The sequence below is a fragment of the Actinoplanes sp. NPDC048796 genome (assembly GCF_040650035.1).
GTDB lineage: Bacteria > Actinomycetota > Actinomycetes > Mycobacteriales > Micromonosporaceae > Actinoplanes.
In genome coordinates this window covers 57273-112463 of record NZ_JBEZGO010000007.1, presented here as the reverse complement: position 1 = coordinate 112463, position 55191 = coordinate 57273, and the positions used below count along the sequence as shown (strand labels likewise).

General features: G+C 71.9%; 57 protein-coding genes and 1 pseudogene (2 of these 58 running past the window's edge). 24 read left to right on the top strand and 34 right to left on the bottom strand.

Translation table 11 applies throughout. The annotated features are described in order from the left end of the window. Positions 1 to 571 carry the 5' portion of an ABC transporter ATP-binding protein gene (locus AB0C26_RS27740; RefSeq protein WP_360253402.1) on the bottom strand. The gene continues 2912 nt to the left of window position 1, outside the view, so only the first 571 of its 3483 coding nucleotides appear in the window; the start codon lies at positions 569 to 571; its stop codon lies beyond the left edge, outside the window. Between the two features lie 118 nt (positions 572 to 689). Here AB0C26_RS27740 and AB0C26_RS27735 point away from each other — a divergent pair, with 118 nt between their 5' ends. Further along, entirely contained in the window at positions 690 to 1565 is an 876-nt protein-coding gene (locus AB0C26_RS27735) for an aminoglycoside phosphotransferase family protein (protein WP_360253400.1), read from the top strand. Positions 1566 to 1659: 94 nt separating this feature from the next. Here the strand turns inward: AB0C26_RS27735 and AB0C26_RS27730 are convergent, their stop codons facing one another. Genes AB0C26_RS27730 through AB0C26_RS27720 form a run of 3 tightly spaced genes read right to left on the bottom strand, consistent with a single transcriptional unit; the run spans position 1660 to position 3270 of the window. After that, positions 1660 to 2823 (bottom strand): bifunctional NADH-specific enoyl-ACP reductase/trans-2-enoyl-CoA reductase, encoded by a 1164-nt coding sequence (locus tag AB0C26_RS27730; protein ID WP_360253398.1) that lies wholly within the window; start codon positions 2821 to 2823, stop codon positions 1660 to 1662. A 10-nt stretch (positions 2824 to 2833) separates the two neighbouring features. Beyond that, positions 2834 to 2971, bottom strand: a complete 138-nt coding sequence (locus tag AB0C26_RS27725; protein ID WP_360253396.1) for a hypothetical protein — start codon at positions 2969 to 2971, stop codon at positions 2834 to 2836. Then, on the bottom strand, positions 2968 to 3270 hold the full coding sequence (locus AB0C26_RS27720; protein WP_360253394.1) for a DUF6223 family protein: 303 nt from the start codon (positions 3268 to 3270) through the stop codon (positions 2968 to 2970). Before AB0C26_RS27720 ends, AB0C26_RS27725 begins: the two co-directional genes overlap by 4 nt. 154 nt (positions 3271 to 3424) lie before the next feature. On the opposite strand from AB0C26_RS27720, the gene AB0C26_RS27715 reads away from it, so the two are divergent. Together AB0C26_RS27715 and AB0C26_RS27710 are read left to right on the top strand one after the other, a co-directional pair. Next, positions 3425 to 4603, top strand: a complete 1179-nt coding sequence (locus AB0C26_RS27715; RefSeq protein WP_360253392.1) for a sensor histidine kinase — start codon at positions 3425 to 3427, stop codon at positions 4601 to 4603. Continuing rightward, positions 4600 to 5280 carry a response regulator transcription factor gene (locus AB0C26_RS27710; protein WP_360253390.1) on the top strand — a complete coding sequence of 227 codons (681 nt, stop codon included), beginning with the start codon at positions 4600 to 4602 and terminating at the stop codon, positions 5278 to 5280. Before AB0C26_RS27715 ends, AB0C26_RS27710 begins: the two co-directional genes overlap by 4 nt. On the opposite strand, the gene AB0C26_RS27705 is transcribed toward AB0C26_RS27710, so the two are convergent. The 3 genes from AB0C26_RS27705 to AB0C26_RS27695 are packed head-to-tail and all read right to left on the bottom strand — an operon-like array spanning position 5243 to position 8264. Next, positions 5243 to 6598: a right-handed parallel beta-helix repeat-containing protein gene (locus AB0C26_RS27705; protein ID WP_360253388.1), complete on the bottom strand. Its 1356-nt coding sequence runs from the start codon at positions 6596 to 6598 to the stop codon at positions 5243 to 5245. The genes AB0C26_RS27710 and AB0C26_RS27705 overlap by 38 nt on opposite strands. Then, a complete protein-coding gene (locus AB0C26_RS27700) occupies positions 6595 to 7533 on the bottom strand; it encodes a glycosyl hydrolase (protein ID WP_360253386.1) in 939 nt (312 codons plus the stop codon). Before AB0C26_RS27700 ends, AB0C26_RS27705 begins: the two co-directional genes overlap by 4 nt. Continuing rightward, a complete protein-coding gene (locus AB0C26_RS27695; RefSeq protein ID WP_360253384.1) occupies positions 7530 to 8264 on the bottom strand; it encodes a polysaccharide deacetylase family protein in 735 nt (244 codons plus the stop codon). The genes AB0C26_RS27700 and AB0C26_RS27695 overlap by 4 nt, the downstream gene beginning before the upstream one ends. Before the next feature lie 161 nt (positions 8265 to 8425). Between AB0C26_RS27695 and AB0C26_RS27690 the strand changes: the two genes are divergently transcribed. Together AB0C26_RS27690 and AB0C26_RS27685 are read left to right on the top strand one after the other, a co-directional pair. After that, on the top strand, positions 8426 to 8698 hold the full coding sequence (locus AB0C26_RS27690) for a hypothetical protein (protein WP_360253382.1): 273 nt from the start codon (positions 8426 to 8428) through the stop codon (positions 8696 to 8698). Further along, complete coding sequence (locus AB0C26_RS27685) at positions 8686 to 9342, top strand: hypothetical protein (protein ID WP_360253380.1); 657 nt, start codon at positions 8686 to 8688, stop codon at positions 9340 to 9342. Before AB0C26_RS27690 ends, AB0C26_RS27685 begins: the two co-directional genes overlap by 13 nt. On the opposite strand, the gene AB0C26_RS27680 is transcribed toward AB0C26_RS27685, so the two are convergent. After that, positions 9298 to 9744: a hypothetical protein gene (locus AB0C26_RS27680; RefSeq protein WP_360253378.1), complete on the bottom strand. Its 447-nt coding sequence runs from the start codon at positions 9742 to 9744 to the stop codon at positions 9298 to 9300. The genes AB0C26_RS27685 and AB0C26_RS27680 overlap by 45 nt on opposite strands. An 80-nt stretch (positions 9745 to 9824) precedes the next feature. On the opposite strand from AB0C26_RS27680, the gene AB0C26_RS27675 reads away from it, so the two are divergent. The 3 genes from AB0C26_RS27675 to AB0C26_RS27665 are packed head-to-tail and all read left to right on the top strand — an operon-like array spanning position 9825 to position 13032. Next, the gene (locus tag AB0C26_RS27675) at positions 9825 to 10505 is read left to right on the top strand and encodes a nucleoside/nucleotide kinase family protein (RefSeq protein ID WP_360253376.1); all 681 of its coding nucleotides are present in this window, start codon (positions 9825 to 9827) and stop codon (positions 10503 to 10505) included. Positions 10506 to 10523: 18 nt separating this feature from the next. Continuing rightward, on the top strand, positions 10524 to 11705 hold the full coding sequence (locus AB0C26_RS27670) for a metallophosphoesterase (RefSeq protein ID WP_360253374.1): 1182 nt from the start codon (positions 10524 to 10526) through the stop codon (positions 11703 to 11705). Beyond that, entirely contained in the window at positions 11695 to 13032 is a 1338-nt protein-coding gene (locus AB0C26_RS27665; protein WP_360253372.1) for a hypothetical protein, read from the top strand. Before AB0C26_RS27670 ends, AB0C26_RS27665 begins: the two co-directional genes overlap by 11 nt. A 32-nt stretch (positions 13033 to 13064) precedes the next feature. On the opposite strand, the gene AB0C26_RS27660 is transcribed toward AB0C26_RS27665, so the two are convergent. Continuing rightward, positions 13065 to 14039 (bottom strand): helix-turn-helix domain-containing protein, encoded by a 975-nt coding sequence (locus tag AB0C26_RS27660; protein ID WP_360253370.1) that lies wholly within the window; start codon positions 14037 to 14039, stop codon positions 13065 to 13067. Positions 14040 to 14139: 100 nt separating this feature from the next. On the opposite strand from AB0C26_RS27660, the gene AB0C26_RS27655 reads away from it, so the two are divergent. Then, positions 14140 to 15066: an NADP-dependent oxidoreductase gene (locus AB0C26_RS27655; protein WP_360254018.1), complete on the top strand. Its 927-nt coding sequence runs from the start codon at positions 14140 to 14142 to the stop codon at positions 15064 to 15066. A 307-nt stretch (positions 15067 to 15373) separates the two neighbouring features. Here AB0C26_RS27655 and chrA read toward each other — a convergent pair whose 3' ends face one another. From chrA to AB0C26_RS27620, 7 genes are read right to left on the bottom strand one after another with little or no spacing between them, the layout of a single operon-like run. Then, positions 15374 to 16537 (bottom strand): chromate efflux transporter, encoded by a 1164-nt coding sequence (gene chrA, locus AB0C26_RS27650; RefSeq protein ID WP_360253368.1) that lies wholly within the window; start codon positions 16535 to 16537, stop codon positions 15374 to 15376. Next, complete coding sequence (locus AB0C26_RS27645) at positions 16538 to 16921, bottom strand: VOC family protein (protein ID WP_360253366.1); 384 nt, start codon at positions 16919 to 16921, stop codon at positions 16538 to 16540. Next, positions 16918 to 17643, bottom strand: a complete 726-nt coding sequence (locus AB0C26_RS27640; protein ID WP_360253364.1) for a MarR family transcriptional regulator — start codon at positions 17641 to 17643, stop codon at positions 16918 to 16920. The genes AB0C26_RS27645 and AB0C26_RS27640 overlap by 4 nt, the downstream gene beginning before the upstream one ends. A 19-nt stretch (positions 17644 to 17662) precedes the next feature. After that, a complete protein-coding gene (locus AB0C26_RS27635) occupies positions 17663 to 20026 on the bottom strand; it encodes a hypothetical protein (protein WP_360253362.1) in 2364 nt (787 codons plus the stop codon). Continuing rightward, positions 20026 to 21273 carry a glycosyltransferase family 2 protein gene (locus AB0C26_RS27630; protein WP_360253360.1) on the bottom strand — a complete coding sequence of 416 codons (1248 nt, stop codon included), beginning with the start codon at positions 21271 to 21273 and terminating at the stop codon, positions 20026 to 20028. Before AB0C26_RS27630 ends, AB0C26_RS27635 begins: the two co-directional genes overlap by 1 nt. Continuing rightward, positions 21270 to 22205 carry a glycosyltransferase family 2 protein gene (locus AB0C26_RS27625; RefSeq protein ID WP_360253358.1) on the bottom strand — a complete coding sequence of 312 codons (936 nt, stop codon included), beginning with the start codon at positions 22203 to 22205 and terminating at the stop codon, positions 21270 to 21272. Before AB0C26_RS27625 ends, AB0C26_RS27630 begins: the two co-directional genes overlap by 4 nt. A 16-nt stretch (positions 22206 to 22221) precedes the next feature. Next, the gene (locus AB0C26_RS27620) at positions 22222 to 23055 is read right to left on the bottom strand and encodes a glycosyltransferase family 2 protein (protein WP_360253356.1); all 834 of its coding nucleotides are present in this window, start codon (positions 23053 to 23055) and stop codon (positions 22222 to 22224) included. 528 nt (positions 23056 to 23583) lie between these two features. Here AB0C26_RS27620 and AB0C26_RS27615 point away from each other — a divergent pair. From AB0C26_RS27615 to AB0C26_RS27600, 4 genes are all read left to right on the top strand, one after another. Then, entirely contained in the window at positions 23584 to 23736 is a 153-nt protein-coding gene (locus AB0C26_RS27615; protein ID WP_360253353.1) for a hypothetical protein, read from the top strand. Positions 23737 to 23817: 81 nt separating this feature from the next. Further along, complete coding sequence (locus AB0C26_RS27610) at positions 23818 to 24759, top strand: sulfotransferase (RefSeq protein ID WP_360253351.1); 942 nt, start codon at positions 23818 to 23820, stop codon at positions 24757 to 24759. Between the two features lie 52 nt (positions 24760 to 24811). Continuing rightward, entirely contained in the window at positions 24812 to 25723 is a 912-nt protein-coding gene (locus AB0C26_RS27605; RefSeq protein ID WP_360253349.1) for a hypothetical protein, read from the top strand. Positions 25724 to 25976: 253 nt separating this feature from the next. Continuing rightward, positions 25977 to 26408: a response regulator gene (locus AB0C26_RS27600; RefSeq protein WP_360253347.1), complete on the top strand. Its 432-nt coding sequence runs from the start codon at positions 25977 to 25979 to the stop codon at positions 26406 to 26408. Here the strand turns inward: AB0C26_RS27600 and AB0C26_RS27595 are convergent. Continuing rightward, positions 26389 to 27483, bottom strand: coding sequence for a M20/M25/M40 family metallo-hydrolase (locus tag AB0C26_RS27595; protein WP_360253345.1), 1095 nt, complete (start codon positions 27481 to 27483; stop codon positions 26389 to 26391). The genes AB0C26_RS27600 and AB0C26_RS27595 overlap by 20 nt on opposite strands. Before the next feature lie 16 nt (positions 27484 to 27499). Continuing rightward, positions 27500 to 28018, bottom strand: a complete 519-nt coding sequence (locus tag AB0C26_RS27590; RefSeq protein ID WP_360253343.1) for a winged helix-turn-helix domain-containing protein — start codon at positions 28016 to 28018, stop codon at positions 27500 to 27502. Between the two features lie 223 nt (positions 28019 to 28241). On the opposite strand from AB0C26_RS27590, the gene AB0C26_RS27585 reads away from it, so the two are divergent. Beyond that, positions 28242 to 29207 carry a serine/threonine-protein kinase gene (locus AB0C26_RS27585; protein WP_360254016.1) on the top strand — a complete coding sequence of 322 codons (966 nt, stop codon included), beginning with the start codon at positions 28242 to 28244 and terminating at the stop codon, positions 29205 to 29207. 12 nt (positions 29208 to 29219) lie between these two features. On the opposite strand, the gene AB0C26_RS27580 is transcribed toward AB0C26_RS27585, so the two are convergent. From AB0C26_RS27580 to AB0C26_RS27570, 3 genes are read right to left on the bottom strand one after another with little or no spacing between them, the layout of a single operon-like run. Further along, entirely contained in the window at positions 29220 to 29774 is a 555-nt protein-coding gene (locus AB0C26_RS27580) for a Uma2 family endonuclease (protein ID WP_360253341.1), read from the bottom strand. A gap of 37 nt (positions 29775 to 29811) precedes the next feature. Next, entirely contained in the window at positions 29812 to 30651 is an 840-nt protein-coding gene (locus AB0C26_RS27575; RefSeq protein ID WP_360253339.1) for a universal stress protein, read from the bottom strand. Beyond that, entirely contained in the window at positions 30648 to 32189 is a 1542-nt protein-coding gene (locus AB0C26_RS27570; protein ID WP_360253337.1) for an amino acid permease, read from the bottom strand. Before AB0C26_RS27570 ends, AB0C26_RS27575 begins: the two co-directional genes overlap by 4 nt. A gap of 177 nt (positions 32190 to 32366) precedes the next feature. On the opposite strand from AB0C26_RS27570, the gene AB0C26_RS27565 reads away from it, so the two are divergent. The 5 genes from AB0C26_RS27565 to AB0C26_RS27545 are packed head-to-tail and all read left to right on the top strand — an operon-like array spanning position 32367 to position 38098. Next, positions 32367 to 32717, top strand: a complete 351-nt coding sequence (locus AB0C26_RS27565; RefSeq protein WP_360253335.1) for an STAS domain-containing protein — start codon at positions 32367 to 32369, stop codon at positions 32715 to 32717. A gap of 17 nt (positions 32718 to 32734) precedes the next feature. Beyond that, positions 32735 to 33490, top strand: coding sequence for an alpha/beta hydrolase-fold protein (locus tag AB0C26_RS27560; protein WP_360253333.1), 756 nt, complete (start codon positions 32735 to 32737; stop codon positions 33488 to 33490). After that, a complete protein-coding gene (locus AB0C26_RS27555; protein WP_360253331.1) occupies positions 33483 to 34730 on the top strand; it encodes a hypothetical protein in 1248 nt (415 codons plus the stop codon). The genes AB0C26_RS27560 and AB0C26_RS27555 overlap by 8 nt, the downstream gene beginning before the upstream one ends. Positions 34731 to 34739: 9 nt before the next feature. Then, positions 34740 to 35165, top strand: coding sequence for a DUF5990 family protein (locus AB0C26_RS27550; RefSeq protein ID WP_360253329.1), 426 nt, complete (start codon positions 34740 to 34742; stop codon positions 35163 to 35165). Then, a complete protein-coding gene (locus AB0C26_RS27545) occupies positions 35162 to 38098 on the top strand; it encodes a DEAD/DEAH box helicase (protein ID WP_360253327.1) in 2937 nt (978 codons plus the stop codon). Before AB0C26_RS27550 ends, AB0C26_RS27545 begins: the two co-directional genes overlap by 4 nt. Here AB0C26_RS27545 and AB0C26_RS27540 read toward each other — a convergent pair. Continuing rightward, entirely contained in the window at positions 38088 to 38339 is a 252-nt protein-coding gene (locus AB0C26_RS27540) for a hypothetical protein (RefSeq protein ID WP_360253325.1), read from the bottom strand. The two genes, AB0C26_RS27545 and AB0C26_RS27540, sit on opposite strands and share 11 nt — an antisense overlap. 222 nt (positions 38340 to 38561) lie before the next feature. Here AB0C26_RS27540 and AB0C26_RS27535 point away from each other — a divergent pair, with 222 nt between their 5' ends. Continuing rightward, on the top strand, positions 38562 to 39524 hold the full coding sequence (locus AB0C26_RS27535) for a hypothetical protein (RefSeq protein ID WP_360253323.1): 963 nt from the start codon (positions 38562 to 38564) through the stop codon (positions 39522 to 39524). 111 nt (positions 39525 to 39635) lie between these two features. Next, positions 39636 to 40049 carry a hypothetical protein gene (locus tag AB0C26_RS27530; RefSeq protein WP_360253321.1) on the top strand — a complete coding sequence of 138 codons (414 nt, stop codon included), beginning with the start codon at positions 39636 to 39638 and terminating at the stop codon, positions 40047 to 40049. 3 nt (positions 40050 to 40052) lie between these two features. On the opposite strand, the gene gntF is transcribed toward AB0C26_RS27530, so the two are convergent. From gntF to AB0C26_RS27475, 11 genes and pseudogenes are all read right to left on the bottom strand, one after another. Next, the gene (gene gntF / locus AB0C26_RS27525; RefSeq protein ID WP_360253319.1) at positions 40053 to 41366 is read right to left on the bottom strand and encodes a guanitoxin biosynthesis pre-guanitoxin forming N-methyltransferase GntF; all 1314 of its coding nucleotides are present in this window, start codon (positions 41364 to 41366) and stop codon (positions 40053 to 40055) included. Between the two features lie 39 nt (positions 41367 to 41405). Beyond that, complete coding sequence (locus AB0C26_RS27520) at positions 41406 to 42470, bottom strand: LLM class flavin-dependent oxidoreductase (RefSeq protein WP_360253317.1); 1065 nt, start codon at positions 42468 to 42470, stop codon at positions 41406 to 41408. Between the two features lie 152 nt (positions 42471 to 42622). Continuing rightward, a pseudogene (locus AB0C26_RS27515) lies at positions 42623 to 42781 on the bottom strand (aldo/keto reductase); the annotation flags it as partial. After that, positions 42778 to 44109, bottom strand: a complete 1332-nt coding sequence (locus AB0C26_RS27510; RefSeq protein ID WP_360253315.1) for an LLM class flavin-dependent oxidoreductase — start codon at positions 44107 to 44109, stop codon at positions 42778 to 42780. The pseudogene AB0C26_RS27515 and the gene AB0C26_RS27510, both read right to left, overlap by 4 nt. Then, a complete protein-coding gene (locus tag AB0C26_RS27505; protein WP_360253313.1) occupies positions 44106 to 44846 on the bottom strand; it encodes an ABC transporter ATP-binding protein in 741 nt (246 codons plus the stop codon). The genes AB0C26_RS27510 and AB0C26_RS27505 overlap by 4 nt, the downstream gene beginning before the upstream one ends. Further along, positions 44822 to 45661, bottom strand: coding sequence for an ABC transporter permease (locus tag AB0C26_RS27500; protein WP_360253311.1), 840 nt, complete (start codon positions 45659 to 45661; stop codon positions 44822 to 44824). The genes AB0C26_RS27505 and AB0C26_RS27500 overlap by 25 nt, the downstream gene beginning before the upstream one ends. Then, entirely contained in the window at positions 45658 to 46713 is a 1056-nt protein-coding gene (locus AB0C26_RS27495) for an ABC transporter substrate-binding protein (RefSeq protein WP_360253309.1), read from the bottom strand. Before AB0C26_RS27495 ends, AB0C26_RS27500 begins: the two co-directional genes overlap by 4 nt. 11 nt (positions 46714 to 46724) lie before the next feature. Further along, positions 46725 to 47219 carry a flavin reductase family protein gene (locus AB0C26_RS27490; RefSeq protein ID WP_360253307.1) on the bottom strand — a complete coding sequence of 165 codons (495 nt, stop codon included), beginning with the start codon at positions 47217 to 47219 and terminating at the stop codon, positions 46725 to 46727. Positions 47220 to 47324: 105 nt separating this feature from the next. Continuing rightward, positions 47325 to 48527, bottom strand: coding sequence for an ROK family transcriptional regulator (locus tag AB0C26_RS27485; RefSeq protein ID WP_360253305.1), 1203 nt, complete (start codon positions 48525 to 48527; stop codon positions 47325 to 47327). Positions 48528 to 48618: 91 nt separating this feature from the next. Continuing rightward, a complete protein-coding gene (locus AB0C26_RS27480) occupies positions 48619 to 50019 on the bottom strand; it encodes an SDR family NAD(P)-dependent oxidoreductase (protein WP_360253303.1) in 1401 nt (466 codons plus the stop codon). 41 nt (positions 50020 to 50060) lie between these two features. After that, positions 50061 to 50948: a LysR substrate-binding domain-containing protein gene (locus tag AB0C26_RS27475; protein ID WP_360253301.1), complete on the bottom strand. Its 888-nt coding sequence runs from the start codon at positions 50946 to 50948 to the stop codon at positions 50061 to 50063. Between the two features lie 114 nt (positions 50949 to 51062). On the opposite strand from AB0C26_RS27475, the gene AB0C26_RS27470 reads away from it, so the two are divergent. From AB0C26_RS27470 to AB0C26_RS27460, 3 genes are read left to right on the top strand one after another with little or no spacing between them, the layout of a single operon-like run. Then, a complete protein-coding gene (locus AB0C26_RS27470) occupies positions 51063 to 51941 on the top strand; it encodes a DMT family transporter (RefSeq protein ID WP_360253299.1) in 879 nt (292 codons plus the stop codon). A gap of 10 nt (positions 51942 to 51951) precedes the next feature. After that, positions 51952 to 52683, top strand: a complete 732-nt coding sequence (locus AB0C26_RS27465; protein WP_360253297.1) for an SDR family oxidoreductase — start codon at positions 51952 to 51954, stop codon at positions 52681 to 52683. Positions 52684 to 52709: 26 nt separating this feature from the next. After that, complete coding sequence (locus AB0C26_RS27460; RefSeq protein ID WP_360253295.1) at positions 52710 to 53912, top strand: NAD(P)/FAD-dependent oxidoreductase; 1203 nt, start codon at positions 52710 to 52712, stop codon at positions 53910 to 53912. A 266-nt stretch (positions 53913 to 54178) separates the two neighbouring features. On the opposite strand, the gene AB0C26_RS27455 is transcribed toward AB0C26_RS27460, so the two are convergent. Next, positions 54179 to 55191: the 3' portion of an MMPL family transporter gene (locus AB0C26_RS27455; RefSeq protein ID WP_360253293.1), read on the bottom strand. It continues 3883 nt past the right edge of the window; only the last 1013 of its 4896 coding nucleotides appear in the window; its start codon lies beyond the right edge, outside the window; the stop codon is at positions 54179 to 54181.

Here is a 55191-nt window from a genome sequence, read left to right as displayed (position 1 = left end):
TGGACTCCTCCATGACCGCGGCCAGGTCGGACCAGGACTCCTCCTCGGAGATCCGCAGCGGGGAGATGCGCTGGACCGGCTTGTTCATGGTGACGTAGAGCAGGATCGACACCAGCACCATGCCGACACCGGCCGGCCACCACACGAAGAACGCGGTGACGATCGAGAAGACGGCCACCGCCACCGACTGCGCGATCCGCACACCGCTGCCGCGCAGCTGGGCGCCGACCTCGTACACGTCGGAGTCGATCCGGTCGAGCAGTTCGCCGACCGGCGTGTTCTCGAGGGTGGGCAGGTCCTGCCCGAAGGCGACCCGGTTGAGCCCGCGCCGCACCTTGGCCGCCCAGTCGGCGGTCAGCCGCGAGGCCACCAGGCCGACGAACACGTCGCTCAGCACGGAGGCGACGAGCGCCGCCGCGAGCACGGTGAACAGGGACATGGAGCGGTCGACGAGCACGGCGCCGGCCAGCGCGAGAGCACCCGCCTGCCCGGCCGCGCCGAGCAGGATGAGGACCGCCACGAGACCCGTACGGCCTCGGGAGGTGACCCACAGGTCGCGAAGCAGACGCATTGACGAGTCCTTTTGCAGGGGATGAACCGAGGCGGTCCACCCATCTTTGTCCCCACCCGGAAGGTCTTCAACGGAATTACCTCGACGCCACATATCGCCTGTGTCACCCTCGGCGGTCATGCGAGATCTTCCGGCGGCCGTACGCGCGAAGGCCGTCCAGGCGGGCGCGACGGCCTGGCTCGACGCCCTGCCGTCGCTGGTCGCGGGCCTGGCGGCCGACTGGGGACTGACGCCGGGCCGCGCCTTCGGCGACGCCACGGAGGCGTACGTGGTCGAGGCGGGCGAGACCGCCGTACTCAAGATCCATCTGTGGCCCGGCGCCGCCGCCGAGGAGGCCGTCGTCCTGCGCCTGGCCGGGGGAGCGGGCTGTGCCCGGCTGCTGCGTGCCGATCCCGGAAGGCACGCGCTGCTGATCGAACGGCTCGGAACCCCCATGTCCGGCATGTCGATCGAGCAGCCCCGGCGCCAGGAGATCCTGTGCGATCTGGCGTCGGCCGTGTGGCGGCCGGTGCCCGGCGTGAGCCTGCCCACCGGCGCCGACGTGGCGGCCCGGATGGCGCAGTCGATCGAGCGACGCTGGGCGGAGCAGGGCCGGCCCTGCCGCCGGGCGGCCGTCGACAAGGCCCTGCGCGCGGCCGAGAGCCGCCGGAGGGCCCATCGTTCCGATCGCGCCGTCCTCTGTCACGGCGACGTCCATCAGTGGAACGCGCTGTGGTCGCCGGACGGCTTCAAGCTGGTCGACCCCGACGGCGCCGTGGCCGAGCCCGAGCGCGACCTCGGCGCTCTGATGCGCGAGGATCCGGTCGAGCTGATGACCGGCGACCCCCGCGACCGCGCCCGGCTGTTGGCCGCCCGGACCGGCACCGACCCGGTCGCGGTTTGGGAGTGGGGCCTGGCCGACCGTGTCGCCACCGGCCTGGTCCTGTCCGCCGCCGGCGTCGAGCCCGTCGCGTCCCGGATGCTGTCCGCCGCCGATCGGATCGCCGACCTCTGAAAAGAGCTTCAAGAAGAAAGTACGCGTCGTCAAAAGTCCCGGGCCTGTCGGGGGCGAGCCGGGCGGGACACCGGGCCGTTGCGCCGGTTTCGCGTCAGGTGGTGGGCCAGGGCAGTTCGACCTCCACCGGCCGGGCGTAGTCGACGCCCGGCACGTCGAAGCCGTACAGGGCGCGGAACTGCGCGCGGAACCACCCGACGTCGCCCATCCCGGTCGCCCACCGCTCGGCCACCCGCGCCTGCACGGCCGGGTCGAGCTCCCACCGGTCGAGCCGGAGGCGGCCCGCCTCGTCCAGGTCGAACGGCGCCGCCCCGGTCAGCTGCTCCCACAACCGTATCGACTGCGCGACCGGCGACTGGAGCTCGTCGCCCAGCACCTCGCGGAGCAGGCTGACGTAGAGGGCGATCCCCGGGATCGCCGTGGACGCCTGCGTGACCGCCGCGCCGTTCACCGAGGTCAGGGCGCGGACGCCCGGCAGTTCACTCAGTTCGGCGGCGGTGGCCTCGAGGTGGGCCTTGGCCGCCCCGATGGTACCCGACCGGTAGATGCCCGAGGTCAGCTGCGACCCGATGTACGACAGCGCCACCGTCTGGAACCCGTCGCGGAGCAGCCCGCGCTCGGCCAGCGCGGCCACCCACAGCGCCCAGTCCTCACCGCCCATGACCTTGACGGTCGCGGCCGCCTCGTCCGCGCTCGCCGGTTTGACGGTGATCTCGCGGAGCGCCGGCGTGCCGTCGCGGTCGAACTCCAGCGTCCGCGTGGTGTGCGCGGCGCCCAGCGGCTTGATCACCGACTGGTGGGTGACACCGGCCGGGTCGGTCCGCCGGGGCGCGGCGACACTGTAGATCAGGTAGTCGAGGCCGCCGAACCGCTTCGCGATCAGGTCCAGCGTCTCGTCCTTCGTCGAGCCGGCGAACGCGTCGCCGTTGACGAACGTGAAGTCCCGGCCCAGCTCACGGGCGAGCCGGCCGGCCGCGACCGCCCGGTACCAGCCGGCCGTCGCCGTCCGCCGGCCGGCGGGCCGCTCGAAGCCGAGGCCCACCCCGCGGATGCCGTGCCGGGCCAGCCCGGCGACCGTCGCGGCCAGCCCGTACCCGGCCGTGGCGCCGATGATCAGGGCGACCGGCCCGTCGGCGGGCACGTCGCGGGCGGCGCCGGCCTCGGACCGCATGCGGGCCACGGACTCGAAGCAGCCGGTGGGGTGGGAGTCGACCAGCAGGAAGCCCCGCCCGCTCGGGTTGACGACACGTTCGGACATGGGCGCGACCTTATCGCCCGGACATCCGCAGCAGCACACCCAGGAGGTGGGCGTCGCCGATGGCGCGGTGCGTGTGCTCGATGTCGCCAACTCCGCGGGCCGGCGGTCGGCGGTTCTCGGTGGCGGCGGCCCGCGCCTCGGAGTTCACATGGTCGTCGATCTCCGCAATCGGAGCAGGGCCAGGACGCCGAGGCCGGCCGCGATCGGGCCGAGGGCCACGGCGGCCCAGCCGCCGACCACGCCGTTGCCCGTGCCGGGGCCGCCGTCGGCGGTGGCGACGACCAGCACCCCGGTGAGGGCGCCGACGGCCCCGGCGGCCAGGGCGATCGCCGGGCGAAGGCCCGCCGAGCGGCCGGGCGGGCGGATCAGGGCCAGGATTCCGGCGATCACGCCGGCCAGGGTCAGCAGCGCGGCCACGGTGGCGATGAGGCGGTCGGTGGTGAACATCGGTTCCTCCGATCGGGAAAGGTGTTCCGATCCTCGTCCCGGGTGCGGCGCCGGGCATCGTGCCGATGTGGACAGTGCGCGCTGCCACGGATGCGGCATGGCACTACTGCGTACGGAGGACTCGCCCGGGGCGGTCCGCGGTTAGGGTGCCCGCATGGACACTGCGCGGGGCCGGGCGGTGGCTGTCCGGGACGCGGCGGCCGCGGTCTGGCGTACGGCGATCCCCGTCCGCGGCCGGGCGGTCGAGGTGCGGGACGTGGCCGTCGCGGCCGGCACAGCGACGGTCCTGGTGATCGCGGCACTGACCGGGGAGGGCGCCGGGACGCCGACTGCGGGCCAGTGGCTCGGGTACGGGCTGCTGGCCGCCGGCGGGCTGGTGCTCGTCGTGCGCCGGTGGGCGCCGGTGGCCGCGCTGGTCGCCACGGGCGTGTGCGCGGCCGGCTATCAGGCGGCCGGGTTCGACGTGTTCGCCGTCGCCTATCTGATCGCCGTCTACTCCGCCGTGCGGGCCGGGCGCGGGGTCGTCACCGTCGTGACCAGCGTCGTCCTGCTGGCCGCCCTGCCCGTGGCGGCCGTCGCCGCCGGCGAGCCGGCCGGGGCGGCCCGGGGCGTGCTGGAGCTGGCCTGGCTGATCGCGGCCGGCGCCGCCGGCGAGGCGCTGCGGCAGGCCGAGCGCCGGGCCGACGAGGCCGAGCGCACCCGCGAGGAGATCGCCCGGCGCCGGGCCGGTGAGGAGCGGCTGCACATCGCGCGGGAGCTGCACGACTCGCTCACCCACCAGATCTCGGTGATCAAGGTGCAGTCGGAGGCCGCCGTGCACGTCGCCGAGAAGCGGGGCGAGCCGGTGCCCGAGGCGCTGACGGCCATCCGCGAGGCGGGCCGGGAGGCCTCCCGCGAGTTGCGGGCCACGCTCGAGGCGCTGCGCGACGACACCCTTTCCCCGCCGTACGGGCTCGAGCAGCTCCCCGATCTGGTGCGCCAGGCCCGGGCCGGCGGGCTGGACGCCACCCTGGCCGTCGACGGGCGCCGCCGGGGCGTGCCGGACGCCGTCGACCGGACCGCCTACCGGATCGTGCAGGAGTCGCTGACCAACATCGCCCGGCACGCGCGGGCCGCCACCGCGTCGGTCCGGGTCGGCTACCGTCCCGGGGCGATGACCATCGAGGTCGACGACGACGGCGACGCCACCCCGCGGTCGGCGCCCGGCCACGGCGTCGGGCTGCTCGGCATGCGCGAGCGGGTGACCGCCCTCGGCGGTGACCTGCGGGCCGGTCCGCGCGCCGGCGGGGGCTTCTCGGTGCGGGCGGAGCTGCCGTTGGACCGTACGACATGATCAAGGTCCTGCTCGTCGACGACCAGCCGCTGATCCGTGGCGGCTTCCGGGCGCTGCTCGACATCGAGGACGACATCGAGGTGGTGGCCGAGGCCGGTGACGGCGTCGAGGCCGTGGCCCTGGCCCGGCGGCACCGGCCCGACGTGGCGCTGATGGACGTGCGGATGCCGGTCGTCGACGGCGTCGAGGCGACCCGGCGCATCGCGGCCGACCCCGAGCTGGCCGGGGTGCACGTGGTCATCCTGACCAACTACGGCCTGGAGGAGTACGTCTTTCACGCGCTGCGGGCCGGCGCCGCCGGTTTCCTGGTCAAGGACGTCCAACCCGAGGACTTCCTGCACGCCGTACGGGTCGCCGCCCGCGGTGACGCGCTGCTGGCGCCGTCGATCACCCGCCGGCTGATCGACCGTTACGTGAGCCAGCCCCGGCCCGTGGCCTCCGCCACGGCGCTGACCGAGCTGACCAACCGTGAGCGCGAGGCGGTCGTCCTGGTCGCCCAGGGACTGTCGAACGATCAGATCGCGGCCCGCATGGTGATCAGCCCGGTGACCGCGAAGACCCACGTCAACCGGGCGATGACCAAGCTGCACGTCCGCGACCGGGCGCAACTGGTGGTGATCGCGTACGAGAGCGGCCTGGTCACCGCATCGTCGAGTGGGCGTCGTAGCTGGTCGTAGACCGCCACTGGTCGTAGGCGACGGTGGCCTCGGAGGTCGAGCCGTTCAGCACGGCGAAGGCGTTGTCGCCGGTCTCGTACGTGTTGCCGTCGATCGTCACGGCCGGCCGGCCGCCGTCGAACTGGAGGCGGTAGACGACGGTGCCGGAGTTGCGGACGACGGTGTTGCCGGTGATCTTCAGGCCGTCGACGCTGCCGGCGAAGTCGCTGCCCGTGGTGAGCAGGAAGGTGAACTTCTGCATGCCGCTGAAGGTGTTGTCGCTGACCGTGTTCTTCGCCGCGCAGCGCAGCAGCAGCCCGGTGTCGCTGTCGAAGCCGGTGGGGCCGTGGCCGCCGATCGCGCGGTTGCCGGTGAAGACGTTGTTCGAGCAGCCGCCACGACCGCCCGTACCGGTCTCCAGCACGCCGTCGTTCGCCTCGAAGGTGTTGCCGGTGACGGTCAGGTTGGCGGCGTCGTAGATCTCGATGCCACCGCCGTCGGTGCCGTAGTCGGTCGAGGGGCCGTGGTTGCCGCGGACCGTGTTGTTGCGGAACACCGGTCCCGGGTCGGCCTGTACGAAGGTGGCGGCCAGGCCGTACCCACCGAAGTCGTCGTTCTTCTGTGCGGTGTTCTGCACGATCACGTCCTGGTCGTGGACGTTGTTGCCGTCGACGACGACGCCCCGGCCGCCGCCGCTGACCACGATGCCGGCGCCGTTGCGCATGACCTCGGACCCGGTGACGTGCACGTCCCGCGACTGGGTGACCAGGATGCCGTAGCAGCCGACCGGCAAGCCGGCCGCGTTCGTGCCGTGGCTGTCGCGCACGACGACGCCGCTGACCGTGACGTCGCTGGTGTCGTGGACGCGGATGCCGCTGCCGTGGTCGCCGGTGATGTCGACGTCGGCGTTCGGCTTGGGCACGCACCCCCGTACCGTCAGGTCGGCGATCGTCGTCCCGCTCGCCGTGACCAGAACGCCGTCGCGGACACCGGACACACCCGCCACGGTCGCGTGCTCGGCCGGCGCGCTCATCACGGTCAGGTTGGGCCGGGTGATCGTGAACGGGTCGTACGTACCCGCCCGCACGAAGATCTTGGAACCGGCCGGCGCCACCTCGACCGCGTGCGCGATCGACCGCCAGGGCTTCCCGGGCGAGCCGTCGGCGTCGTCGGCGCCGCGCGTGGAGACCCAGTAGCCGGGGCCGGCGGCGTCGACGTCGGGTGGCCGTTCGGCGAAGAAGACGTGGTATCCGGCGGCCGCGCCGCCGGCGAGCAGGAGCGCGGCGAGCAGGGCGAGCCACCGGCGGGCCCGGCCACCGGCGCGGTGCGTTCCGCTCACCCGGTGAAGACGGGGTCGGCCGACATCGCCCGGTACGCGGTCAGCGAGGCGGCGGTCGAGTCGACGCGCCACTTCTCGGTGGAGCCGGGATGGGTGTCGGTGTCGAACCAGCACACGGCGCCGACGGCCGGACGGGTCTTCACCCACTGATGGAAGGCGGTGATCCAGTCCGGTTTGGTGCTGCCACCGCGGTCGGTCACCGACACTTCGGTGATCATGACGGGCTTGCGGGCCGCGTACGTCTCGTAGAACCGGTCGAACAGGTCGCCCGGTGCCTGGCCCGCGGCGTAGCCCGAGACACCGGCCCAGTCCACGTACTCGTCACCGGGGTAGTACCGGGGAAAGGCGTTCCCGTCCTCGTCCGGGTCGGAGTTCCAGTTCGGGCTCCACACCCAGCTCACGTTGTCGGCGCCCTCCCGGGCGAAGATGCCGTGGATCCGGCGGTACGCCTTGACGTACCCGGCCGGGTCGGGGGTGGACGGGGCGCGGTTCATGTCCCAGGCCCAGCGCAGCAGGGTCGGCACGGCCCGCCGCGCCATCCGCTGCGCGGCCCCGGCGATCAGCTTGTCCGAGGAGCCGTTGGTGACCTGCTGGTACACCGGGCCGCGCCAGGACATCATCGCGACGCTGGCCGACGTCACGTACGGCAGCGAGGTCGGCAGGGTGTCGGTCCACGAGTAGAACCGGTGCACGATGCGCTCCGGGCGGCCGAGCTGCCTGGTCCGCAGGGCGATCCCCTCGGCCGTCGTCAAACCCTTGAGCTGGGTGTACGCCCCGAGCAGCACCCGGCCCGGCCGGTAAGGCACCGGGCCGCCGCCGCTCAGGGCCGGACTGGACGCGGCCGGTACGGGTTTCTCCTCCGCGCGGTACGTCTTGCAGCCGGCCAGCGGGACGGCGGCCAGCGCGGACAGGCCGAGCAGGCGGCGGCGGTTCATGTCAGGTTCTTCCCGAACGTCCGGGCGACCCGGCGGGCGACCCGCCACCCGGGCTGGGCGAACTGCTTCACCTTGGGTACGAGGCCGGTCTCGCCGGTCCGGACGAGGGCCACCAGGTCGGCGCCGGTGTGGTCCGGGGTGGGCTGCAGGCGGGGGACGGCCAGGCGCTTCTCGGCCGGGGTGTGCAGGCGGCGGCCGACCTCGGTGGCGTTGTCGTATGCCAGCGAGGCCACCAGGTCGCGCACCCGCCGGCTGTGGTAGCCGTGCGGGTAGGCGAACGACCGTACCGGCACCTGAAGCCGTTGTTCCAGCTGGCGATGGCTGGTGACGATCTCGTCGCGGAGCTGGGCGGCCGGCAGCACGTCCAGCGGGTGGTGGATCATGCTGTGGTTGCCGATCTCGACGCCGGCGTCCCGCACCTCGGCCAGCTCGTCCCAGGTCAGCATCGGCCCGAAGTCGGCCGCCCACCGCCCGAGCCAGCCGGCCGTGCCGCCGAGGTGGCCGACCGACGCGTAGAGGGTGGCCCCGGCGCCGCTCTCCTTCAGAATCGGCACGCCCTGGGTGAGGAAGTCGCGGTAGCCGTCGTCGAACGTGACCGCGATCAGCTTCTCGCCGCCGCCCTCCTCGAGCAGGTTCAGGGCCTCGGTCAGGCCGGCCAGGCGGTAACCGGCGTCCCGGAGCGCGCTCAGCTGCTCGCGTAACAGCTCCGGCGGCACGGCGAGATCACGCATCGGGCCACCGACAGCTGACACGGAGTGATACATGAGTGCTGGCAAAACGGGCACGCGGTCGTCCTCCTCAAGATCCAACCTACGTCCCTCTACCGAAAGTCGTAGTCGAACTCCCGCTCCGGGCAGAGGCGCGCGCGACCTCCACCCGGAAGGGTGAGGTCATGACATTTGATCCCGTACGCTGCGCCGAGGCCGCCGGTCAGGCGGCCGTCGTGCTCGGCGTCGCCGTGCTCCCGGTGGCCTGGCGCGGGCTCGACGGCGCGACCGGCGCGGTCCTGGCCACGATGCTGGTCGTCATCACCGCCGGCATCTACGCCCTGCACGCGGTCACGTTCGACGCGCTGCGGATTTTGAACTCCCGCGCCACCGCGCCCGTATCTCCGGTCGACGACGGTTCGCTGCATCACCGGGAGCGATCGAGATGTTCCGACTGATCTACCTGCACACCGAGAGCGGCACCCCGCGCATCAGCGTCGAGTCCGGCAACTACGCCAGCGCGCGCAACGCGCTGACCCGATACCGCAGCGCTCCCGCCGCGTACTTCGGCGTCGGCCGTTTCGACCACGAGGGCACGCTGGCCGAGATCATCCTGGACCGGCTCTGCGGGCCGCTGGGCGAGTGCCCGCGCCCGGCCACCCTGGTGCACGCGGCGACGTACCACCGGCTCTGTGAGATCTGCGCACACGGCCTGGACGTGCTGACCGTGCCCGAGCTGGCCCGTCTGCTCGGCATCGCCTGCCGGCTCGCCCCGGTGCCGGCCCGGGCCGGACGGCACGCGGCGCCCGAGGAGCCGTCGCCGGCCGGCAACCGGATCGCCCGCGAACTGGCCACCCGGGTCGACGACCCCGGCTGGCGGCGGGAGCTCTGCGCCGAGCTGACGCGCACCCCCGGCGCGGTGAACGGCCTGCTCATCGGGGTGGGCGCGCTGACTCATCGGGACGTGCTCGACCTGTACCCGCGGCTGCGCACGCTCGCCGACGAGCTGCCCGCATGCGTGCGTGAGGAGCTGTCGCGGGCGACGTCGCGGCCGCTGTCACCAGCGGGTGTGGCCGGCCTGCGGCTCGGTCTGTCGCACTAGGCGGCCACGCGGGAACACGCGCAGCAGGGAGCCGTCGCGCTCCCGGACGGACAACCGGTCGTCCGGCGACCACCGCACGTCGACCACGGCGGTGAGGCCCGCGGCGTACACCTGAGGCTCCTGACCCGGCACCACCCGCCACAGACGCGCCCGGCCCGGGACGAGAGAGGTCTCGCCGACGTAGAAGGCGCCGTCCGGCCCGCGCGCGACGCCGCTGGCCACCGGGCGCAGCGCCATCGGGCCCGCCCACGGAAAGACCGCGACCCGGCAGCGGCGGCCGCGCGGCGCGATCCGGACCAGCGACGAGCCCTCGGTGACATAGACCCGGCCGTGCGGATCGACTTCCTGGTGAACCGGGACTCCCAGAAGAGTCGCGCTCAGCAGGGCAACCAATGTGATCATGTTTTACCCCCGTGCCCCCGATTCTGTTTTTCCGGCGACGGGCGCGCAGTCCTCGATCCGACCCGGGGTAGGTTCCGGCCATGAACTACACGTTCGAGGCGCTGGTGGAGCGGGCCAGGGCGCTCGTGCCGGCCGGTGGGCGCGCGGTGCTCGGCATCACGGGGCCACCCGGGGCGGGCAAGACCACGCTGGCCGAGGAACTGGTGGCGGCGCTGGCGCCGGACCCGCCGCCGGGCCTGACCGCCGGGGCGTGGGTGGCGCACGTGCCGATGGACGGCTTCCACCTGGCCGACGTGGAGCTCACCCGGCTCGGGCGGCGGGACCGCAAGGGCGCGCCGGACACGTTCGATCCGCTCGGCTACGCGGCCCTGCTGCGGCGGGTGCTGGCCGACGAGGACGAGGTGATCTACGCGCCCGGGTTCGAGCGGGTCATCGAGCAGCCGGTCGCCGGTACCATCCCCCTCTTCCGGGACGCGCGCCTGATCATCAGTGAGGGTAATTACCTGCTGCTCGACGACGTTTTCTGGCGGCCAGTGCGGGATCTTCTTGCTGAGGTCTGGTACGCGGATCTGGATCAGTCGACGCGTATTGAACGTCTTATTTCGCGACATGTCCGTTTTGGTAAGGACCCGTCGGCCGCGTCGGAGTGGGCGACCGGGACCGACGAGCGCAACGCCGTCCTCATCGCCGCCTCGCGCCCGCGCGCCGACCTCGTCGTGCCGGCCTCGGTTATCCACAGGGTCGGCACCCCACCGGCCTGAAGTGGCATGCTTTCAGGCGTGTCCGTAGGTGAAGCAGTCGAGACCGAACCCCGCCGCCGCCCGTCCCGGGCCGTCCGCTTCGGATTGACCCTGGTCGCGGTCCTGGCGTTGCTGTTCGGCGTGCCCTGGTGGACGCTGTTCGGCTCCGGCAACGACTGGCCCACCGGCGTCTTCGTGACCGGCACGGTGGTCGTCGCGCTGGTGGCGGTCGCGTTCCCGGTGCTGATGTTCCTGGGCCACGGGCGCAACCATCGCGACGTTCCCGCGGTCATCGCCGACACCACGCTCGGCGTCGTCTGGGTCCTGTTCGTCCAGTCCCTCATCGGCCAGGTGCTCGCCCTGCTCCTCTGGGCCGCCGGCGTCGGCGACCCGGCTCGCCACCGCATCGCCACGGCGGTGGTCGCTGTGGTCTCGGTGGTCCTGCTCGCTTGGGGGTACGCGGAAGCGAGGCGCGTCCCGCGGGTCCGCCGGGTCGACGTGACCCTGCCGCGGCTGGGCGCCGGCCTCGACGGCCTGCGGCTGGTGCTGCTCACCGACACCCACTACGGCCCGATCGAGCGGTCCCGCTGGTCGCAGAAGGTGACCGAGGTGGTGAACACCCTCGACGCGGACGTGGTCGCGCACACCGGCGACATCGCCGACGGCGAGGTGGCCCAGCGCCGTTCGCAGGCGGCCCCGCTGGCCGACATCCGCGCCACCATGGCCCGGGTCTACGTGACCGGCAACCACGAGTACTTCAGCGGCGCCCAGCGCTGGGTCGAACACATGGCCTCGCTCGGCTGGGAGGCCCTGCACAACCGCCACGTCGAGGTCACCCGGGGCGGCGACACCCTGGTCATCGCCGGTGTCGACGACCGCACCGCCGCCGGCTCGGGCGTGCCCGGCCACCACGCCGACCACGAGGCCGCCCTGGCCGGCGCCGACCCGTCCCACCCCGTCCTGCTGCTGGCCCACCAGCCCGCTCAGATCGCCGGCGCGGTGGCGCACGGCGTGGACCTCCAGATCTCCGGCCACACCCACGGCGGCCAGATGTGGCCCTTCCACTACCTGGTCCGCCTCGACCAGCCGGTCCTGCAGGGCTTGTCCCGCCATTCCGGCCGCACCCAGCTCTACACCAGCCGGGGCACCGGCTTCTGGGGCCCGCCGTTCCGCATCTTCGCACCCAGCGAGATCACCCTCCTCACCCTGCATGCCGCCTGACCTGCGCCTCCTCCCGGGCTATGCGCTGGGCGGCGTCCTCGACCCGGCACCCGTCGCCTCCGCCCCGCCGGGTGGGGCCGGGGGCGACGACGCGTACTGGATGCGGCGGGCGCTGCTCCGCGCGATGGAAGCCGAGGGCCGGGCCAGCCCCAACCCCACGGTCGGCGCGGTGATCGTCAAGGACGGGGTGCTGATTGCCGAGGGCGCGACCGAGCCGTACGGCGGCCGCCACGCGGAACGCTGCGCCATCGACAGCGTCGCCGACCGGGCGATCCTGCGCGGCGCGACCATCTACACGACCCTCGAGCCGTGCGCCCACTGGGGAAAGCAGCCACCCTGCGCCGACCTGGTCGCCTCGTGCGGTTTCGCGCGCTGCGTCTCCGCCCTCCGCGACCCCGACCCGCGCGTCGCCGGCGTCGGCCTCGACCGCATCCGCGCCGCCGGCACCGAGGTCGCCTTCGGCCCGCTCCGCGACGAGATCCAGGCCTGGCACCTGCCCTACCTCACCCAGCGCCTGACCGGACGGCCGCTGATCTCCGCCCTGGGCCCGGCCACGACCCCGCACCCCTACCGCGACCGGCTACGCCACCAGTGCGACATCCTGATCACCGCCCTCCCTGCGCCACCGGCCTCCGGCCTCCCCGCAGCGACGCCGCCGGCTTCGGGCTTCCCCACGGCCGCTCAGCCCCGCTCCGGCCTTCCCGCAGCGAAGCCGCTGGCTTCGGGCTTCCCCACGGCCGCCCAGCCCCGCTCCGGCCTTCCCGCAGCGAAGCCGCTGGCTTCGGGCTTCCCCACGGCCGCCCAGCCCCGCTCCGGCCTCCCCGCAGCGACGCCGCCGGCTTCGGGCGTTTCCGGGGCCGCGCCGCCCGTTCCCGGCGTTCCTGTGGGGGCGTCGCCGGCGGCCGGGACCTGGCGTGGCGTCATCTGGTGGGACCCGGACGGCCGTACCGCGCAGCTGAACTCGGCCGAAACCCGCCGGCTCAGTGCGCACGCCCAAGCCCTGGGCGTTCCGGTGATCCTCGTCGGTCCACATCCCGCCGACCTGCCGAACGTCGCGCACGTCGTGCGGCCGGCCGGGCCGGCGGCCTCCTGGCTTCGGGCGTATTCGGCGAGCGCCGAGCTGGCCGCGGCTGTCGGCGAGCAGCCCAACTGGCTGCTGATCGACGACTGCCCCGAGCTGGCCGTCGGTGACGCCCTCGAGGTGTTCCACGCCTTCGACCGCTCGCCACCGCCGTCCGGTGATCTGGTCGAGATCACGCGGGACGAGCTGATCGCCGAGTACTGCGCGAAGGAGCTCCTGTCCGTGCTCGCCGGCACACCTTGGTGACCGTCGAGGGCGCCACGTCGTGGCTCAGCGGATCAGCGCGTCAATGATGGTGCGTCCGGGTGGAACATGCGGCGGTACGCGGTCGGCGAGGTGCCGATCGCGGCCGTGAGGTGCTGGCGCATCGAGGCGGCGCTTCCGAAACCGGCTTCGGTGGCGACGCTGTCCATGGCCAGGTCCGTGGTTTCGAGCAGGCGCCGCGCGAGCTCCACCCGCTGGCGGGTCAGCCACTGGCCGGGCGTCAGGCCCACCTCGGCGCGGAAGCGACGGGAGAACGTGCGCACGCTCGTCCGCGCGTGCCGGGCCATCTCGGTGAGGGTGACGGGGCGGTGCAGGTTTTCCAGAACCCACTGGCGGGTCGGTGAGGTGGCCGAGTCGGCCGGCGCCGGAACGGGGCGGTCGATGAACTGGGCCTGGCCGCCCTCGCGCCAGGGCGGCACGACGCACTGGCGGGCGACCCGGTTGGCGACGTCGCTGCCGTGGTCGCGGCGCACCAGATGCAGGCACAAGTCGATGCCGGAGGCCACGCCGGCCGCCGTGAGCAGATCCCCGTCGTCGGTGAACAGCACGTCCGCGTTCACCCTGGTGGTGGGGAAGGTCCGCTGGAAATGGTCGGCGTTGTTCCAGTGGGTGGTCGCGGGACGGCCCTGGAGAAGCCCGGCCGCGGCCAGCACGTAGGAGGCCGTGCAGATGGACACGATCCGAGCGCCCGGCCGCAGCCGCTCGAGCGCGGCCTCGAGGCCGTCCGGTAGCCAGTCGCGGCTGCCCGCCGGCTCACACACGAACGGTGGCAGCACGAGCGTGTCCGCCGTGTCGAGCGCTTCCGCGCCGTGCTCGACGGCGACGGCGAAGTCGGCACTGGTTCGCACGGGCCGGCCGTCGAGGCTGCAGGTGATCACCTCGTACAACGGCCGTCCTGGCCCGTCAGCGGCGGTCCCGAAGATCCGGACCGGGATGCTGAGCTCGAACGGGTACACGCCGTCGAGCGCCAGAACCACCACACGATGCATGGCCAGATCCTGACACATGATGGCCTGACGGCCACTCGAAAGCCGGCGTCGCCTGCCACACAGTGGATCGCGCACAGGTCAAAAGCAGAGAGGCTTGCGGATGTACGCGATCGAGCAGCACCGCTTCGGCGGACCGGAAGTCCTCACCCTGGTGGACGTCGACCGTCCCGAGCCCGGACCGGCCGAGGTGCTGGTCCGCGTCCACGCCGCCGGTGTCAATCCCACCGACTTCTGGCACCGGGCCACCGGCGGGCTGGCCGGCCGCCCCGTACGGCTCGGCTGGGATCTTTCCGGCGTGGTGGAGGCCGCCGGAGTGGGCGCGGCCCTGTTCCGGCCCGGCGACGAGGTGTTCGGGGTGCCCCGGCATCCGCAGCCCGCCGGCACGTACGCGGAATACGTCACCGTGCCGTCGCGGCACCTCGTCCGGAAACCGGCCGGTCTGTCCCACGTACAGGCGGCCGGTCTCGGTCTCGCCGGCTTGACCGCCTGGCAGGCACTCGTCGACGTCGCCGCCGTCAGCGCCGGCCAGCGGGTGTTGATTCACGGCGCGGCCGGGGGCGTCGGCCACCTGGCCGTACAGATCGCCAAGGCGCGCGGCGCGTACGTGATCGGCACGGCCCGGGCCGCCAAGCACGCCTTCATCAGATCCCTTGGCGTCGACGAACCCGTCGACTACCGCACCACGGACTTCGCCGACCACCTCCACGATCTGGACGTGGTGCTCGACCCCATCGGCGGCGAGTACGGGCCGCGGTCCCTGCGCACCCTCCGCCCGGGCGGCATCCTGGTCGCCCTGGCCTCGCCGGCCGAGGCCTACCTGGAGGAGGTGGGCGCCCAGCAGGCCAAACGAGCCCGCTTCATGATCGTCGAGGCGGACGCCGCCGGCATGACGTCCCTGGCCACCCTGGCCGACACCGGCCGCCTCCGGGTCGAGGTGGCTTCGGTGCTGCCCTTGAAAGACGCCGCCGAAGCCCACCGCCTCGGCGAACAAGGCCACCTGACGGGCAAAATAGTTCTCACACCCTGACACACAGGCCGGAATCTCCCGGTGAGCTCGCGAATGGACGGTGACCGCCGCGCTTGGTCGTTCTGCCGCATTCAGTGCCGGGTCGAGGCGAGCGTCCAGTTCGGCGGTCATGGCCGCGACCGCCGCCTGCGAGTCGACGGCGGCCGGCAGTTGCTGGACAGCGTCCCGGCAAGCCGGCATAGCGCGCCATTCGCCCGTAACGCCCTCGTACGTCCGGCCGCCTGGTGGCCAGCGGTCACGACGATCGCAGGTCTGGGGTCTCCGAGCCTGCCCAGCACGAACTGAGCGGGCGGCCCGCGAGGGACCGTCAGTGGGGGAGGGAGCCGCCGGCCAGGACTATGACGACGCCGGCGGTGGCGGCCGCCAGCAAGGTGAGGACGGGGCCCCGGCGCAGGAGCAGGGTCAGGACGGCGGCGCCGGCCAGGACGGCGTACTGCCAGGGCTCGGTGAGGGCTCGGATCAGCGGGACCGTCGAGCCGAGGATGGCGCCGATGGCGGCCGGGGCCGCGCCGTCGAGGAAGGCGCGGACGCGGGGGTTGGCGCGTAGCTGGTCGAAGCGGTGGGCGCCCAGCAGGATGAAGGCGAACGACGGGCCGAACGCCACGGCCGCGGCCAGCAGGCCGCCGGTCAGGCCGGCGGCGGCGTAGCCGACCACCGCGACCGTGTGGACGACCGGGCCGGGGGTGATCTGGCCGAGGGCCACGGCGTTCAGGAACTCGGCGTCGGTCATCCAGTGGTAGTGGTCGACGGCGTCGGCCTGCATGAGCGGGATGATGACGAAACCGCCGCCGTACGACAGGGCGCCCACCTTGAGGGCCACCCAGGCCAGGGAGAGCAGCACGCCGCCGCCGAGCCCGGTCGCGGCCAGCAGGGTGAGCGAGTGCGGCGGCCGGCCGGCCCGCGGCGCCGGGCTCGCGTCTCGGGGGCGCTGGGCCAGGACCTCGATGACGCCGCAGGCGATGAGCAGCAGGACCAGCCACGGGCCGACGGTGGCCGCGGCGGCGGCGCCCAGAAGCAGGTAGGCAGCCCAGCGGCGGCGGCTGCTCTGCACGGCGGCGCGCTTCCAGCCCGGTGGCATCAACGCGGTGCCGGCCTGGGCGGCGACCGCGGCCACGGCGGCGCCCGCGCCGGCGCCGGCGGCCACCACCCAGGTCGGTGGGTTGCCCAGGAACAGGGCGGACAGGGCCAGGATGGCGATCAGGCCGGGCAGGATGAAGGCGGCGCCGCCGACCAGAGCGCCGGGGCGGCCCCGCACGCGCCAGGCGCAGAAGATGGCCAGCTGGGTCGAGGCGGGGCCGGGCAGCAGGTTGCAGGCGGCGATGGCGTCCTCGAACTCCTGCGCGGTCAGCCACCGGCGCTCGTCCACGCAGAGCTTGCGGAGCAGGGCGATGTGGGTGGGCGGGCCGCCGAAGCCGACGCAGCCGATGCGGCCCCACTCGCGCAGGACCGTCGTCAGGGACGCCCGGTGCATTCAGGTGCCGGCCGGCTGGAAGAGCTCGACCGGGTTGCCGGCCGGGTCGTCCAGGACGATCTGCCGGCCGCCGGGGCCGCTGACCACGTCACTGCGGAAGACCACGCCGTCGGCGCGCAGCCGGGTCACCTCGGCGTCGATGTCGTCGACCAGCAGATGGATGCGGTTCCAGCCGCCCGGTGCCGGCTTCCGGCCGTCCGGCATGGCGCGGCCGGCCGAGCTGGCCGGGCCGGAGAGCAGCAGGCGCAGGTTGCCGCGCAGCACGTCGGCGAAGGCGGGCGGGAACGTGGTGTTCACGGTGAAGCCGAGGTGACCGGTGTAGAAGTCGATCGCGGCCTGAACGTCGTCCACCAGGTAGCGGACGTGCACTGTCGAGTCGGTCATGACGCCTCCTCGCGTCGTGATGAGCGAGCGATGGTGTGCCGGAGGAAGGTGATGCGGGACGTGAGCTCGTCGGCGACGAGTTCGAAGTCGGGGAGACCGGCGGGCTCGGGCATGCTCCAGTGGGCGCGGCGAGCGGGGCCGGGGAACTCGGGGCAGACCTCCTTGACCCGGTCGCACAGGGTGATGACGAAGTCGAAACGTTCGCCGGTGAACTCGCCGAGATGTTTGGGGCGGGCCGCGGACAGGTCGAGGCCGCGGGCGGCCATGACGGTCACGGCGTGCGGGTGGATCGGTTTGGGGCGGCTGCCGGCGCTGTACGCCTCGACGGCGCCCCCGGTGTGATGCCGGAGCAGGGCCTCGGCCATCTGGGAGCGCGCGCTGTTACCCGTGCACAGGAACAGGACCCGCCCGGAGCCGGCGGGCGGGGTGGGCGGCGGCGTCAGCGACAGCGCCGGGTGAAGGGCGGCCCCGGCGCCGGCCAGCAGGGCCGAGCACCGGGTCAGGTCGAGCGAGTAGTACGTGTCGCGGCCGTCGGCGCTGCTGCGCCGGGCGGTCACCAGGGCCGCCCGGCGCAGCTTGCCCAGGTGGTACGACACCAGGTTCTGCGGCTGGCCGAGCCGCGCCGTCAGCTCGCGCACGGCCAGGTCGCCGCCCGCCAGTTCGCTCAGCAGCCGCCACCGCACGGGATGACCGGCGGCGAGGAGGAACGAGGGCGGCGTCACGCCCGCAGATTACATCAAATCAATTTGATGCAATAGCGCTGGCCGAGCCGACCAGCTGGAAGATGGTCACGCCGGGACCCTGGTAGAAGACCTTCCAGTCGGACGAGGCGCGCAGGGCCGTCTCCAGCGACTGCGCCGCGTTGTCCGGCTCGGTGCCGAAGTAGTCGGTGTAGTCGTCCATGGCGTCGCTGACCACCAGGTAGTTCGTCTTGTAGTTCATCGCCCGGATGTACTGCTCGATGTCCGGCAGCCGCTCGCCGCTGATGCTGTTGGTGAACAGCGGGTCGCCGACCAGCGAGATGTCGACCGACACGTGGCCCTTGTTGAACGAGCCGTAATTTCCCTCGAGCTTTGTCGGGAAGTTCGGGGCGAGAAGGATCAGGCCCGAGTCCGGTTCGGCGTGCTCGTAGAAGTAGTCCGCCGCCACGATGTCCGTCGCCCGTACCTGATGCACGTAAAGCTGCCCCTGAAGCCCCTGGAGCCCGGCCAGCAACAGTGCCGCCATCAGCAGGCCCGACAGGATCATGGCCGGGACGCCGCGCCGGCCCTTCCCCGCCCAGAGCAGGCCGACCAGCAGACCCACGAAGGGCAGCGAGAACGCGAAGACCCGGTAGATCGCCTCGCCGCCGTAGTTGCCGCCGGCCAGCGTGGCCATCGGGGCGAAGCCGAGAACGACCGGGATGAGGACGCGGCCGACCTTCTTGCGGGTGAGGAAGACCGCCAGCAGCGCCGCCGCCCACAGGCCGATGGCCAGGACGCGGGACACCAGCGCCGAGAACTCCTGCTCGGGCGTGCCCCAGTTCTGCGCGTTGCCGCCGGCGTTGGACAGGAAGTCGAGGCTGAACAGCGTGTACTCGCTCGCCACAGAGACCAGGCGGGGGCCGATGAAGACGACCGCGATGGCGATCAGGCCGATCGTGAACAGGCGCGGGCGCACGATGCCGAGCACGGTCAGGATGATCACCGGGATCATCATCACGACCGGGGTGAGCTGGTGGGACACCACGATCGCGCCGTACAGGCCGGCCGCGCCGAGGCCGGCCCAGAGCCGGGTGCGCTTGTCGGTCGCCATCGCGTCCGGCATGCCCCGGACGAGCCAGCGGCGCAGCCGGTCGACGCGGCCCGTGGGCTCGCCGTCGAACGTCGGCACCACGATCAGCCAGCGGACCACGATCAGGAAGAAGGCCAGCATGAGCGGGAAGACGAAGGCCTGGGGCGAGAAGTAGCCGATGTCCACCCACATCGTGGCCTGGAAGAGGAACACCCCGACCGCGATGATGCGGCGGTCGCGGGTGAACTGGCGCAGCAGCGCGGCCGTGATGACCGAGGTGACCAGCGCGAAGAACAGCGAGGACCAGGCCGAGAAGGAGATCGCGTCGACGCCGGAGACGTGCGAGATCATCGCGACCACGGCGAAGAAGCCGGGCCACTGCTGGTAGATGTCGCTGCCGCTGATCAGGTGGCCGTTGTCGCGGATCAGGTCGACGACGCCGATGTGCTTGTAGGTCCAGGCGTACTCGGTCGTCCCGTCGAGCAGCGGCACCGTGGCCTGCATGATGACCGGGATGATGACCAGATGGGCGGCCATGACGTACGGGCGGGCCCGGCCGAACAGTTCGACAGCGAAACCGAGCAGCAGCAGCACCGCGCCGATCACGAAGGGCACGCCCAGGGCGGCCGTGAACCCGTACAGCCCGACCTGGTCCGGTTGAAGCGCGACCAGCGCCAGGATCCAGAGGCCGAGCCCGGCGGCCATGGTGAAGAACGGCAGCGCACCCAGCACTTGGCCGTTGTCGACGCGCTCGATCGGCGTGCCGGCGCCGCTGGGCGGGACCGAGCGAAGGCGGAAGTACTGAACGGCCGACCCGATGAGCGAGGCTCCGGCGAGAACACCGAGCCAGACGTACGGCTGCCAGACGTGCAGCCAGAGCGGGACCACCGCGACGAAGGTCGTGACCGCGAGGCTGCCGGCCATCGACAGCGCCCAGGAGATGAGGCGGCCGCGCGTGTTCGCGACCGACATGATCGCGGCGCCGGGGCCGAGCAGGACGAAGAGCACGAGCAGCGCGACCGCGGCGGGACCGCCGGCCGCCAGGCCGAGCAGGCCGATCGCCGACGCGATCATGCCGGCCGCCGCGAACTCGCGCCGGTGGTCGGTTCCGGCGCCGGCGTCGATGGTGGTCGTGCGCTCCAGCACCCGGTCCGCCGGGCCGCCGGTGGTGATCACCGGGGCGGGCAGCATGCGGGTCTCCGACTGGTCGCCGGGACTGAGCGGGATGCGTACCGTCCGCTCGCCGACCTCCAGCCGGGTGGTGGCGTCCTGGTCGACGGAAGTGATCACCGTGGTGGTGTCGACGTCCGGCTGGTCCGAGCGCGGTTGCATTACTTTCGGGCCTCCGTGTGTTTCGTGGCGGCGCGCCGTCCCCTGAAGTACGCCCGGGGCCCCGCGAGCATGCCGCGGCGGTTGGCCGAGAGAAGCTCCCGGGGGAAATCGTCGCGCAGCGTGGCCGTCCGCGGGGTGTCCTTGCCGGTCATGTCCCGCAGCGCGTGCGGTGCGAGCCGCAGCAGCGGGAAGATCAGGCCGGGACGCTTCACGAGCAGGCTGGTGTACGCGGCCACGAGCCCCGTGCCGTATCCGACCATCTGCTTCTGGAGCCCCTGGTAGTCGCGGCGGTGGTAGTGCCGGGTGACCGCCGACGGCTGGTACACGATCGTGCCGCCGCTGAGCAGCACCTGGGTGAAGGCCAGGGTGTCCTCGGAGCCCATGGCCGGCGAACCGGCGCCGAGCGCGGTGTCCCACATGCCGATCCGCTCGATCACGCCGGGCCGGAAGGTCATGTTGGCGCCGGTGGCGAACGGCGGCAGCGGGTAGAGCGGGCTCTGCCGGTGTGCGGTGTGCGGGCCGAAGGTGTCGGGCGTGAAGCCGCGGCCCTTGCTGTGCCCGCCGAACTGCTCGAACCAGATCTGGGCCCGGGTCTCCAGCTCGGCCGGGACGATCACGCCGGAGATCACGTCGGCCTCGGGGTGGTCGTGCAGGGCGCGGGCGATCTCGGCCAGCCAGTTCTCGTCGGCCACCTCGTCGTCGTCGATCCAGGCCAGGATCTGCCCGGGCGCGGCCTTGGTGGCGGCGTTGCGGGCGTACGACAGACCGGCCCGCGGCTCCCGCAGGTAGTCGACCGGGCCGCGCCGGGCGGCCGCCCGGACCACCTTCTCGGTGGCGTCGGTGACCGGCGCGTTGTCGACCACGAGGACGCGGAAGCCCGGGTAGTTCTGGGCGAGCAGGCTGTCCAGGCACTGCGCGAGCATCTCGGGGTGCTCGCGCGTGCAGATCACGACCGTGATGTGCGGCGCCGTCGCCAGGATCCGCCGGCGGGAGGCGAGGAATTCCTCGCCGCGGGCGCGCTCGATCTCGCCGGCCAGCTCGGCCTCGATGGCGGCCGTCAAGGCGGCCGGGTCAAGACCTTCCTCCGGTACGTCGACGAGCACGGTGCCCAGCGGTTCCGTGTGCAGGCGGACCAGCACCCAGGCCTGCTCGGCCCGGCGGCCGTCGGGCTGGACGGCCGGCACGGCGGGCAGCGCCGTGGCCAGGTCGACGTCGAGGACGACGGCGGGGAGGGTGGCGGTGCTCATCGGGCGGGCTCCAGCTCGGCCTGGGGGCGCCGCTTGGCGGCGACCGTCTCGACGGCGCCGCCCCAACCGGCGGCCACGACACCGGCGACGATGCCGCCGGCGCGCAGGAACCCGCCGGTGCCGAGGTTGCGCAGCACGGCTTTCGGCAGGGACCACAGGTAGGACCGTTCGGCGCCGAGCGTCTCGCCGCCGTCGTGCAGTCCGGCCATCTGCACCTTGCCGCGCCCCTCGGCGTAGCAGCGGTGCACGAAGAAGGTGAAGGTCGAGCGCTGGGCCGGGACCTCGTGGCGGATCACGGCCCCCGGGACGTACATCCAGTGGCCGCCGTCGAGCGCGCTCATCCGCAGGCAGAGCTCGGTGTCCTCGGGGCGGTTGCGGTCGCCCAGCTTGCCGAACCCGACCCGGAAGCCGCCGACGGCGTCGAAGACCGAGCGGCGTACGACCATGCTGGCCGACCAGACGTTGCGGATGGGGGAGGTGACGGTGGGCATGCCCGCGTACGAGCCGCCGACCGCCCACAGGAACTCGTCGGGCATCCACCGCGGGCGCTCGTGCTCCCAGGCCGGCTCGATGCCGCCGCCGGTGCCGACGACCCGCGGGTCGGCGAACGGCGCGATCAGGTTCTCCAGCCAGTCGGGCTGGGCGGTGATGTCGTCGTCCATGAAGGCGACCAGCTCGGTGGTGGCGTGGAAGGCGCCGGTGTTGCGGTTGCCGGAGACACCCTTCGCGTACGCGTTCTCGAGCACCGTCACGCCGGGCAGGTCCCGCTGAACGCGGCGGAACAGCTCGGGGTTGTGGTCGACGACCACGATCACCTCGGCCGGCTCGAACCGTTGCGACCGGGCGCAGGCGATGGTCCGGACGAGGGAGGGCCAGCGTTGTTCGGTGTGCGTCGGTATGACGATCGACGTGGCGGGAAGGGGGGAAGGCACGGGAGCGTCTCCTGGGTCAGTCTTCGAGAACGGGGGTCTGCTTGATCTCCGCGCTGACCGCGCCGGCCTCGCGCCGGAGGGCGGGAGTGCTGTGCTGGTGGACGATCACGCCGTCCCGGCGGCGCAGGCCCTTGCCGGTGGAGACGCGCATCCGGCCGTACTCGCTGAAGATGGTCCGCAGGACGCGGAAACCGTCCCGGAAGGTGTTGAGATTGGTCTCGCCGTGGATGCGGCGGTGCTCGATGCTGCCGACCTCGCCGACCTTCATGCCGTCGACGGCGGCCCGGATGTTGATCATCGTCTCGATCTCGAACCCGTCGCCCCACAGCTTCGTGCCGTCGGTCGGCCGCGGCAGCCGGATGTCGGGGAGGTCCAGCACCGGTACGACGCTGCGCCAGAACGCGTTGTAGCCGTAGCAGAGGTCGGTGAACTTCGTGCCGAACAGGACGTTCACCACCAGGTTGAGCCCGTCGTTGCCGAGCTTGCGCAGCTTGGTGATGTCGTGGCTGAAGCCGCCGTGGTTGAAGCGCGAGCCCTTCACGAAGTCGGCGCCGGCCACCAGCTTGGCCACGAACAGCGGGATCTCGGCCGGATCGGTCGAGCCGTCGGCGTCGATCATCACGATGATGTCGCCCGTGCAGGCGGCGAAGCCGCAGGCGAGCGCGTTGCCCTTGCCGGTACGCGTCTGGTGCACCACCACCACGTCGGGCCGCAGCTCGCGAGCCACCGCGACCGTGCGGTCGACCGAGCCGCCGTCGACCAGGACCACCTCCGTGATGTCCGCCGGAAGCTTCGCGAACACGTGCGGCAGGTTGCGCTCCTCGTTCAGCGTCGGGATGACAACGCTCACGGTCGGTGATGTACGACCGTCACCCTTCGTATTGCTGACGGAGGACGAAATATCCATGTCGGTCCCTTCCGAGGGTGGCGGTGGCGGCAAGAGGCATAAGGTTCTCGCCTCTGTCGCACCACCGTAGCAAGCAGCTACAAAGCGTCAACTAGAAGAAAAGACAGTGCTATTACGGCTCTCTGTGTGGACGCTGTGAGGGAACTAGGTGCAATGAATACGCTCCGGCAACACCGGCCGATTCTCGTCCCATTGTTACCGTGAGTAATGGACGGTCGAGCCCCGCTGGGTACGGACCGTGTAAAACGGGCGTACTTCGCGGAAGCCCTCGGATCGCCCAGCGGGGTCGGTAATAAAAATTTCGGAATACATCGCGTGAAGCTGGTCACCGCATGGCGACATCACTGTCCGTGAAGGCTTGGTTGCGAGTCGGTTGCCGAGGTTCCGACACGGCGCCCCGGCAACCACGGGTGAGCGGATGATCCGGGTACTGTCCCGTAGGTTCCGAGCGCGATTACTTGTGGTGAGGCGATGAGCACTGATGAAGCCCTCTGTGTCTGCGGGCATCCGCGGCGGGCGCACGAGCACTATCGCCCCGGGGCCGAGTGCGCGCTCTGCGAGGCGGCGTCCTGCCCGCGTTTCCGCCGTGTGACGTGGTGGCGCCGGCTGCTCGGCCAGGGCTGAGCCGGTGCCTCGGAGGTGCGAATGCCTACTAGATCTGTAGGCTAAGTCTCACTTGCGACCCGCACGTGGGGAGAGACTGCCATGCCGCTGCCCGATTTTTTGATCGCCGGGGTGCCCAAGGCGGGAACGACAGCGTTGCACGCCGCCCTCGTTCAGCACCCGGAGCTGTTCCTGCCCGCGGTCAAGGAGCCGAAGTTCTTCCTCTCCGACGGGCCGCCGCCCACCACGGGCGGCCCCGGCGACGTCCAGACCTACCAGGAGCACGTCTGGCGCCAGGAGGAGTACGAGGCCCTGTTCGCTCCCGCGCCGGCGACCGCCAGGCTCGGCGAGGCGACGCCCTTCTACCTGTACGACCTGAAAGCGCACGAACGCATCAAGGCGCTCATTCCGTCGGCGCGGCTGATCGTCCTGCTGCGCGACCCGGTCGACCGCGCCCACTCGAACTGGACGCACCTCTGGAACGCGGGCCTCGAGCCCGAGGCCGACTTCGTCACCGCGTGCCGGGCCGAGGAGTCCCGCAAGGCGGCCGGCTGGGCCGGCTTCTGGCACTACGTCAGCCTCGGCAAGTACGGCGAGCAGGTGCGCCACCTCTACGAGCACTTCCCGCGTGAGCAAGTGCTGCTGATGCGCTACCGCGAGCTCAAGGACGACCCGGCCGCCGCGCTGGACCGGGTCTGCTCGTTCCTCGGCGTCGCCACCGGCGTGCTGACCTCCATCCCGCGCGAGAACGTCAACCGGCACGTGGTCGAGGACGACGACGTGAACCGGATCCTGCGCTATCTTCTGCGCACCGGCGGAACCTTCGGGCATCGCTTCCCGGTGCCGCTGCGGCTCGCCGCCCGGGGGCCGCTGCTCACGCTGCTGCACCGCAAGAAGGGAACCCGGCCGGTGACCACCCCGCACGAGCGGGCCGCTCTGCTGCCGTTGTTCGCCGACGACATCGCACTGCTCAGTGAGGTGACGGGGGAGAAGTACGACGACTGGCTGTCAGTCGGCCGACACGCGAACGCCGAATCCCCCTAATCTTGATAGATGATGCATACTTGCTCTGCCCGCTCGCGCCGAAGGAGTCGCCTTGACCACCGGAATCTCGATGCTGCCCCTGCCCCGCTGGGACGACTCCACCGTGGTGGTCGAGCCTCCGGGTGAGGAACCCGGCGCCTGGGCCGGAGCGCCCAGCTCGATCGTGGTCGGCGGGCGGTTCTACCTCGCCTACCGGCTGCGCCTGCCGATCGGCGAGGGCCGCGGCATCGCCAACGTGGTCGCCGCCTCCGACGACGGGATCACCTTCACGCCGGTCGTCGAGGTGACCAAGGAGCAGTTCGGGGCCGAGTCGCTCGAGCGGCCCGCCATCGTGCACACCCCGGACGGCCGCTGGCGGCTCTACGTCAGCGCCGCCACCCCCGGGACCAAGCACTGGCGGGTCGAGCTGCTCGAGGCCGGCACCCTGGCCGGTCTGGCCGCGGCGACGCCACGCACGGTCCTGGCCGGCGACGACACGGTGGGCGTCAAGGACCCGGTGCTGCACCACGACGAGCACGGCTGGCACCTGTGGGCGTCCGTGCACCCGCTGGAGAGCTGGGACGACGCCGACCGGATGACCACGGAGTACGCGACCAGCCCCGACGGCGTGCACTGGACCTGGCGCGGCACGGCGCTGGCGGGCCGGCCGGGACAGTGGGACGCCCGGGGTGTGCGGGTCTCCTCGGTGCAGGTCGTGGGCGACGAGATCACCGTCGCCTACGACGGGCGGGCCACCGCCGGCGAGAACTGGGAGGAGCGCACCGGCGTGGCGCGGGGCAGGCGCCGGGCCGACGGCAGCTTCGGCGAGCTCACGGCCGAGGACCGCGAGCCGCTGGGCAGCCCGCACGAGCCCCACGGCCTGCGCTACCTGAGCCTGGTCACGCTGCCGGACGGCCGCCAGCGCGTCTACTACGAGGCCACCCGGGCCGACGGGGCCCACGACCTTCGTACCGAATTGTTCTGATGTGGTGAGAGCGTGATCACGATCCACGGGGTCCGTCCCCTCGGATCGATCTTGATGCTCTACCTTCGTGAGTGACGCCAGGTGTGCGCGGTAAACGGCCGCACCGTCGATGTCGGGGCCGCCCCCACAAGGGGCGGCTTCGGCATTTTCCGGCCACTGCACCCGTACGGCAACCAAGGTTTTCCTGTCCTGGACCCGGACCCCGCCGATGGGGCCCACCGCTCGGCACCCTCCGACGGTTCAGGAGAGATCAGTGGTTCTGGCAACGGCCTCGAAACAACAGTTCATCGAGTCGGGATGCGACGTCACCGACCCCCGGATCCTGGTCGCGGACGACGACGAGGACATCCGCGAGATCGTCGTGATGAAGCTCGTGGCCGCCGGCTACAACGTCATCACCACCGACAACGGCAGCAGCGCCCTGCACCTGGTCCAGGCCGAACAGCCCGACATGGTGATCCTGGACGTGGCGATGCCCGGCATGGACGGCCTCAGCGTCTGCTACGAGCTGCACTCGAAGGCGGCCACCGCGCAGATCCCGGTCCTGATGATGAGCGGCCGCGACCGCCCCCTCGACATCGACCTGGGCCTCACCGTGGGCGCCGACGACTACCTGGTCAAGCCCTTCAACCCGGCCGAGCTGGTCCGCCGGGTGCGCTGGCTGCTCATGGCCAACGCGGACTGAGCGCCCGCAGGAACGCGGTCAGCGCCTGCCGGTACGGCTCGACGGTGGTGAGGTCCGCGTACTCGCTCGGACCGTGCTGCCCGTCGCCACCCGGCCCGAAGATCACCGCGTCGATCCCCCGCGCGTAGTAGAAGCGGCCGTCGGCCGCGCCGTGCTTGCGCAGCAGCGTCCCCGGGAACCCGGCGTCCCGGACGACCTGCCGCAGCAGCCGGACGTCCTCACTACCGGGATCGGCGCGGTGCGGCGCCCCGAGCGCCCGCACCTCGGCCTCGATCCCGGTGACCGCGCGCAGGTGCTCGGCCACCTGCTCCCGTGTCCGGAGGTTGAAGTCGGCGTCCTCCGGCGGGAAACGGATGTCGACCCAGGCCTCGGCGTCGGCCGGCACCTGGTTGACGGCCTGGTTGCCGGTCTCGATCCGGGCCACGTTCGCCGTCGTACGCCAAGCCTCCGCCACCGGTGACGGATAGCGTTCCAGCAGCCGCCGCACCCCTTCCACCACGGCCAGGACGGCGTTGTCACCCAGCCAGGGGTACGCGGCGTGCGCGGCCCGGCCGGTCGCCCGGAGCCGCACGTGGGCCAGCCCCTTCGACTCGGTGACGACCTCGAGCCGGCTCTGCTCACCGATCACCACGAACCCCGCCCGTACCCCCGCCTCGACCTGATGCCCGGTGCCGTCGAACCCGCCCACCTCCTCGTCGGTGACGAGCTGAAGACCGATCGGGTACGGAACCTCGCGCGCGACCTCGCGGAACACGGCCGCCATCACGACCGCCGCGAGCTTCATGTCCTGAGCACCCCGCCCGTACAGCCGCTCGCCCTCGCGCCTCGGCCGGAACTGCTCGTCGGCGCCCGGCACCACGTCGAGGTGGGCGTTGAGCACGACCCGGAAAGGCCCGCTCGAACCTTCGGTACGCACCAGCGCGCTCGGTTTGCCGTTCGACGTGAACCGCTCGACCGCGAACCCCGAGCCGGCCACGCCGAGCACCAGGTCGAGCGCCCGCCCCAGGTCCGCCGGCCGGTCGGCGGTCGACCGCACGGCGATGAGCTCGGCCGCCAGGTCCACGAGGTCTTCCATGGCCCCTATCCTGCCCCTACTGATGGCGGCCCGGATGACCGTGGAAGAGCGGGCAGCGGCCGTCGCCGTGCTCGGCGGCGCACAGCGGCATCGGGTTGATCTCGGAGGCGGTCAGCGACCACCGCACCCACCAGCCGGTGCCGCCGACCTGCTGGGCCAGGCCGGCGTGCGGGCCCGGATGAGGATGTTCCAGCTCGCAGTGCAGCACCGGGTCGAGGCCGTGGCCCGGCGGTGGCAGCCGGTTCAGCCAGCCCACCTGGGCGTGGTCGAGCTCGATCCGGGCCGGGCAGCGGCTCGCGTCGGCGGCGGCCAGGCTGGTCACATAGGTGCCGGCGCCCTTGCGGGAGGCGACCAGGCCCTCGGTGCGCAGCAGGCGCAGGGCGCTCTGGATGGTCGCGCGGGCCACCTGGTGCTCGGAGGCCAGGACGTGCTCGGACGGCAGCTTCCCGCCCACCGGCAGGTGGCCGGTGACGATCTCGTGGCGGATCTCGGCGGCGATCTGCTGATACGGCGCGAGGATGTCGACGGTCGGCATTACTGGACTCTGCGTTGACTGGTCAGGTGCGGACAAGTACGCAGGCGCGTTCCGGTTGCGCGATCCGGACAACCATCGGGTCAGCGGCGGTGAGCCGCGCATCACGCGTTTCAGAAGGTGAAAAGACGAGGTGAGGGGTGGCACAGTAACGCGGTCGTGGCGTTTTCGTCCTCCGTGCGACGGGTACCGCCGACCAAAGATCAGTGGGGATGGTGGGGTGAAGATGCGGACGCTGGGCGGGCGCTATCAGCTCGTGCGACGGATCGGCGTCGGCGGCATGTCCGAGGTGTGGCGCGGACACGACCAGGTGCTCGACCGGCCCGTCGCGGTGAAGATCATGGCTCCGGCCGTCGAGGGAACCCTCGGCCAGGTGGGCGTCGACCTGGTGCGCACCGAGGCCCGCTCGGCGGCCCGGCTGGCACACCCGAACGTGGCCGGCGTGCACGACTTCGGCACGTCACCCGCCGTGGGCGAGGGGCGCGACGTCCCGTACATCATCATGGAACTGGTCGAAGGCCAGACGCTCGGCGCGCACATCGCCGCCGGCCCGATCGACTGGCGCATCGGGGTGCGCATCTGCGCCGAGGTGGCGGCCGCGCTGGCCGCCGCCCACGCCGAGAAGGTGGTGCACCGCGACATCAAGCCCGGCAACGTCATGCTGACCCCCGCCGGCGCGAAGGTCCTCGACTTCGGCATCGCGGCCGCGGTGGGCAGCCACGACCCCGACCCGGACGGCCCGGTCATGGGAACCCCCGCCTACGTGGCCCCCGAACGCTTCGAGGGCTGCCCGGCCACGCCGGCGTCGGACATGTTCGCCCTGGGCGTGCTGCTCTACCTGTGCATAGCCGGCCACCTGCCGTGGCGGGCCGACACCCCGACGGAACTGATACACGCCCAGCGCTACAACGACCCCATCCCCCTGCCCGAGGCCGACGGCCTGCCCCAGGAGGTGGTCGACCTCTGCTCCCGCTGCCTCGACCGCGACCCGGACCACCGCCCGACCGCCCTGGTGGCGGCCCTGCTGCTGGCCGAGGCCGTCGACGCCCGCGTCTACGTACCCATGCAGGACCTGGAGCCGTCCCCGGCCCGCCCCCGAGTCTCCCCGTGGGACACCCAGGCCGCCGAGGCCCCCACCTCAGTGGCCGTCCCCATGGACGAGGAACGAGCCGGCCGCCACCGCGCCGACTAGCCCAGCCGTGCGTCAGTCGAGATGGTCGGCCGGGCTGGTCTGCAGGAGCCATGCCAGGGGCATCTTGGCGCGTTCGGCGTATGTGGCGTCAGCGGAGAGTTGGTACAGCGTCACGGTGTGAGCGTCGTCGCGATCGACGACCCAGTACTGAGGTATGCCGGCGATGGCGTATTCGCGGCGCTTGGTGACCTCGTCCATCGCCTCCGAGCCGGGCGAGACGATCTCGATGACGAGGAGCAGGTCGGTGACCGCCAGCCAGACCGCTCGTGGTGGCGGCTTGTCCCAGACGCTGAGGTCGGGGATCCGCCCACCGTCCTGTCCGGTTCCTGGAACGCGGACACCCGCGACCTGGAGAATCTGTTCAGGCGGCCAGCCCGCCACGAGTAGCCAGGCAAAGAGCCGACTGGCGATCTGCGCGTGCTCTGAGTCCGCGGGCGGCATGACGGACAGCACTCCCTCGGGGCTGGTCTCGTATCGGTGACCGTTCGGATCCGCGGCGTTCATCGCCGCCAGGTCGTCGAGCGTCACCATGGCGGGCATGTGCATGCCGACGGTCTCCGCGCTCATGTGCCTATCGTACGAGACCAGCGTCCGTTGTTCTGGGTCAGCCGCTGCGGGGGACTACCACGACGGGGAGGCGGGCTCGGCGGATGAGGCGGGTGGAGACGCCGCCCAGGAGGACTCGGCGGGCGGGGCCGTAGCCTCGGGAGCCGCAGAAGAGGACGTCCACCTCGGTCAGGGTGGCCAGCTTTTCGACCACGTCGCCGGACTCGACGCGCCAGTCGGTGTGGGCGTGGGGTACGGACTCGGCGGCTCGGGACAGGGACAACTCGTACGTTTCGCGGGCCGTGTCGAGGAAGGCCCGCTCGGCGTCGTCGCCCACGAGGAACGGCAGGGACGCGTCGGCCTCGGCCACCACCGTGTAGAGACGCAGTTCGGCGCCCGTTCGGGTGGCCATCAGGGCCGCCTCCTCCAGGGCGCGGCGGCCGTCGGGGGTGTCCACGTAGGCCACGCCTATGCGGCCGAGCTTGCCCAGTGGGGTGGCCAGGCCGGCCGGGGCCACCGCGACCGGGCAGAGCGTGCCGGCCAGCAGGCGTTCGGCGGTGCTGCCGCCCGCGCCCACCACCAGCACCGAGGCCGCCTCCTGTTCGGCCAGGTCGTGCAGGCCGTGTGCGGCCGACGAGGACGCGATCAGGCGGTAGTCGACCTCCGTCGTCGTGCCCTCGAGGGCGGTGCGGGCTCCGTCGAGCACCCGGGTGGCCGCCCGGTGCCGGTCGGCCACCCACTCCGCGTCGACGCGGCCCGAGCCCAGGGCGGCCGGGGCCGGGTGCACCACGGCCACGATCAGGGGGACGCCCAGCGTCTGCGCCGTCCAGCTCGCCAGGGCCAGCGCGGCGGCGCCGGACTCGCCGCCGTCGTATCCGGTGACGACGGGGCCGGTCATCTCGGGCCTCCCTCGCCGGGGCCGGAGCCGGAGTCAGGGCCGGAGCCGGAGTCAGGGCCGGAGTCGGAGTCAGGGCCGGAGTCGGAGTCGGAGTGCTGGTCGCGGGCCCAGCCGGGTGTGGCGCGCGCCTCGGTGCGCAGGCGGGAGTTGCGGTAGCCGTACAGCCAATAGATGACCATGCCGATGGCGAGCCAGACGATGAACCGGATCCAGGTGTCCACGGGCAGGTCGGTCATCAGGTAGACGGCGAACGCGATGCCGAGCAGCGGCAGCACCGGCGACCACGGCACCCGGTAGGGGCGCGGCATGTCGGGGCGGGTCCGGCGCAGGACGATCACGCCGATGTTGACCAGGACGAAGGCGAACAGGGTGCCGATGTTGACCAGCTTGACGATCTCGCTGAGCGGGACCAGCGCGGCCAGGATCGCGATCAGCACGCCGAGCACGATGGTGAGCCGGGCCGGTGTGCCGTACCGCTGGTTGACCTGGGCCAGGCGCTGGGGGAGCAGGCCGTCGCGGCACATGGCGAAGAAGATGCGGGTCTGCCCGTACATGATGACCAGGACCACGCTGGTGATGGCGACGACTGCGCCCAGCGCGAGCACGGCCGCGGCCCAGCTGATGCCGGCGCCCTGGTCGAGGGCGGCGGCCAGCGGGGCGTCGCTCTCCTTCATCTGGTCGGGGGAGGCGATGCCGAGCGCGCCGACCGCGGTCAGCACGTAGAACAGCGTGCAGATCAGCAGCGAGCCGATGATGGCCAGCGGCAGGTCGCGTTCCGGCTTGCGGGCTTCCTCACTGCCGGTGGAGACCGCGTCGAAGCCGATGTACGCGAAGAAGATGACCGCCGCCGCCGATGTCACCCCGTCCACGCCCTCGGGGGCGAACGGCTGGAAGTTGCCGGTGCCGAAGTTGGCGAAGGCGACGACGATGAAGAACAGCAGCACGGTCAGCTTGATGACGACCATCACCAGGTTGACCCGCGCGCTCTCGGTGACGCCGCGGACCAGCAGCAGGGTGATGGCCAGGACCACGAACACGGCCGGCAGGTTGAAGACGCCGCCGTCCTCGGGGGACTTGGCGATCGCGTCCGGCAGGGCGACGCCGAACGCGGAGTCGAGGAAGGCGTTGAGGTTGCCGCCCCAGCCGACCGCGATGGCCGCGACCGACACCCCGTACTCCAGGATCAGGTCCCAGCCGATGATCCAGGCGACCAGTTCGCCCAGGGTGGCGTAGGTGTACGTGTACGCGCTGCCGGCCACCGGGATCGACGAGGCCAGCTCCGCGTAGGACAGCGCGGAGAACGTGCAGGCGACCGCGGCGAGCACGAAGGACAGGATGACCGCCGGTCCGGCGATCCCCGCCCCCTCGCCGATCACCACGAAGATGCCGGTGCCGATGATCGCGCCGACACCCATGGCGGTCAGTTGTGTCGCGCCGACCGCTTTTTTGAGTCCGTGGCCCTCCTCCGCCGTCTCGGTGATCAGGGAGCGTACGTCTCTGACCGCGAAGATGCCCGGCCGTCCCGAAGTCGTCGCCATACCGCGTTCACCTCCCGTTATCGCTATCCGCCGATGTAACGATGTGCCTACTGACTGTGGTCCGCAACTCAAGGACACGCACCGGGTGTCCGCTGTGGTGCCGGAAACACGCGGCAGCCTGCGAGGGTCCGTTCCCCCGGGGTACGGTGTGGCCACGGGAAAGAGAGGTTCTCTGCCATGGGCGAGGCGGTCATGACGACGCGGCGGCAGGCGGACGGCGCGATCGTCGTCGACGTCCGTGGCACCCTCGACGCGGCCACCGTCGGCGCCCTCCGCGAGATCCTGCTCGGCACCCTGCAGCGCGAGCGGCCGGTCACCCTGGTGGTCGACCTGACCTTCGTCACCTTCATGGACTCGCAGGGCATCGGTACCCTCGTCACCGGCCACAACGCGGCCCGCGAGGTCGGCACCCGGTTCATCCTCCGCAACCCGAGCGAGTTCGTGCACCGCCAGTTGCGCGTCACCGGCCTGACCGAGATGTTCGGCCTGCCCCCTTCTTCCTCACCGACGCAGACCTATACGCCCTGAGCGTTTAAAGTGCGTTCATGGAGCGCTCGGCCGGCCGTGAACCCGACTGGCTGAGCATGCCCGCGGCCGCCGGCCGCTGGCACGACCTCGACGTCAAGGCGCCGCAGCTCGGCGCCGTGCTCGCCGTGCGGGTCTGGGCGCCCGCCCAGGACACCGATCGCGTACTGGTCGTCCACGACGGGCCCGACTACGACCGGCACGCCGGGCTGGGCCGCTACGTCGCCTCCTCGATCACGGCCGGGCGGATCCCGCCCTGCCGGCTCGTCCTGCTGCCCGCCGGCGACCGCCTCGAGTGGTACGCGGCGTCACCCGCGTACGCCCGCAGCCTGGCCACCGAGATCCTGCCCCAGGTGGCCGACGGCCCGGTGGTGGGCATCGGCGCCAGCCTGGGCGCGCTGGCCATGCTGCACTGCCAGCGGCGCCATCCGCCGGCGTTCACGGGGCTATTCCTGCAGTCCGGCAGCTTCTTCCAGCCCCGGTTCGACAAGCAGGAGTCCGGTTTCGCGCGCTGGCTGCGGATCGTCCGGTTCACCGGGCGGGTGCTGCGGGCCTCCGGCGGGCCGGCGACGCCGGTGCCGGTGGCGATGACCTGCGGGCGCGGCGAGGAGAACCTGGCCAACAACCGCAGCATGGCCGCGGCGCTGCGATCGCAGGATTATCCGGTCGCGTTCGCGGAAAACGAAGGTGGTCATGATTGGCCCGCGTGGCGGGACGCCCTGGATCCGCACCTCACCGCACTGCTGAACGGGCTTGAGAGGAGCCGCAGTGGCTGACGTCGAGCACACCATCGGACTGTTGCTGGGAACCGAGGACGACTGGCCGCGCGCCTACGAGGCGCTGCTGCGGCGGATCGGCACTATCACCGGGCCGGACGGCAAGACGCACCGGGTCAACGCGGAGCGGGTCACGATCGAGCCGTTCAACCTGCGCTACGAGCCGCGGCACGAGCTGGTGATCGACCGGCTCGCGTACTGGTACTACCACCCGCGCGAGTGGCTCAAGAAGATCGCGCTGATGGACGACGTGTACCTGCTGAACAGCCCGTTCACCTTCCAGTCGATGGAGAAGCACGCGGCGTACTGCGCGATGATGCGGCTCGGCCTCAAAGTGCCGGAGACGGTCCTGGTGCCGTACAAAAACCCTTTGGACAACAGCCGGTACGCGTACACGGCCGCCCGCTACAACCAGCCCTTCGACCTGGACCGTACGGCCGAGCAGGTCGGCTATCCGCTCTACATGAAGCCGTACGACGGTGGCGCCTGGGTCGGCGTCTCCAAGATCCGCAACCCGGACGAGCTGCACGCCGCCTACGACGCGTCGGGGGAGCGGCTCATGCACCTGCAGTCCTCGGTCGAGGGGTACGACGTGTTCGCGCGCTCGCTGAGCATCGGCCCCGAGACGATGGTGATGAAGTTCCGGCCCGACCAGCCGATGCACGCCCGCTACGAGGTCGACCACAGCTTCCTCTCGGCCGAGGTCGGCGACGAGGTGGTGACCATCTCGCGGCTGGTCAACGCGTTCTTCCGCTGGGAGTTCAACTCCTGCGAGACTTTGGTACGCGGTACCGATGCGCACCCGATCGACTACGCCAACGCCTGCCCCGACGTGGCGATCACCTCGCTGCACTACTACTTCCCGTGGGCGATGGCCGCCCTGGCCCGCTGGACCACCTACTGCGTCGTCACGGGTCGCCGCCCCCGGCTCGACACCGACACCGCCGCCTATTTCGAGATCTCCGACGACGATTCCCTGTCGTACGCCGAGAAACTGGGCGAATATCGACGGCTCGCCGACGCGTACTTCGAGGTCGACCGCTACCAGGACTTCTGCGCGGCCTATCTGGGGCACGTGGACGAGATCGTCAACGACTGGGTCTCGTCCGAGGAGTTCCGGTCGCTGCTGCGCGAGACGGTCCGCGCCACCTATCCGGTGCACGAGCACGAGAGGTTCCTCGCACACTTCGGGGGCCTGATCGACGCCTGGCAGCGCGATCATGTCGTACCCCCGGCCTAATGTTTGAGCGTGCAGATCCGCATCGAGGGACACGACCTGCCCGGCGCCCGGCCCGGGTCTTCCGCGCTGCGGCTGGCCAACGTCCATGTCGGGGTCCAGCGCAAGGCCGCGGCCGAGCTTCTGGTCCCGGCCTGGGCGCCGTCGGCGACGTGGGAGATCACCGTCGACGCGCGCGAGGTCGACGATCTGCTCGACGTCGGCGGGCCCTGGGTGCACGGCCGCCCGGGCGCCCGGTTCCTCTATCTGACCTGGGGAAACGTGGTCGGAGACACCTTCGAGATGTTCCGGCGGGCGAAACTCATGTTCGGCGAGGTGCCGACGGCGGTGCTGCGGGCGGCGTACGAGGGAAAGCTCTTGACCGGCTCCTTGGGGTTGACCGACGCCCACGGTGACCCGGTGTGCGCGCGGGTGCGGCCCGACTGGAGCGTGGCGTGACCGCCGTCGCCCAGGCCACCGTGCGGGTGCTGCACGGGTTCGTCGCGCGCGACGGCTCGTTGGGGCTGTGGGGCGAGTCCTCCGACCGGGCCGCGTTCGCCCTGGCCGCCTCCGCGCTGCCGGCCGGCGACCCGCGGCCACCGGTCACGCTGGTCCTGCCCTCCACCAGCGCCGGTCCGCTGCCCTCACCCCAGCTCGGCCTGCCGCCCCGGCGCGGCACACCCCGGCTGCGGGCCTGGACCGTGCCGGCGGTGACCGTGCCGTTCCTCGACGACGACCTGGCCGACTCGTGGGACGGGCGGCTCGGGTCGTCGGTTCTCTGGCTCGTCGAGCTGTGCGCGTTCGCGGCCGACCTCGTGCGGCGCGGGCGGGTGTTGCCGGCGGTCCACCCGCACGGGCCGGTCGCGCGCTGGCGGCCCGTGCTCACCGGCTTCGACGCGATCCACCACGCCGACCTGCTGCGCCGGCTGCCGGCGGCGGCCCGGGCCGAGCGGTCCCGCCCCGGCGACGTGGCCGGGCTGCCGGCGCCGGACGCGCTGGCCGCGGCGCTCGACCGCCTCGTCGACGGCCTGGTGCGGATCCGGCTGGCCGAGGCCGGCGTGCGGATCGGCGACGGATGGCTGACCGCGCTGACCGACGACCCCCGGTTCGTGGCCGCGCCCGCGCTCGCCGACGACCTGGCCGACAAGCTCGACGCCTGGTATGCGGGAGCCGTCTCCGGCGCGGCCGTGCGGCTGTGCTTCCGGCTCAGCCACGTCACGCAGGAGGGCGAGGAGCCCGACGCGGTGAACCCGGCCGGCACGCCGCCGCGCGAGGCCTGGCTGCTGGAATTCCTGCTCCAGGCCGTCGACGAGCCGAGCGCCCTGGTCACGGCGGCCGACATCTGGCACGACTCGTACGCGCCGCTGCGCCGCTGGACCCGGCACCCGCAGGAGAGGCTGCTCGGCGGGCTCGGCCGGGCGGCCCGGCTCTACCCCGACCTCGAGGCGGCGCTGCGCGTCCCGCGGCCGGTCGACATGGTCCTCGACACCGAACAGGCCCACCGGTTCCTCAGCCACGCGGCCGTGCTCGAGGAAGCCGGGTACGGCGTGCTGCTGCCGGCCTGGTGGCGGCAGCGGCCCGGGCTCGGCCTCGGCCTCAACCTGCGGCCCCGCGAGGCGGTGCCGGCGGTGCTGCGCGACCAGGCGGCCGACCTGGGCCACATGGTCGACTACAACTGGGGGCTGGCCCTCGGCGGCGAGATGCTCACCGAGGCCGAGGTGACCGACCTGGCCCGGGCCAAGGTGCCGCTGGTGCGGTTGCGCGGCCGGTGGGTCTACCTCGACGCGGAACGGCTCGACGCCGGGCTGCGGTTCCTGGCCCGCGGCGGCGGCACGATGACGGCCGGCGACGCACTCCGGACGATCAAGCTGCTGCCGCCGGAGGAACTGCCGCTCCCGGTCACCGCCACGGCCGGGTCCGGGTGGATGGCCGACCTGCTCTCGGGCGACCTCGAACACCGGCTCACCCTGCTCGACCCGCCGCCGGCGCTGGCCGGCTCGCTCCGTCCGTACCAGATCAGGGGTTTCTCCTGGCTGGCGTTCCTGGACGGCCTCGGGCTGGGCGCCTGCCTGGCCGACGACATGGGCCTCGGCAAGACCGTGCAGTTGCTGGCCCTGCTGCTGCACCGGCGGTCCGGGCCGGCGCTGCTGATCTGCCCGCTGTCGGTGCTCGGCAACTGGCAGCGCGAGATCGCCCGCTTCGCGCCCTCGCTGAGCGTGTCAGTGCTGCACGGCGCCGACCGCGACGTCGCGCCGGACACCGACATAGTCCTGACGACGTACGCGACGGCGGTGCGCGACGCCGACCGGCTGGCCGCGGTGCAGTGGGACCGGGTGGTGCTCGACGAGGCGCAGAACGTCAAGAACAGCGCGGGGGCGGGAGCGAGGGCGGTACGGCGCTTCCCGGCCCGGGTGCGCATCGCGCTGACCGGCACGCCGGTGGAGAACAGGCTGGCCGAGCTCTGGTCGATCCTCGACTTCGTCAACCCCGGCGTGCTCGCCTCGGCGCACACGTTCCGCGCCCGCTTCGCCGTCCCGATCGAGCGGTACGCCGACGAGGAGGCGGCGTCCCGGCTGCGCCAGGCCACCCGGCCCTACCTGCTGCGCCGCGTCAAATCCGACCCGATCATCGTCGATGAACTGCCCGACAAACGCCACGTACGCCACCTGTGCGGGCTGACCGGCGAGCAGAGCACGCTCTACAAGGCGATCCTCGAAGAGATGACGACCAGGCTCGACGAGTCGACCGACCGCTGGAACAAGGGCATCGTGCTGGCCGGCATGACGAAGCTGAAACAGGCCTGCGTCCACCCGGCCCTGCTGCTGGGCGACAACTCACCGCTGCCCGGCCGCTCCGGCAAGCTCGAACGCCTCGAGGAGATCGTCGACCAGGCCCTCGGGCGGGGCGAGAGCCTGCTGTGCTTCACCCAGTTCGCCCGCTTCGGCTCGATGCTGACGCCCCACCTGGCCGCCCGTTTCGGCGTGCCGGTGCGTTACCTGCACGGCGGCACACCCCGGGCGGCCCGCGACGAGATGGTGGCCGCGTTCCAGGCGGACACCCACCCCGGCGTCTTCGTCCTGTCCCTGAAAGCGGGCGGCACAGGCCTCAACCTGACAGCGGCCAACCACGTGGTCCACGTCGACCGCTGGTGGAACCCCGCCACCGAGGAGCAGGCGACCGACCGAGCCTTCCGCATCGGCCAGAGCCGCGACGTCCAGGTCCACACCCTCGTCTGCCTGGGCACCCTGGAGGAACGCATCGACCGCCTGCTGGCCGACAAGGGCGTCCTGGCCGCGCGGGTCGTCGGCAACGGCGAGGGCTGGCTGACCTCCCTGTCCACCACCGAACTGCGGGACTTGCTGATCCTCGCCCCGGAGGCGATCAGTGACTGACTCCCGCACCTACGACCTCCCCGGCGCCCATCCCCTCGCGTCCGCCGTCACTGGTCCTCATTCCCTCGCGCTCGGGGCCGTTGACCCTCATTCTCTCGCGCTCGGGGTCGCTGGTCCTCATTCCCTTGCGCTCGGGGTCGCTGGCCCTCATTCCCTCGCGTCCGGCGTCGCTGATCCTTACTCCCTCGCGCTCGGGGTTGTTGGCCCTCGTTCCCTCGCGTCCGGCGTCGCCGACCCCCACCTCCTTGTCCTTGCTGGGCCGACGCCCGCCTTCTTCCCTGCGCGGCTGGTCCTCCGCCCGCGCCCTTTCCGCCTGTCCTCACGTGCGTCGCTTCGCGTCTGCGTCGCCGGCCCCTTACTCGCGTCCCTTTGCGCCTGCGGGGTCGGCCCTCGGGTTACGTCCTTTCCGGGTGCGCAGCCGGCGCCTCACCCACGCGCCTTTTCGCCTATTTTGGGACTGACGATGAGTGATGAGCGGTTGTCGCTGGCGTTTCTCGGGACCTTCGAGTCGCTGCGGATGGGGCCGACCTTTGCGCGGGGGCGGCGGGACGAGCGGGCCGGGCATGTGCGGAGCCTGACCATCTCGGGGAGTCTCGTGGTGGCGCTGGTGCGGGGGCCTGACGATCCGCGGGCGTTCCGGGCGCGGATCGCGGTGCGGGCCTTCGGTGCGTCGGAGTGGGCGCGGGTCGAGGAGGACCTGGTCAGGGAGGCGCGCTTCGCGGCCGATCTGCTCGCGGGGCGGATGCCGCCGGGGATCGGCCAGGTGTTCCAGGCGGCCGGGCTGTCGCTGGTGCCGTTGTCGCTGGACGAAGTGGCGATGGATTGCACCTGCGAGCGGTGGCCCATGCCGTGCGTGCACCTGGCGGCCACGAGTTACGCGCTGGCGCGCAGCTTCGAGGAGGATCCGTTCGGCGCCTTCACCTGGCGGGGCCGGGGCCGGGACGAACTGCTGCTGCGCCTGCGCGAGCTGCGCAGCGCCCGCGCGGTCACCGGCGATCCGGCCGCTTCCGCCGGCGGTCTGGGCGTTCCCGCTGGTGGCCAGGGTGCTTCCGCTGGCGCTATGGGCGCTTTCGCCGGTGGCCAAGGCGCTTCGACCGGTGGCCAAGGTGCTTCCGCCGGCGGTATGGGTGCTTCCGCTGGCGCTCGGGCCGCTTCCGGCGGCGGTATGGGCGCGTCCGCCGATTTCGGGGCGAGCGGGGCCGTGGTGGATGACGCCGTCCCCGATCTGGGTGATCAGCTGGGCGACGCGGCGGACTTCTGGGGGAGCGGGCTTGGCGAGCCGGCCGTGCCCACCGGGGGTCGGCCGGGGGCCGTGACCAGGCCGGACGCGTTGCTCGACCAGCTTGATCCGCCGGGGCTGGCCCATGATGGGCGCCCGATTGTGGACGTTTTGCGACCCGCGTACCTCGCGCTGCCGGAAACCTAGCGGAAGTCCGTTCTCCCACGATCGGGTTACACGCTCCGAAACCGGCCCGTGACTTTCCGTTTTCATGATCTCCTTCTTGGGACACAGCGTTTTGTCAAGAGAAGGTGTGACATGAACCGAATCACCCGAATGCTGATGGTTTCCGGTCTGGGTGTCGTCGCCGCCGCGACGCTGGGTGCTGGTACGGCCGTGGCCGCCACCGGCAGCAGCTCGAACGTCGCCCCGCAGGCGTCGTCGAGCACGGCGAAGCACTGGGACGACGATGACGAGCGCGTCGTCGGCTACTACCGCGACTACCGTCGCTGCGTCATCGCCGGCCGCATCGGGGAGCGTTTCGACCGCTGGGACGACGCCGAGTGCGTGCCGGTCGGCTACGGCTTCCACCGTCGCTGGGCCCTCGTGGTCGAGGACAACGACGACTGGGACGACTGGAGCGACAGCTGGTACAACTGGAACAGCGACGACTTCGGCGACCGCGGTCCGGGCTACTACCACCGCTACCACCACCGCAAGCACAAGTTCTGATCGTCAGATCAGTAAGCACCACATCGAGCCACGGCCCCGCAGGGCCGTGGCTCGACTGTTTGGGGCAGTCACGCGGTGGGTGCGGCGAGCCTGGCAGAGCAGGATGGCGGCGTAACCGTGGGAGCCGTGCTGGGCGGTGGGGACGACCTCGATTCCCTCGTGCAGGGGCTCGAAGTCCGGGTGCAGGGCGGCTCGGAGGTCGCGTTCGTCGATGTCGGCGGCGGGGAAGGTCTTGCCGCCCACCGTGTAGCCGCGGCAGCGGCGTAGCGCCGCCGTGAGGAACAGGCCGCCGGGCTGGACCAGGCCGGTGATGTGCCGGGTGAACATTTCCCAGGTGGCGCGGTCGTTCGTGGCCGAGTCCGCGCAGTAGGCGCTGACCACCGTCGGGTAGCTCCGGTTCAGCGGGCGGGGGTGGCGGGCGTCCACCCGTACCAAAGCGGTGATTTTGGCCCTGGTCATGTCTTCACGGATGGTCACCTCGTCGTCGGTCGGATGGTCGATGCCCTCGCATTGCAGTGTGTAGCGGACGAACGGCCGCCAGTCGTGGGCGTCCGGGGCGCGGTCGATCCACCTCTGGATCGCGGCCAGGTTCTCGGGCAGGTAGTCGCCCAGATGGATCTCGGACGCCGTCGCGGCGGACGCGAAGACGTGGTGGAGGGTGGGGCCGGTCCCGAAGTACAGGATGGGCCGGTCGGGGTCGGCGTGGCGCATGGCGTCGACCAGGAACCTGATCGTGGCGATCTCGTCCGGCTCGACCGTGCGGTAGTAGTCGGTCAGATACTCGGCCGGCACCCAGTCGGTGTCGAACGACGCGTGCCGGCCCAGCCGGGTCCGGGTCAGCCGGGCGAGGACGGCCTCGTAGAACGCCGCGCCCAGGTTGGCGCCGGCGAGGAAGATCAGGGCCTCGTCGGTGGTGATCGAGTCGGTCGCGACCGCGGCGCCGAAGGCGGCCGTGTAGTACGGCACCTCCTTGACGACCTCGGTTCCGGTGTACGCCGCGGCGGCGGCCAGCCGAGCGGCGCGCTCACCGCCGAAACGGCGCCGGGTGACGTCGTACGCCAGCTTGGAAAGCACGTTGGTGCTCGTCCCGGTGGCCGCCAGCAGAGATCCGTTCGCCCGCAGGTTGGCCCGCAGCCCGAACACCCAGGCGGTGTAACTGGCGAGGACGACCGCCACCACCGGTCCCTGGCCGAGGCCGGTGAGCAGCCCGGAGGCGACCAGGCCGGCTCCGGTGACGGCCGCCCAGGCGTCCAGCGCGAGGGTGGACACCGCGGTGGCCGCCAGGCTGACCGGCCAGGCGACGAGGGATCGGACCATGCCGCCCAGGGTCGGCCCAACCGGTGCTCACCTGCCAGGTCAGATAGTGGTCAATCGCTGCTCGGAGAGTAGGGGGATCAGGGCGTCGCCGACGCGGGCCGTCTCCCGGCGGTAGGGGGTGTCGGACAGGACGAAGTGCGTGATGCCCAGGTCGGCGTACTGGCGCAGGGCGGCCGCCACGTCGTCGGCGGATCCGACCAGCCAGGTCGTGCCGGCGCCGCCCCCGCCGTGACGGCCGGGCGCGGTGTAGAGGCAGGAGTCCAGGACGTCGCCTCGCGCGGCCAGGTCGAGCAGGCGCTGCTGGCCGACCGCCGGGCCGCGCAGCAGGTCGGGCGAGGCCGAGCGGGCGGCCATGTCGGCGACCTTCGCCTCGGCGTCGCGCCACGCCTGTTCCGTGGTGTCGCGGACCAGCGTGGTGATGCGCAGGCCGAACTCCAGCGGCGGCAGATCCCGGTCGAGGTCGCTGCTCAACCGGCGCAGGCGGGCGATGCGGTCGGCCACGCCTTCCAGCGGTTCGCCCCAGAAGAGCTGCACGTCGGCTTCGGTCGCGGCGACCTTTTCGGCGGCGGGGGAGGCGCCTCCGAAATAGAGACGAGGACCTTTGCCGTACGGCCGGGGCGCCACCGTCGAATCGGTGACGCTGAAGTGCTCCCCCTCGTACGACACCCGCTCCTCGGTCCACAGGCGACGCGTGATGCGCATGAATTCCCTGGTCCGCGCGTAGCGCTGGGCCTGATCGCCTTCGACGTCGCCGTAGGCGGCCAGGTTGTCCTTCCCGCTCACGATGTTGATCAGCAGCCGGCCGCCGGAGAGCCGATCCAGCGTGGCCGCGGCGCTCGCGAAGTGCGCGGGCTGCCAGTAGCCGGGCCGGATGGCCGCGAGCGGCCGGAACGTGGTGGTCCGGGCGGCGAGCGCGGTGGCGACCGTGAACGTGTCGGGCCGGCCCCAGCCGGTGCCGATCAACGCTCCCGACCAGCCGTGTCTCTCGGCGGTCAGGGCGAGCTCGACGCTGTGGTCGAGGGTGCCGTAGCCGTCGACGGCGTCGTCGCCGCGGTGGCCGGGTTCGACCGTGTTCGGGATGTACCACAGGAAGGTGGGGCTCATGCGGCGCTCCGGCGTCGGCGGGACAGGTCGGTGATGGCCGGCGGCTGGTAGCCCTGGTCCCGCGACGACAGGGTGACGCCGGGTGGCACGATCTTGTCGATCTCGTCGAGGACGTCCCGGGACAGCCGGACCTGGGCGGCGCCGAGCTGGCCTGTGTCGACCAGGTTGATGCCGGCGTCGAGGGCGCGGTGGATGATCCGGACGCGGTCGTCGTGATCGGTGTTGCCGCGCGAGCCGAACATCATGGTGCCGAGCGCGAGAGCGCTGACCTTGACACCGGTGCGGCCGAACGGGCGAAGCGGAATGCTCATCGGGAGGCCGGTTCCCAACTGTTCGCAGGGCGGGGGAGTCCGTAGTGTTCGCGCAGCGTGGCGCCGGTGTACTCGGTGCGGAACAGGCCGCGTTCCCGCAGGATCGGGAGGACTTTGTCGACGAAGGCGATCAAGCCGGAGGGCAGAACGGCGGGCATGATGTTGAAGCCGTCGGCCGCACCGCCGTCGAACCACTCCTCGATGGCGTCGGCCACCTGGACCGGGGTGCCGGTGAACGTACGGTGGCCGCGGCCGCCGCCGAGGCGGCCGATCAGCTGGCGCACGGTCAGGTTCTCCCTTTTCGCCAGGTCGACGATCAGGGTGAACCGGCTCTTGGCGCCCTCGATCTCGTCCTCGGTGGGCAGCAGCTCGACCGGCAGCGGCTCGTCGAGTCTCAGCAGCTCCTCGTCGAGGCCGAACCGTTCGGCGAGCTGCCGGCGGGCGTACTCGGGGCTGATCAGGCGCTCCAGCTCGGCTTCCCGCTCGCGGGCCTCGGCCGGGGTGTCACCGATCACCGGCACGATCCCGGGCAGGATCTTGATGCTGTCCGGGTCACGGCCCAGTTCGGCCGTACGCCGCTTGAGGTCCCGATAGAACGCCTGCCCTTCCGCCAGCGTCTGCTGCGCGGTGAAGACCGCCTCGGCCCAGCGGGCGGCGAATTCCCGGCCGTCCTCCGACGAGCCGGCCTGCACGAGCAGCGGATAGCCCTGCGGGGAACGCGGCACGTTCAGCGGCCCGTCGACCCGGAAGTGGCGCCCGTGGTGGTTGATCGCCCGGACCTTGCGGGCGTCGGCGTGGACGCCGGCCACCTTGTCGGCCCGGACCGCGTCGTCGGCCCAGCTGTCCCAGAGTTTGGTGGCGACTTCGACGAACTCGGCCGCCCGCTCGTAGCGGTCCCGATGGGCGGGCACGTCGTCGAGACCGAAGTTGCGAGCGGCGTCGGCGCCCGCGGTGGTGACGATGTTCCAGCCCGCCCGGCCCCGCGACACGTGGTCGATCGAGGCGAAACGGCGGGCCAGGTTGTACGGCTCGTTGTAGGACGTCGAGGCCGTCGCGATCAGCCCGATCCGCTCGGTGACCACGGCCAGCGCCGTGAGCAGGACCGTCGGCTCCAGCTTGCCGGCCGGCCGTCGCCCGGGATGGCCGTTCAGGACCGGGCTGTCGGCGAAGAAGACCGAGTCGAGTTTGCCGCGCTCGGCGATCCGGGCCAGCTCCTGGAAGTGCTTCACGTCCCAGTCGGCGTACGGGTCGGACTCGGGCAGCCGCCACGACGCCTCGTGGTGGCCGACGCCCATCAGGAAGGCGTTGAGGTGCAGCTCGCGGGTCATCGCCGGCCCTCCTCGTCCACGCCCAGCCGGTCCAGCAGCAGCGTCCGCAGCGCGGCGAACCCGGCGTCCGAGCGGGACCGGTTCACCAGGTCCACCCGCACGTCGGTGTCGACGACACCCGCGTCCAGCAGGATCACCCGGTCGGCCAGCACGATCGCCTCGTCGACGTCGTGCGTGACCAGCAGCACCGCGGGCCGGTGGGTTTCGCACAGCTTGCGCAGCAGGGCGTGCATCCGGATCCGGGTCAGCGCGTCGAGAGCGCCGAACGGCTCGTCGGCCAGCAGCAGCTGTGGCTCCCGGACCAGCGACCGGGCCAGCGCGGCCCGTTGCTGCTCGCCACCGGAGAGCTGATGCGGCCAGGCCCTTTCCCGGCCGGCCAGCCCGACCTCGGCCAGGGCGTTCGCGCCGCGTTCCCGGGCGTCGGCGCCCCGCAACCCGAAGATCACGTTGTCCAGGACCCGTTTCCACGGCAGCAGCCGGGAGTCCTGGAACACCACCGACACCGCGCCCGGCACGGTGATCTGCCCGTACCCGTCGACGTCGCGGTCGAGGCCGGCCAGCGCCCGCAGCAGAGTGCTCTTGCCGGTGCCGGACCGGCCGATCAGCGCCACGAACTCGCCGGGGGCGATGTCCAGGTCGAGCCCGTTGAGGACGCCACCCTTGCTGGTGAAGGAGCGATGCAGATTTCGTACCCGGACCGCCTGCTGAGTGCTCAGCCCTCGAGTGTCTGTCGCCATGCCAGCACCTTCCTTGCCGTGAGCCGGACCGCGCTGTCGGCGCAGTATCCGAAGACGCCGTAGATGACCAGGCCGACCACGATCACGTCGGTCTGCCCGTACTGTTCGGCGAGGCTGATCATGTGGCCGATGCCGGCGACCGCGTTGTACTGCTCGACGACCACCAGGCCCAGCAGCGACGACGTGACCGCGAACCGCATGCCGAGCAGGAACCCGGGCAGCGCCCCGGGCAACACCACGTGCCGGATGAAGTCGCCGCGGCCGATCCTGATCGTCTCGGCCAGCTCGGCGTACTTGCCGTCGATGCCGCGCAGTCCGTTGTGCGTGTGGACGTAGATCGGGATCAGGCTGATCAGCGCGATCGTGATGATCTTCATCTCCTGGCCGATGCCGAACCAGGCGATGAGCAGCGGAATGATCGCCAGGGTCGGCACCGACCGCTTGATCTGGATCGGGCCGTCGATCACCGACTCGCCGGCCCGCGACAATCCGGAGATCACCGCCAGGACCGCTCCGGTCACCACGCCGAGGCTCAGGCCGATGACCGCGCGCTGCAGCGAGGACAGGATGTTGGTGAGCAGGTCGTGGTTGGCCCACTGATCCTCGAACGCCACCGCCACGTCCCACGGGGCCGACAGGATCGCCGGCTGGATCACGCCGGTCGCGGAGCCCGCCGACCAGACGGCCAGGGCGAGCAGCGGGCCGATCCAGAACGCGAAACGGATGCGCCGGCCGGGACCCAGCCGGCGGCGTACGACCCGGGCGTCGGTCTTGTCGTCGGTCTTCGGGGCCGTGACGTGCAGGGCGGCGGTCATGCGGCATCACCCGTGACCACCCGGGAACCCGCGGCCTCCGCCTGCACCTTCTCGAACCGGCGGTCGACCAGCGTGGTCACGTCCAGCTTGTCGTGGTCCTGCTCCTGGGCCAGCAGATCGGCGGTCTCCTGGAGACGGACGATCGCCGCGTCCCAGGTGGAGGGGATGGCCTTGTCGCCGCCGATCTCGACGACGGCCTTCGCGTCCGCCTCGTCGAGTCCCTGGGTGTCCACGTAGTAGGCCTTCGCGACCTCGGCTTCGTGGTCGTTGGCCCACAGCAGAGCCTTGGTGCGCACGGCGACGTAGACCTTCAGTGCCGCCGCCTTCTCCGCGTTCTCGACGGCCGAGGTGAGGCAGTACAGCGTCGACGCGTCGTCGCGGATGCCGGTGTCGATCGAGGTGGCGCCCGGATACTTCGCCTCGTAGATCTTGATGTTCTGGGCGCCGATCGGCGCCACGTCGACGGATCTGCTGCCGAGCGCGGTCACGTAGGAGTCGCCGGTGCTGGTCAGTTCGACCAGCTGCACGTCCTTCTGGCTCAGCCCCGCCTTGCGCAGCACCCGTAGCACCAGCGCGCCCTGCGCCTGCCCGGCGCTGTAGGCGATCTTCTTGCCCTTCAGGTCGGCCAGTGAGCTCACGCTCACGCCGGGGGCGACACCCAGCTTGTAGATCGGGTGCTCCAGCGGATCGACGGTGACCGACTGGAACACGATCCTCGTCGAGGTGCCCGTCCACGCGGCGAACAGCGACGGGATGTCAGCGACCGCGCTGCAGTCCAGCTTGTCGGCGCGGAAGGCCTGGATGCTCTGCGGGCCGCCGCTGATGTTGGCCCACTCGACCTTCACCCCGGCGTCGGTCAGCTCCTTGTCCAGACCCGCGGCCCCGATGATCGCTTGTAACTGCGGGTCGCCGAGGCGCAGGGTGGTGCCGCTGGGGACCTTGTCGGGCAGGGCGGCGTTCAGTTCCAGGGTCGCCTTCGGCTCGTCGGCGCCGCACGCCGCCACCGCCAGCACCAGCGCCGCGACGGGGATCGTTCTCCAAAATTTGATCATGGCTACCTTCTTCACAGAACGTGGAATGTGCCGGCGTGATACAGCAGGGGGGCGCTCTCGGCGGCCAGTTCGGCCTCCTCGACCCGGCCGATGATCAGGTGAGAGCCACCGGCCGGGTGGCGGTGCTCGATCGAGATCCGCAGCCAGGCCGCCGCGTCGTCCAGGACGGGTTCGCCGGTCGGCAGCCGGCGCCAGCGGGTGGCCCCGCCGAACCGGTCGATGCCGCTGGTGGCGAACGTCCGCGCCAGCTCGGTGTGCCCGGCGCCCAGCAGATGCACGACGGCGGTCTCGGCGTCCCGCAGGTGCGGCCATACCGACGCGGTCGCCACGATGCTGAACGACAGCAGTGGCGGCTCGGCCGAGAGCGAGGCGAGCGACGTGACGGTGAGACCGGCCGTGCCGCGCCCCGCGTCGGCCGTCACCACGGCCACGCCGGCGGCGTGGCGCCGGAACACCTGCCGGAAGATGGATGTGTCGAATGTGGACCGGGAATCGATGACAGTCATGGGCTTCCCCGTTCGCGAGCGGAGGGAGCGTGCCGTTCTTCAATTCATACTATGCAGCTAGGTTTAGAAGGCAACTATGCGCCCGAGTGAATTAAGTAATGCCTGCTAGATCAGGGGAGAGGCGTACACCTGATCAAGCGCGACGGCGCCGCCGGCGACCGCCAGGACGTTGTTCGGGAAGCTCGACGCATAGACGGTTGTCACCATGTCGGCTCCCGACGACGACGCCTCGGCGGCCTCCGCGCGCACCGTCGCGAGGCACTCCGGCAGCCGGTTCGCCCCCGCTTCGGCCACCACGAGGACCTCGGGGTCGAACAGATCGAGCAGCAGGGCGGCGGCGCGGCCCACGAGACGGGCCCGCTCCCGCAGCATCCCCAGAGCCTCGGCGCCGCCCGCCGCGGCCGCGTCCACCAGCGCGTGGATGTCCGGCCGGTCGATCACCCCGGCGCCGTACGCCCGGCGCACCAGCGCCCGCTCACCGACCGCCGCCCGCAGGCAGCCCACACGACCGCAGGAACAGGGTTCGGCGCAGCCGTCGACCGGCAGGTGAGCGACAGCGCCGGCCGCCGACCGGGGACCCTGATGGACGACGCCGCCGGTGGCGAACGCGACATCCACGACGTTGCCCACGAACAGCTGCACCGCGCTCTGGCGTGCCCGGCCGGCCACCCGCCCGAGCAACTGCTCGGCCCGCAGCAGGGCCCGGGAGTTGCTGTCCACCCACACCGGCAGGCCGGTGGCCTCGCCGAGGGCGGCGCCGGCCCGGACGTCGCGCCAGCGGAGGACCGGATGCTCGACGACCGTGCCCCGGGCGGCGTCGACCCAGCCGCCGGTGGCCAGTCCCAGGCCCAGGATCCGCCGGCGGCGGCCGTGCTCGCGCCGTACGGCGGCGATGGTGGTGGCGAGCGCGCCGAGGACGCTGTCCGGGTCGCGGCGGCCGTGCGGGTACTGCCGCTGGGTGATCACCCGCCCGCGCAGGTCGAGCAGGGCGACCGTGGCGCGGGGGACCGCGATGTGGGCGCCGATGACGCCGACCGCGTCGGACTCGACGTCCAACGGCACGTGCGGCCGCCCGATCCCCGGCGGCCCGACCGCCTCCGGCGCCTCACGGACCAGGCCCTGACTCAGCAGGGACGTCGCCACGCCGGTCACCGTCGCGGCGGACAGTCTGGTCGCCCGGGCGATCGAGCTCCGCGCGATCGGCCCGTGGTCGAGGACGGCCCGCAGCACCGCCGCCGCCGTGTCCGGCGACCGGCGCGACGCGGGCAGCGGCAGGTCGGTTCGGCGGGTGGGTTGCACGCCGCTCACGGACCACCCGGGATCATTCGTCGACGCTAACCCGGCGATCACCCGGAGACGGCACTACGTCATCAGATGTTTGACAGTCAGTAATACGTACTCACCAAGGCATCGGCTCGTAGTCCTTGAGGAAGCACCCGTAGACGTCCTCGCCCAGCTCGCCCCGGACGATCGGGTCGTAGACGCGGGCGGCGCCGTCGACCAGGTCGAGCGGGGCGTGGAAGCCCTCCTCGTGCAGGCGCATCTTGGTCGGGTGGGGGCGCTCGTCGGTGATCCAGCCGGTGTCGACGCTGGTCATCAGGATGTGGTCGGTGAACAGGTCGGCCGCGCTGGTCCGGGTGAGCATGTTCAGGGCGGCCTTGGCCATGTTCGTGTGCGGGTGGCCGGCGCCCTTGTAGCCGCGGTTGAAGACGCCCTCCATGGCCGAGACGTTCACCACGTAGCGGCGCGGGAACGGTGACTGGACCATCGACTCGCGCAGGCGGCTGACCAGGATGAACGGGGCCGTGACGTTGCAGAGCTGAACTTCCAGGAGCTCCAGCGCGTCGACCTCGTGGACCCGGTCGCTCCAGCTGTTCGTCGACGTGGTGTCGGGGACCAGGCCGCCGGCGTCGATGGCCACCGAGCGGGCGGTCAGGGCCAGCGACGTGATCTCGTCGGGGCTCAGGACGGCGGACGCGCCGGTGGTCAGGACCGCGGCCGGCGAGGTGCCGGCGCCGCCGAAGTACTCGAGCTGGGGCAGGTCGCCGGAGGGCAGCGGCTCCTTCTCGGCGGCGGAGATGGCGGCATAGGAGCCGGGCGTACGCCGTACGGTCTGGGCCGCGTTGTTGATCAGAATGTCGAGCGGACCGCGGGCCGCGACCGAGTCGGCCAGGGCGACCACCTGGGCCGGGTCGCGCAGGTCGATGCCGACCACGTGCAGGCGCTTGAGCCAGTCGGCGCTGTCCGGCATGGCCTTGAAGCGGCGGACGGCGTCGTGCGGGAACCGGGTGGTGATCGTCAGGTCGGCGCCGTCGCGCAGCAGGCGCAGGGCAATGTACATGCCGATCTTGGCGCGGCCGCCGGTGAGCAGGGCGCGGCGGCCGGTCAGGTCGGTGCGGGCGTCGCGGCGGTCGTGGTTCTTCTCGGCGCAGGACGGGCACAGCTGGTGGTAGAAGGCGTCGACCTGGGTGTAGCGCTGCTTGCAGATGTAGCAGCCGCGGGCCTGGCGCAGCACCCCGGCCACGGCGGCCCGGGTGGTGCTCTTGAGCGGGATGCCGGCGGTCTCGTCGTCGATGCGGCCGGGGGCGCCGGTGGCGGTCGACGCGGTCACGGCGCGGTCGTTCGACAGGATGGCGTCGCGGCGGTCGCGGCGGCGCTGCATCTTGGCCGTCTTGTAGATACCCGCGGTGGCGCGGCGTACGGCCACGGCGTCGGGATGCTCCACGGGCAGGGACTCGACCTCGGCGAGCACCTCGAGGCAGAGCGCCAAGCGCTCGGGATCGACCCTTTTCTCCGACATACTGCCCTTATCCCTCGGGGTGAAACTTGCGGTGAACCACTCTACTTATCGAGTGCGGCGACCGTCTTCTCAAGGGCCTCGGCCAGGATTTCGGCGAGAGGGTTGGGACGGCGTTTCGGCATCACGATGCCGATGTAGCGGGTGGGGCAGGGCGGCCGGAGCGCGACGGTGGTCACGCCGCTGGTCAGCGCCACCCGGGGAATCATGCTGATGCCGACGCCGGCCCGCACGAGCGACTGCGCGAAGACGTAGTCGGTGCCGCGGCAGGCCACCTTGGGCTCGTAGCCGGCCATGGCCGCGTAATGCCCGAGCAGGTCGCCGACGACCAGGCAGCCGTGCACCCAGCGCTCGCCGGCCAGGTCGGCGATGGTGACGGCGTCCCGGCCGGCCAGCTGATGATCGTCGGGCACCGCGATCCACATGGGGTCGTCCATGAGCGGGGTGAAGCACAGCCCGGCGGGCTGTGGCGGCGGCCCGTCGTAGTGGTAGACCAGCGCGAGGTCGGCCGCGCCCTCGCGGACCAGCGGGATCGCGTCCTCCGGCTCGTTCTCGAGGACGGCCAGTTCGACGCCGGGCCGTTCTCGGGCGAACCGGGTCAGGGCGGCCGGCAGGAGCCGCTGGCCGCCGCTGGTGAAGGTGGCGACGGTGAGCGTGCCGGTGCCGTCCTGGGCGAGCCGGCCGATCTCGTGTTCGGCGCTGGCCAGTTCGGCCGCGATGGCGTCACCGGCGTCGACCAGCACCCGGCCGGCGTCGGTGAGCTCGACGCCGCGCGTGCTCCGGGTCGCCACGACCGTGCCGAGGGAGCGTTCCAGGGCGCTGATCTGCTGCGACACGGCCGAGGGGGTGATCCGCAGGGCGGCGGCCGCGCGGTTGAAGCTGCCGAGGCGAGCCACTTCACGCAGGATCTCGAGCCGCCGTACCTCAATCATCCCGTCCAACCTCCCCGCCGCCGCCCTTGACTCGACGAAACAGTAAGAATTCCTAATCACCGCATCAGCACGTAGGTACTACCGCTTACCACCGTAGGCGACAAGGCTCGGGGTGTGAATCGTCGCGCCTGGCTTCTCTTCCTGCTCGTTTCCCTGCTCTGGGGGATCCCGTACTTCCTCATCAAGGTCGCCATCGAGGACCTCTCACCGGTGCTGGTGGTGGCCGGGCGCATCGCCATCGCCGCGGTGATCCTGCTGCCGATCGCGGCCGCCCGGGGCACGCTGAGCCGCCTGCGCGGGCATCTCGGCCCGGTCGTGCTGCTGTCGTTCGTGCACATCACCGGGCCGTTCCTGCTGATCACTTACGGCGAGACGCACATCAGCTCGTCCCTGACCGGCCTGCTCATCGCGATCGAACCGGTCGTCATCGCGCTGCTGATGGCGCGCCGGGAGCCGCTGAGCCCGATCCGGATCACCGGCCTGGCCCTCGGTTTCGGCGGGGTGGCCCTGCTGGTCGGCCTCGACCTGTCGGGCGACCGCTGGGGCCTGATCGGCGCCGGCATGGTGCTGGTGGCGACGGTCAGCTACGCGGTGGCGACGATGCTGGTGCAGCGCAAGCTGAGCGACGTGCCGACCGAGGCCCTGACCGGCGCGACGACGGGGATCAGCGCGCTCGTCCTGGCGCCCTTCGCGGCGTTCGCCCGGCCGGCTTCGCCGGTCTCCGGCTCGGCGTGGGCTTCGCTGGTGGTGCTGGGCCTCTTGTGTACGGCGGTGGCCCTGCTCGCCTTCTACCAGCTGATCGGGCTCGTCGGGTCGACGCGGGCGGGTCTGGTCACGTACGTCAATCCGGTCGTGGCCGTCCTTCTCGGCGTGATCCTGCTGAACGAGCACCTGGGCGTGAGCACGATCGCCGGGTTCGCCCTGGTGGCGGCCGGCTGCTGGCTGTCGACGCGCCCGGCGCCGGCGATGTCACCCGCGCTGACCGCCGCATAGGGTGGGCGGCATGCGGATTTTGATCACCGGGGCACGGCGGGGGATCGGCGCGGCCATCGCCGCCGGGCTGGCTCGTCCCGGAGACACCCTGCTGCTGCATCACCTGGGCGCCGCCGCGGAGGCTTCCGGCGTCGCTGATCTTTGCCGCGACCGGGGTGCCGCGGCTTCCCTGCTCGAGGCGGATCTGACCGATCCGGTGGCTGTTCGCTCGCTGGCCGCCGAGGCCGGGCCGGTCGACATCCTGATCAACAACGCGGCCCGCGCCTCAAACATCAATTTTCCCGATTTGTCGTACGATGAGTGGTCGCAGACCTTCGCGGTGAACGTGACCGCGCCGATGCTGCTGGCTCAGGCGCTCAGCGAAGGCATGGCCGCCCGGGGCTGGGGCCGCATCGTCAACGTGGTCTCGCCGACCGTCGTGATGGGCGGGCCGTCCGGACCGGCGTACGTCTCCAGCAAGGCCGCGCTGATCGGGCTGACCCGGTCGCTCGCCCACGCCCTCGGCCCGCACGGCGTCACGGTCAACGCCCTGTCGCCCGGCGCGATCCGCACCGAAGGTGAGGCCGAACTGGCCAAGGGCCACGACCAGGAGGCGCACTCGCCGCTGCTGGCCCGGCAGGCGGTGCCCCGCCCCATCGTGCCGGAGGATCTGGTCGAGACGGTACGGCTGCTGGTCTCCGACGGCTCGGCCGCGCTCACCGGCCAGGTGATCGAAGTCGGCGGGGGACTGGTCTTCCGCTGACCGGCGTCATCTTCCACTATGGCCTGATGACCGATACGACGTACGACGTCATCGTGGTCGGAGCCCGCTGCGCCGGGTCCCCCCTCGCGATGCTGCTGGCCCGCCGGGGTTACCGCACGCTCCTGGTCGACCGGGCCACCTTCCCCAGCGACACGGTGTCGACGCACGTCATCCACCCGCCGGGCGCGGCCGCGCTCCAGCGCTGGGGGCTGCTCGACCAGGTGGCGGCGACCGGATGCCCGCCGGTGGGCCGGTACTCGTTCGACTTCGGGCCGCTCACCCTGGCCGGCGCGCCGGGCAGCGCCGAGTCGCCGTACGCCTACGCGCCCCGCCGCACGCTCCTCGACAAGATCCTGATCGACGCCGCGGCCGGCGCCGGAGCCGAGGTGCGGCAAGACTTCACGGTCGACGAGGTGCTGGTCACGGACGGCCGGGTGACCGGCATCCGCGGGCGTTCCGCGAGCGGGGCGCCGGTGACCGAGCGGGCCCGCGTGGTGGTCGGCGCGGACGGGCGCAACTCGGTGGTCGCCAAGACGGTCGGCGCGGCCGAGTACGAACAGCGGCCGCCGCTGACGGTGGGCTACTACTCGTACTGGAGCAACCTTCCGACCGACACCTTCGAGGCGTACAGCCGCCCCGGGCGCGGCTGGGCGGTGTGCCCGACGAACGACGGCCTGACACTGGTCATCGGCGGCTGGCCACACGCCGAGATGGCCCAGCACCGCGACGACGTCGAGGGCACGCTGATGGAGACGTTCGCGTTGTCGCCGTCGTTCGCCGAGCGGATCCGCGACGCCAAACGCGAGGAGCGCATCTCCGGCATGGCGGTGCCGAACTATTTCCGTACGCCGTCCGGGCCCGGCTGGGCGCTGGTCGGCGACGCCGGATACAACCGCGACTTCATCACCGCGCAGGGCATCACCGACGCGTTCCTCGACGCCGAGAACCTGGCCGGGGCGCTCGACACGGCGCTGAACGGCACGAAGCCGTACGACGAAGCCCTGTCCGGTTACCAGTCCCAGCGCGACGCCCGCGCCATGCCGGTCTACCAGATGACCCTGGGCATCGCCTCGCTCCAGCCGCCGGACGAGCAGACGGTCCAGCTGATGTCGGCGCTGGCCGGCAGCCAGGAGGGTCAGGACGCCTTCGCCCGCCTCAACGCGGGCACAACGTCCCCGGTGGAGTTCTTCGCACCGGAGAACGTGGGCCGCCTGCTGTCCCTCAGCTGACCGGCCGTCCCGGCCATCGCCGCCCGTCGCCTCTTCGATCAGCAGCCGGATCGTGTCGGTGCCGAGGGTGTGCGGCATCTTCGCGGCGGCCGGGTAGTCGCGTTCGTCCTCGCCGCGGCCCAGGGTCCCGGTGCGCCCTTGGCGGTGATCAGCAGCGGGTCGACCCAGGCGTCCTGGTCGAGGTCGTAGAGGGTCGTCTCGCCGGTGGCCGGGTTCGCCACACAGTCGAGCCGGTGCCAAGGCGCCGGCTCGACTGTGTGGCGTGGTCAGTTGGCGGCTTCCGGGTCGTCGGTGCCGGCGGGTCGGGGACGGGCCGGCACCTGGTCGGCGAGGCTGGCCGGGCGGCGGGTGGGCTTGACCTCGGCCAGCGTCTCGGGCCGGCGACCGGCGTTCGGGTCCTCGTCGGTCGCGGCGGCCCTGGGACGGTCGGCCGGCGGGCGGGTACGGCTGTACTGCGCCAGATCGGCCGGCCGGGTCTCCCGAAGGTGGTCGCCGAGATCCGCGGGCCGGCGCCCAGGCCCCGGAGGCAGCGCCCGGGGCGCCGGGAACGACGGCAACTCGGGCATGGCACCGGCGCCCGCCTCGGAGACGGAAGCCTCGTTACGCCCCGAACGGTGCGGCAGTGGCTGATCCGCAAGCGAGGCCGGCCGCCGCCCAGCAGCGGGCTGGACGGGAACAGCGGGCTGGACGGGAACAGCGGGCTGGACGGGAACAGCGGGCTGGACGGGAACAGCAGGCTGGACGGGAACAGCGGACTGGGCGGCCAGCGTCGGCTGGGCGGATGGAGCCGGCTGGGTGGGCCGCGTGCGCTGCGTCGGCACTGCGGTTTCGGTGGGCGGCGTCGGCTGGGCGGGTGACGTCGGCTCGGTCGATGGCGTCGGCTGGGCGGGTTCCTCGGGGCGGCGCTGGGCCGGGATGTCGGCGCGGCCCTGGGGGAGGTAACTGCTCAGGTCTGTCGGCCGGTCGCCGCGGCTGAACGGTAGGGCCGGGAGGGCGGGGAAGGCCGACGCCTTCGGTTCGGCTGGGGCCGAACTCGCGGCGGGCGGTTCGGGCTGGGCCGGGCGCTGCGGAAGCGGCCGGTCGAGGTTGGCTCGGAACGGATCCGCCTCGGACGGCTGACGACGGGGCAACGGGTCGGCCTGGAACGCGCGCTGCGGCAGAGGCTCCGGGTTGGCACGGAACGGGTCGACATCGGCCAACGTCCGCCGGCGCGGCAGGGGAGCGGCCTCCGCCGGCGCGGCTTCAGCCTCAAGCGGGACCGCGTTCTCGGCGGCGACTG

Bases quoted from the DNA above. Each gene is read 5' to 3' on its own strand.
- AB0C26_RS27680 (WP_360253378.1), bottom strand. From the start codon at position 9,744: ATGATCACATTGGTTGCCCTGCTGAGCGCGACTCTTCTGGGAGTCCCG.
- AB0C26_RS27715 (WP_360253392.1), top strand. From the start codon at position 3,425: ATGGACACTGCGCGGGGCCGGGCGGTGGCTGTCCGGGACGCGGCGGCC.
- AB0C26_RS27610 (WP_360253351.1), top strand. From the start codon at position 23,818: ATGCCGCTGCCCGATTTTTTGATCGCCGGGGTGCCCAAGGCGGGAACG.
- AB0C26_RS27615 (WP_360253353.1), top strand. From the start codon at position 23,584: ATGAGCACTGATGAAGCCCTCTGTGTCTGCGGGCATCCGCGGCGGGCG.
- AB0C26_RS27655 (WP_360254018.1), top strand. From the start codon at position 14,140: ATGTACGCGATCGAGCAGCACCGCTTCGGCGGACCGGAAGTCCTCACC.
- AB0C26_RS27720 (WP_360253394.1), bottom strand. From the start codon at position 3,270: ATGTTCACCACCGACCGCCTCATCGCCACCGTGGCCGCGCTGCTGACC.
- AB0C26_RS27595 (WP_360253345.1), bottom strand. From the start codon at position 27,483: ATGGAAGACCTCGTGGACCTGGCGGCCGAGCTCATCGCCGTGCGGTCG.
- AB0C26_RS27520 (WP_360253317.1), bottom strand. From the start codon at position 42,470: ATGAGCCCCACCTTCCTGTGGTACATCCCGAACACGGTCGAACCCGGC.
- AB0C26_RS27675 (WP_360253376.1), top strand. From the start codon at position 9,825: ATGAACTACACGTTCGAGGCGCTGGTGGAGCGGGCCAGGGCGCTCGTG.
- AB0C26_RS27575 (WP_360253339.1), bottom strand. From the start codon at position 30,651: ATGACCGGCCCCGTCGTCACCGGATACGACGGCGGCGAGTCCGGCGCC.
- chrA (WP_360253368.1), bottom strand. From the start codon at position 16,537: ATGCACCGGGCGTCCCTGACGACGGTCCTGCGCGAGTGGGGCCGCATC.
- AB0C26_RS27710 (WP_360253390.1), top strand. From the start codon at position 4,600: ATGATCAAGGTCCTGCTCGTCGACGACCAGCCGCTGATCCGTGGCGGC.
- AB0C26_RS27495 (WP_360253309.1), bottom strand. From the start codon at position 46,713: ATGATCAAATTTTGGAGAACGATCCCCGTCGCGGCGCTGGTGCTGGCG.
- AB0C26_RS27660 (WP_360253370.1), bottom strand. From the start codon at position 14,039: ATGCATCGTGTGGTGGTTCTGGCGCTCGACGGCGTGTACCCGTTCGAG.
- AB0C26_RS27460 (WP_360253295.1), top strand. From the start codon at position 52,710: ATGACCGATACGACGTACGACGTCATCGTGGTCGGAGCCCGCTGCGCC.
- AB0C26_RS27635 (WP_360253362.1), bottom strand. From the start codon at position 20,026: ATGCAACCGCGCTCGGACCAGCCGGACGTCGACACCACCACGGTGATC.
- AB0C26_RS27465 (WP_360253297.1), top strand. From the start codon at position 51,952: ATGCGGATTTTGATCACCGGGGCACGGCGGGGGATCGGCGCGGCCATC.
- AB0C26_RS27500 (WP_360253311.1), bottom strand. From the start codon at position 45,661: ATGACCGCCGCCCTGCACGTCACGGCCCCGAAGACCGACGACAAGACC.
- AB0C26_RS27530 (WP_360253321.1), top strand. From the start codon at position 39,636: ATGAACCGAATCACCCGAATGCTGATGGTTTCCGGTCTGGGTGTCGTC.
- AB0C26_RS27490 (WP_360253307.1), bottom strand. From the start codon at position 47,219: ATGACTGTCATCGATTCCCGGTCCACATTCGACACATCCATCTTCCGG.
- AB0C26_RS27565 (WP_360253335.1), top strand. From the start codon at position 32,367: ATGGGCGAGGCGGTCATGACGACGCGGCGGCAGGCGGACGGCGCGATC.
- AB0C26_RS27700 (WP_360253386.1), bottom strand. From the start codon at position 7,533: ATGAACCGCCGCCGCCTGCTCGGCCTGTCCGCGCTGGCCGCCGTCCCG.
- AB0C26_RS27685 (WP_360253380.1), top strand. From the start codon at position 8,686: ATGTTCCGACTGATCTACCTGCACACCGAGAGCGGCACCCCGCGCATC.
- gntF (WP_360253319.1), bottom strand. From the start codon at position 41,366: ATGGTCCGATCCCTCGTCGCCTGGCCGGTCAGCCTGGCGGCCACCGCG.
- AB0C26_RS27695 (WP_360253384.1), bottom strand. From the start codon at position 8,264: ATGCGTGATCTCGCCGTGCCGCCGGAGCTGTTACGCGAGCAGCTGAGC.
- AB0C26_RS27665 (WP_360253372.1), top strand. From the start codon at position 11,695: ATGCCGCCTGACCTGCGCCTCCTCCCGGGCTATGCGCTGGGCGGCGTC.
- AB0C26_RS27570 (WP_360253337.1), bottom strand. From the start codon at position 32,189: ATGGCGACGACTTCGGGACGGCCGGGCATCTTCGCGGTCAGAGACGTA.
- AB0C26_RS27510 (WP_360253315.1), bottom strand. From the start codon at position 44,109: ATGACCCGCGAGCTGCACCTCAACGCCTTCCTGATGGGCGTCGGCCAC.
- AB0C26_RS27590 (WP_360253343.1), bottom strand. From the start codon at position 28,018: ATGCCGACCGTCGACATCCTCGCGCCGTATCAGCAGATCGCCGCCGAG.
- AB0C26_RS27730 (WP_360253398.1), bottom strand. From the start codon at position 2,823: ATGTCCGAACGTGTCGTCAACCCGAGCGGGCGGGGCTTCCTGCTGGTC.
- AB0C26_RS27480 (WP_360253303.1), bottom strand. From the start codon at position 50,019: ATGTCGGAGAAAAGGGTCGATCCCGAGCGCTTGGCGCTCTGCCTCGAG.
- AB0C26_RS27690 (WP_360253382.1), top strand. From the start codon at position 8,426: ATGACATTTGATCCCGTACGCTGCGCCGAGGCCGCCGGTCAGGCGGCC.
- AB0C26_RS27560 (WP_360253333.1), top strand. From the start codon at position 32,735: ATGGAGCGCTCGGCCGGCCGTGAACCCGACTGGCTGAGCATGCCCGCG.
- AB0C26_RS27475 (WP_360253301.1), bottom strand. From the start codon at position 50,948: ATGATTGAGGTACGGCGGCTCGAGATCCTGCGTGAAGTGGCTCGCCTC.
- AB0C26_RS27535 (WP_360253323.1), top strand. From the start codon at position 38,562: ATGAGTGATGAGCGGTTGTCGCTGGCGTTTCTCGGGACCTTCGAGTCG.
- AB0C26_RS27645 (WP_360253366.1), bottom strand. From the start codon at position 16,921: ATGACCGACTCGACAGTGCACGTCCGCTACCTGGTGGACGACGTTCAG.
- AB0C26_RS27630 (WP_360253360.1), bottom strand. From the start codon at position 21,273: ATGAGCACCGCCACCCTCCCCGCCGTCGTCCTCGACGTCGACCTGGCC.
- AB0C26_RS27580 (WP_360253341.1), bottom strand. From the start codon at position 29,774: ATGAGCGCGGAGACCGTCGGCATGCACATGCCCGCCATGGTGACGCTC.
- AB0C26_RS27735 (WP_360253400.1), top strand. From the start codon at position 690: ATGCGAGATCTTCCGGCGGCCGTACGCGCGAAGGCCGTCCAGGCGGGC.
- AB0C26_RS27585 (WP_360254016.1), top strand. From the start codon at position 28,242: ATGCGGACGCTGGGCGGGCGCTATCAGCTCGTGCGACGGATCGGCGTC.
- AB0C26_RS27505 (WP_360253313.1), bottom strand. From the start codon at position 44,846: ATGGCGACAGACACTCGAGGGCTGAGCACTCAGCAGGCGGTCCGGGTA.